The organism is Microbacterium sp. (genome assembly GCF_041641055.1).
In the GTDB taxonomy this organism is placed as follows: Bacteria; Actinomycetota; Actinomycetes; order Actinomycetales; family Microbacteriaceae; genus Microbacterium.
Genome location: NZ_JBEPZB010000014.1, coordinates 1 through 53933, shown reverse-complemented (window position 1 = coordinate 53933; position 53933 = coordinate 1). Strand labels below are relative to the sequence as shown.

59 protein-coding genes (1 of these 59 running past the window's edge) are annotated in these 53933 nt (G+C 68.2%); 30 read left to right on the top strand and 29 right to left on the bottom strand.

What is annotated here, in order from left to right:
• A protein-coding gene (sepH, locus tag ACESK8_RS10630) for a septation protein SepH (RefSeq protein ID WP_372968566.1) crosses the window boundary here: on the top strand, positions 1-707 show its 3' portion. It extends 334 nt beyond the left edge of the window; the window shows 707 of its 1041 coding nt (coding positions 335-1041); its start codon lies beyond the left edge, outside the window; the stop codon is at positions 705-707.
• Positions 708-728: 21 nt separating this feature from the next.
• On the opposite strand, the gene ACESK8_RS10625 is transcribed toward sepH, so the two are convergent.
• Positions 729-1850, bottom strand: a complete 1122-nt coding sequence (locus tag ACESK8_RS10625; protein ID WP_372968565.1) for an alkaline phosphatase family protein — start codon at positions 1848-1850, stop codon at positions 729-731.
• A 59-nt stretch (positions 1851-1909) separates the two neighbouring features.
• Between ACESK8_RS10625 and ACESK8_RS10620 the strand changes: the two genes are divergently transcribed.
• Positions 1910-4351, top strand: a complete 2442-nt coding sequence (locus ACESK8_RS10620) for a DNA topoisomerase (ATP-hydrolyzing) subunit A (RefSeq protein ID WP_372968564.1) — start codon at positions 1910-1912, stop codon at positions 4349-4351.
• A 9-nt stretch (positions 4352-4360) separates the two neighbouring features.
• On the opposite strand, the gene ACESK8_RS10615 is transcribed toward ACESK8_RS10620, so the two are convergent.
• Genes ACESK8_RS10615 through ACESK8_RS10600 form a run of 4 tightly spaced genes read right to left on the bottom strand, consistent with a single transcriptional unit; the run spans position 4361 to position 8365 of the window.
• Positions 4361-5296: a 3-oxoacyl-ACP synthase III family protein gene (locus ACESK8_RS10615; protein ID WP_372968563.1), complete on the bottom strand. Its 936-nt coding sequence runs from the start codon at positions 5294-5296 to the stop codon at positions 4361-4363.
• The gene (locus ACESK8_RS10610; RefSeq protein WP_372968562.1) at positions 5290-6582 is read right to left on the bottom strand and encodes a F390 synthetase-related protein; all 1293 of its coding nucleotides are present in this window, start codon (positions 6580-6582) and stop codon (positions 5290-5292) included. The genes ACESK8_RS10615 and ACESK8_RS10610 overlap by 7 nt, the downstream gene beginning before the upstream one ends.
• Positions 6582-7376, bottom strand: coding sequence for an MBL fold metallo-hydrolase (locus ACESK8_RS10605; protein WP_372968561.1), 795 nt, complete (start codon positions 7374-7376; stop codon positions 6582-6584). Before ACESK8_RS10605 ends, ACESK8_RS10610 begins: the two co-directional genes overlap by 1 nt.
• Complete coding sequence (locus ACESK8_RS10600) at positions 7376-8365, bottom strand: NAD-dependent epimerase/dehydratase family protein (RefSeq protein ID WP_372968560.1); 990 nt, start codon at positions 8363-8365, stop codon at positions 7376-7378. Before ACESK8_RS10600 ends, ACESK8_RS10605 begins: the two co-directional genes overlap by 1 nt.
• 32 nt (positions 8366-8397) lie before the next feature.
• Between ACESK8_RS10600 and ACESK8_RS10595 the strand changes: the two genes are divergently transcribed.
• Entirely contained in the window at positions 8398-9615 is a 1218-nt protein-coding gene (locus tag ACESK8_RS10595) for a glycosyltransferase (protein ID WP_372968559.1), read from the top strand.
• Positions 9616-9618: 3 nt separating this feature from the next.
• Here ACESK8_RS10595 and ACESK8_RS10590 read toward each other — a convergent pair whose 3' ends face one another.
• Complete coding sequence (locus tag ACESK8_RS10590) at positions 9619-11721, bottom strand: type IIA DNA topoisomerase subunit B (protein ID WP_372968558.1); 2103 nt, start codon at positions 11719-11721, stop codon at positions 9619-9621.
• Between the two features lie 182 nt (positions 11722-11903).
• On the opposite strand from ACESK8_RS10590, the gene ACESK8_RS10585 reads away from it, so the two are divergent.
• Positions 11904-12116 carry a hypothetical protein gene (locus ACESK8_RS10585; RefSeq protein ID WP_060928201.1) on the top strand — a complete coding sequence of 71 codons (213 nt, stop codon included), beginning with the start codon at positions 11904-11906 and terminating at the stop codon, positions 12114-12116.
• Positions 12117-12181: 65 nt separating this feature from the next.
• On the opposite strand, the gene ACESK8_RS10580 is transcribed toward ACESK8_RS10585, so the two are convergent.
• Together ACESK8_RS10580 and ACESK8_RS10575 are read right to left on the bottom strand one after the other, a co-directional pair.
• Entirely contained in the window at positions 12182-13222 is a 1041-nt protein-coding gene (locus ACESK8_RS10580; RefSeq protein WP_372968557.1) for an alanine racemase, read from the bottom strand.
• Complete coding sequence (locus tag ACESK8_RS10575; protein ID WP_372968556.1) at positions 13219-13926, bottom strand: alanine racemase C-terminal domain-containing protein; 708 nt, start codon at positions 13924-13926, stop codon at positions 13219-13221. The genes ACESK8_RS10580 and ACESK8_RS10575 overlap by 4 nt, the downstream gene beginning before the upstream one ends.
• 79 nt (positions 13927-14005) lie before the next feature.
• Here ACESK8_RS10575 and ACESK8_RS10570 point away from each other — a divergent pair, with 79 nt between their 5' ends.
• Positions 14006-15022: a sugar-transfer associated ATP-grasp domain-containing protein gene (locus tag ACESK8_RS10570; RefSeq protein WP_372968555.1), complete on the top strand. Its 1017-nt coding sequence runs from the start codon at positions 14006-14008 to the stop codon at positions 15020-15022.
• A gap of 73 nt (positions 15023-15095) precedes the next feature.
• Here the strand turns inward: ACESK8_RS10570 and ACESK8_RS10565 are convergent, their stop codons facing one another.
• The 3 genes from ACESK8_RS10565 to ACESK8_RS10555 all read right to left on the bottom strand — a co-directional run bounded on the left by ACESK8_RS10565 (position 15096) and on the right by ACESK8_RS10555 (position 18129).
• Positions 15096-15788 (bottom strand): coenzyme F420-0:L-glutamate ligase, encoded by a 693-nt coding sequence (locus ACESK8_RS10565; protein ID WP_372968554.1) that lies wholly within the window; start codon positions 15786-15788, stop codon positions 15096-15098.
• Entirely contained in the window at positions 15788-17020 is a 1233-nt protein-coding gene (locus ACESK8_RS10560; protein ID WP_060928163.1) for an RNA polymerase sigma factor, read from the bottom strand. Before ACESK8_RS10560 ends, ACESK8_RS10565 begins: the two co-directional genes overlap by 1 nt.
• Positions 17021-17187: 167 nt before the next feature.
• Entirely contained in the window at positions 17188-18129 is a 942-nt protein-coding gene (locus ACESK8_RS10555; RefSeq protein ID WP_372968553.1) for a proteasome assembly chaperone family protein, read from the bottom strand.
• Positions 18130-18234: 105 nt separating this feature from the next.
• Between ACESK8_RS10555 and ACESK8_RS10550 the strand changes: the two genes are divergently transcribed.
• The 3 genes from ACESK8_RS10550 (at position 18235) to sucB (ending at position 22962) form a co-directional block, all read left to right on the top strand.
• Positions 18235-19710, top strand: coding sequence for a leucyl aminopeptidase (locus ACESK8_RS10550; RefSeq protein ID WP_372968552.1), 1476 nt, complete (start codon positions 18235-18237; stop codon positions 19708-19710).
• 2 nt (positions 19711-19712) lie between these two features.
• Positions 19713-21086: a dihydrolipoyl dehydrogenase gene (gene lpdA / locus ACESK8_RS10545; RefSeq protein WP_372968551.1), complete on the top strand. Its 1374-nt coding sequence runs from the start codon at positions 19713-19715 to the stop codon at positions 21084-21086.
• A 67-nt stretch (positions 21087-21153) separates the two neighbouring features.
• On the top strand, positions 21154-22962 hold the full coding sequence (gene sucB / locus ACESK8_RS10540) for a 2-oxoglutarate dehydrogenase, E2 component, dihydrolipoamide succinyltransferase (RefSeq protein WP_372968550.1): 1809 nt from the start codon (positions 21154-21156) through the stop codon (positions 22960-22962).
• 8 nt (positions 22963-22970) lie between these two features.
• On the opposite strand, the gene ACESK8_RS10535 is transcribed toward sucB, so the two are convergent.
• The gene (locus ACESK8_RS10535; protein ID WP_372968549.1) at positions 22971-24491 is read right to left on the bottom strand and encodes a hypothetical protein; all 1521 of its coding nucleotides are present in this window, start codon (positions 24489-24491) and stop codon (positions 22971-22973) included.
• Positions 24492-24654: 163 nt separating this feature from the next.
• Here ACESK8_RS10535 and ACESK8_RS10530 point away from each other — a divergent pair, with 163 nt between their 5' ends.
• Positions 24655-25365 (top strand): DUF4191 family protein, encoded by a 711-nt coding sequence (locus ACESK8_RS10530; protein ID WP_372968548.1) that lies wholly within the window; start codon positions 24655-24657, stop codon positions 25363-25365.
• A 63-nt stretch (positions 25366-25428) separates the two neighbouring features.
• Here ACESK8_RS10530 and ACESK8_RS10525 read toward each other — a convergent pair whose 3' ends face one another.
• Entirely contained in the window at positions 25429-26616 is a 1188-nt protein-coding gene (locus ACESK8_RS10525; RefSeq protein ID WP_372968547.1) for a RimK family alpha-L-glutamate ligase, read from the bottom strand.
• Positions 26617-26642: 26 nt separating this feature from the next.
• On the opposite strand from ACESK8_RS10525, the gene ACESK8_RS10520 reads away from it, so the two are divergent.
• Positions 26643-27122, top strand: coding sequence for an ATP-dependent zinc protease (locus ACESK8_RS10520; RefSeq protein ID WP_372968546.1), 480 nt, complete (start codon positions 26643-26645; stop codon positions 27120-27122).
• 5 nt (positions 27123-27127) lie between these two features.
• Here ACESK8_RS10520 and ACESK8_RS10515 read toward each other — a convergent pair whose 3' ends face one another.
• A complete protein-coding gene (locus ACESK8_RS10515; protein ID WP_372968592.1) occupies positions 27128-27514 on the bottom strand; it encodes an RDD family protein in 387 nt (128 codons plus the stop codon).
• Between the two features lie 160 nt (positions 27515-27674).
• Between ACESK8_RS10515 and glnA (ACESK8_RS10510) the strand changes: the two genes are divergently transcribed.
• Positions 27675-29099 (top strand): type I glutamate--ammonia ligase, encoded by a 1425-nt coding sequence (gene glnA / locus ACESK8_RS10510; RefSeq protein WP_060928172.1) that lies wholly within the window; start codon positions 27675-27677, stop codon positions 29097-29099.
• A 90-nt stretch (positions 29100-29189) separates the two neighbouring features.
• On the opposite strand, the gene ACESK8_RS10505 is transcribed toward glnA (ACESK8_RS10510), so the two are convergent.
• The 3 genes from ACESK8_RS10505 to ACESK8_RS10495 are packed head-to-tail and all read right to left on the bottom strand — an operon-like array spanning position 29190 to position 31196.
• Entirely contained in the window at positions 29190-29405 is a 216-nt protein-coding gene (locus tag ACESK8_RS10505) for a hypothetical protein (protein ID WP_372968545.1), read from the bottom strand.
• Positions 29406-29424: 19 nt separating this feature from the next.
• Entirely contained in the window at positions 29425-30498 is a 1074-nt protein-coding gene (locus tag ACESK8_RS10500) for a tyrosine-type recombinase/integrase (protein ID WP_372968544.1), read from the bottom strand.
• Positions 30498-31196, bottom strand: coding sequence for a helix-turn-helix domain-containing protein (locus tag ACESK8_RS10495; protein WP_372968543.1), 699 nt, complete (start codon positions 31194-31196; stop codon positions 30498-30500). The genes ACESK8_RS10500 and ACESK8_RS10495 overlap by 1 nt, the downstream gene beginning before the upstream one ends.
• Positions 31197-31276: 80 nt before the next feature.
• Here ACESK8_RS10495 and ACESK8_RS10490 point away from each other — a divergent pair, with 80 nt between their 5' ends.
• From ACESK8_RS10490 to ACESK8_RS10475, 4 genes are read left to right on the top strand one after another with little or no spacing between them, the layout of a single operon-like run.
• A complete protein-coding gene (locus ACESK8_RS10490) occupies positions 31277-31468 on the top strand; it encodes a helix-turn-helix transcriptional regulator (protein WP_372968542.1) in 192 nt (63 codons plus the stop codon).
• Positions 31465-32301, top strand: a complete 837-nt coding sequence (locus tag ACESK8_RS10485; protein ID WP_372968541.1) for a hypothetical protein — start codon at positions 31465-31467, stop codon at positions 32299-32301. Before ACESK8_RS10490 ends, ACESK8_RS10485 begins: the two co-directional genes overlap by 4 nt.
• Entirely contained in the window at positions 32298-32621 is a 324-nt protein-coding gene (locus ACESK8_RS10480) for a hypothetical protein (protein WP_372968540.1), read from the top strand. The genes ACESK8_RS10485 and ACESK8_RS10480 overlap by 4 nt, the downstream gene beginning before the upstream one ends.
• On the top strand, positions 32621-32965 hold the full coding sequence (locus tag ACESK8_RS10475) for a helix-turn-helix domain-containing protein (protein WP_372968539.1): 345 nt from the start codon (positions 32621-32623) through the stop codon (positions 32963-32965). Before ACESK8_RS10480 ends, ACESK8_RS10475 begins: the two co-directional genes overlap by 1 nt.
• A gap of 299 nt (positions 32966-33264) precedes the next feature.
• Here ACESK8_RS10475 and ACESK8_RS10470 read toward each other — a convergent pair whose 3' ends face one another.
• Entirely contained in the window at positions 33265-33462 is a 198-nt protein-coding gene (locus ACESK8_RS10470) for a hypothetical protein (RefSeq protein ID WP_372968538.1), read from the bottom strand.
• 56 nt (positions 33463-33518) lie between these two features.
• On the opposite strand from ACESK8_RS10470, the gene ACESK8_RS10465 reads away from it, so the two are divergent.
• Complete coding sequence (locus ACESK8_RS10465) at positions 33519-33974, top strand: hypothetical protein (RefSeq protein WP_372968537.1); 456 nt, start codon at positions 33519-33521, stop codon at positions 33972-33974.
• Here the strand turns inward: ACESK8_RS10465 and ACESK8_RS10460 are convergent.
• A complete protein-coding gene (locus ACESK8_RS10460; protein WP_372968536.1) occupies positions 33956-34393 on the bottom strand; it encodes a hypothetical protein in 438 nt (145 codons plus the stop codon). The two genes, ACESK8_RS10465 and ACESK8_RS10460, sit on opposite strands and share 19 nt — an antisense overlap.
• Here ACESK8_RS10460 and ACESK8_RS10455 point away from each other — a divergent pair.
• The 5 genes from ACESK8_RS10455 to ACESK8_RS10435 all read left to right on the top strand — a co-directional run bounded on the left by ACESK8_RS10455 (position 34370) and on the right by ACESK8_RS10435 (position 36767).
• Entirely contained in the window at positions 34370-34795 is a 426-nt protein-coding gene (locus ACESK8_RS10455) for a hypothetical protein (protein ID WP_372968535.1), read from the top strand. The two genes, ACESK8_RS10460 and ACESK8_RS10455, sit on opposite strands and share 24 nt — an antisense overlap.
• Positions 34795-35043: an E3 binding domain-containing protein gene (locus ACESK8_RS10450; RefSeq protein ID WP_372968534.1), complete on the top strand. Its 249-nt coding sequence runs from the start codon at positions 34795-34797 to the stop codon at positions 35041-35043. Before ACESK8_RS10455 ends, ACESK8_RS10450 begins: the two co-directional genes overlap by 1 nt.
• 5 nt (positions 35044-35048) lie before the next feature.
• On the top strand, positions 35049-35567 hold the full coding sequence (locus tag ACESK8_RS10445; protein ID WP_372968533.1) for an E3 binding domain-containing protein: 519 nt from the start codon (positions 35049-35051) through the stop codon (positions 35565-35567).
• Positions 35568-35711: 144 nt separating this feature from the next.
• Positions 35712-36002, top strand: a complete 291-nt coding sequence (locus ACESK8_RS10440; protein WP_372968532.1) for a hypothetical protein — start codon at positions 35712-35714, stop codon at positions 36000-36002.
• Between the two features lie 237 nt (positions 36003-36239).
• Positions 36240-36767 (top strand): hypothetical protein, encoded by a 528-nt coding sequence (locus tag ACESK8_RS10435; RefSeq protein ID WP_372968531.1) that lies wholly within the window; start codon positions 36240-36242, stop codon positions 36765-36767.
• Between the two features lie 39 nt (positions 36768-36806).
• Here the strand turns inward: ACESK8_RS10435 and ACESK8_RS10430 are convergent, their stop codons facing one another.
• Together ACESK8_RS10430 and ACESK8_RS10425 are read right to left on the bottom strand one after the other, a co-directional pair.
• Positions 36807-37247, bottom strand: coding sequence for a hypothetical protein (locus ACESK8_RS10430; protein WP_372968530.1), 441 nt, complete (start codon positions 37245-37247; stop codon positions 36807-36809).
• 141 nt (positions 37248-37388) lie between these two features.
• On the bottom strand, positions 37389-37883 hold the full coding sequence (locus ACESK8_RS10425; RefSeq protein WP_372968529.1) for a hypothetical protein: 495 nt from the start codon (positions 37881-37883) through the stop codon (positions 37389-37391).
• A 157-nt stretch (positions 37884-38040) separates the two neighbouring features.
• Here ACESK8_RS10425 and ACESK8_RS10420 point away from each other — a divergent pair, with 157 nt between their 5' ends.
• From ACESK8_RS10420 to ACESK8_RS10405, 4 genes are all read left to right on the top strand, one after another.
• Entirely contained in the window at positions 38041-38280 is a 240-nt protein-coding gene (locus ACESK8_RS10420) for a DUF2188 domain-containing protein (RefSeq protein ID WP_372968528.1), read from the top strand.
• 133 nt (positions 38281-38413) lie between these two features.
• Positions 38414-38761, top strand: coding sequence for a hypothetical protein (locus tag ACESK8_RS10415; protein WP_372968527.1), 348 nt, complete (start codon positions 38414-38416; stop codon positions 38759-38761).
• A 306-nt stretch (positions 38762-39067) separates the two neighbouring features.
• Positions 39068-39370, top strand: coding sequence for a hypothetical protein (locus ACESK8_RS10410; protein ID WP_372968526.1), 303 nt, complete (start codon positions 39068-39070; stop codon positions 39368-39370).
• Between the two features lie 5 nt (positions 39371-39375).
• Positions 39376-39804 (top strand): hypothetical protein, encoded by a 429-nt coding sequence (locus ACESK8_RS10405; protein ID WP_372968525.1) that lies wholly within the window; start codon positions 39376-39378, stop codon positions 39802-39804.
• A 58-nt stretch (positions 39805-39862) separates the two neighbouring features.
• Here ACESK8_RS10405 and ACESK8_RS10400 read toward each other — a convergent pair whose 3' ends face one another.
• From ACESK8_RS10400 to ACESK8_RS10390, 3 genes are all read right to left on the bottom strand, one after another.
• Complete coding sequence (locus ACESK8_RS10400) at positions 39863-40471, bottom strand: WhiB family transcriptional regulator (protein WP_372968524.1); 609 nt, start codon at positions 40469-40471, stop codon at positions 39863-39865.
• Between the two features lie 232 nt (positions 40472-40703).
• Complete coding sequence (locus ACESK8_RS10395; RefSeq protein WP_372968523.1) at positions 40704-41018, bottom strand: hypothetical protein; 315 nt, start codon at positions 41016-41018, stop codon at positions 40704-40706.
• Between the two features lie 69 nt (positions 41019-41087).
• The gene (locus ACESK8_RS10390; RefSeq protein WP_372968522.1) at positions 41088-42452 is read right to left on the bottom strand and encodes an MFS transporter; all 1365 of its coding nucleotides are present in this window, start codon (positions 42450-42452) and stop codon (positions 41088-41090) included.
• Positions 42453-42644: 192 nt separating this feature from the next.
• Between ACESK8_RS10390 and ACESK8_RS10385 the strand changes: the two genes are divergently transcribed.
• The 3 genes from ACESK8_RS10385 to ACESK8_RS10375 are packed head-to-tail and all read left to right on the top strand — an operon-like array spanning position 42645 to position 45606.
• Positions 42645-43301: a response regulator transcription factor gene (locus tag ACESK8_RS10385; protein WP_372968521.1), complete on the top strand. Its 657-nt coding sequence runs from the start codon at positions 42645-42647 to the stop codon at positions 43299-43301.
• Positions 43298-44683, top strand: a complete 1386-nt coding sequence (locus ACESK8_RS10380; protein ID WP_372968520.1) for a sensor histidine kinase — start codon at positions 43298-43300, stop codon at positions 44681-44683. The genes ACESK8_RS10385 and ACESK8_RS10380 overlap by 4 nt, the downstream gene beginning before the upstream one ends.
• Entirely contained in the window at positions 44680-45606 is a 927-nt protein-coding gene (locus tag ACESK8_RS10375; RefSeq protein WP_372968519.1) for a TAXI family TRAP transporter solute-binding subunit, read from the top strand. Before ACESK8_RS10380 ends, ACESK8_RS10375 begins: the two co-directional genes overlap by 4 nt.
• A 15-nt stretch (positions 45607-45621) precedes the next feature.
• Here ACESK8_RS10375 and ACESK8_RS10370 read toward each other — a convergent pair whose 3' ends face one another.
• Complete coding sequence (locus ACESK8_RS10370) at positions 45622-46140, bottom strand: GNAT family N-acetyltransferase (RefSeq protein WP_372968518.1); 519 nt, start codon at positions 46138-46140, stop codon at positions 45622-45624.
• Between the two features lie 130 nt (positions 46141-46270).
• On the opposite strand from ACESK8_RS10370, the gene ACESK8_RS10365 reads away from it, so the two are divergent.
• Positions 46271-47425, top strand: a complete 1155-nt coding sequence (locus ACESK8_RS10365) for an AI-2E family transporter (RefSeq protein ID WP_372968517.1) — start codon at positions 46271-46273, stop codon at positions 47423-47425.
• Here the strand turns inward: ACESK8_RS10365 and ACESK8_RS10360 are convergent.
• From ACESK8_RS10360 to ACESK8_RS10345, 4 genes are read right to left on the bottom strand one after another with little or no spacing between them, the layout of a single operon-like run.
• Complete coding sequence (locus tag ACESK8_RS10360) at positions 47412-48329, bottom strand: diacylglycerol kinase family protein (protein ID WP_372968516.1); 918 nt, start codon at positions 48327-48329, stop codon at positions 47412-47414. The genes ACESK8_RS10365 and ACESK8_RS10360 overlap by 14 nt on opposite strands.
• 59 nt (positions 48330-48388) lie before the next feature.
• Positions 48389-51364, bottom strand: coding sequence for a bifunctional [glutamine synthetase] adenylyltransferase/[glutamine synthetase]-adenylyl-L-tyrosine phosphorylase (locus ACESK8_RS10355; RefSeq protein ID WP_372968515.1), 2976 nt, complete (start codon positions 51362-51364; stop codon positions 48389-48391).
• A gap of 9 nt (positions 51365-51373) precedes the next feature.
• Positions 51374-52711 carry a type I glutamate--ammonia ligase gene (gene glnA / locus ACESK8_RS10350; RefSeq protein WP_060928178.1) on the bottom strand — a complete coding sequence of 446 codons (1338 nt, stop codon included), beginning with the start codon at positions 52709-52711 and terminating at the stop codon, positions 51374-51376.
• 2 nt (positions 52712-52713) lie between these two features.
• Positions 52714-52929, bottom strand: a complete 216-nt coding sequence (locus ACESK8_RS10345) for a hypothetical protein (protein WP_060928179.1) — start codon at positions 52927-52929, stop codon at positions 52714-52716.
• A 70-nt stretch (positions 52930-52999) separates the two neighbouring features.
• Here ACESK8_RS10345 and ppgK point away from each other — a divergent pair, with 70 nt between their 5' ends.
• A complete protein-coding gene (gene ppgK / locus ACESK8_RS10340; RefSeq protein WP_372968514.1) occupies positions 53000-53746 on the top strand; it encodes a polyphosphate--glucose phosphotransferase in 747 nt (248 codons plus the stop codon).
• The last annotated feature ends 187 nt before the right edge of the window (positions 53747-53933 follow it).

Here is a 53933-nt window from a genome sequence, read left to right as displayed (position 1 = left end):
CCGACGCGCAGCCGACCTTCGGCACCGCCATCCGCGCCAAGCTCGCCGAGCTCGAGGCGTCATCCGAGCGCTGGGCCAGCTGGAAGGACGAGAGCGGCTGGATCATCAAGCTCGAGTTCTCCGCCAACGAGGTCGAGCACGATGCGAGGTGGAGCTTCGACCCGCGTCGCAGCGCCCTGTCGCCGCTCAACGCCGACGCGACCCAGCTCTCGCGCCAGGGTTCGCTCCCGGAAGGTCTCATCCCGCGGCTGCGAGCCGTCGAGGCTGAGCGCCAGGCGTCGCCCTACAAGGACGACAGCCGCTTCGACTCCGGTGCCTTCGGTCCGCGGCTCGTACCGGCACCCGAAGCGGACGTCGAAGACCCCGCGGCACCGGAGCGCTCGACGGCAGCGGTGCAGGACGCCGCGATCAAGCGCGCGCCCGACTCGTCGACGACCAGCCCGGAGACCGCAGACCTGCTCGAGGCGCTGCGCCGCCGGCGTGGTCAGCGTGAGACCGCTCCGATCCTGAGCGACGTCGACGAGGACTCCGGCCAGAACCCGATCGCCCTCTTCGATGCGTTCGAGAGCGCCGACTCCGACGAGGACGACGATCCGACGGATGCCGCCCCGGAGCCGTCGAACGAGTCGACCGGCGGTCGGCGCAAGCGCCGCAACGCGATGCCCTCGTGGGACGAGATCGTGTTCGGCGCCCGCACCGACGAGTAGGCCCGTCTCGCCGCCACCGCTTCAGCGGGCGAAGGCCCCGAACCGCAGCAGCGGAACCTGACGCTCTTCGGGCGTGAGGCCGCCGTGCTGACCGATCATCCCCCGGTTGCGCTGGTCATGGGCCGTCCCGTCGTACACGGCGTGATTGCTCCGAGACACGACGAGCACGTCTCCGATCCGCGACGCGGCCGCCGGCGTGACCACGGGACCGAACAGACCCGAATCGATCGCCGCACCACGGGTGCCCACGTCGGCGAGTCCGTCCAGGTCCGCCGTCAGGCGGGACGACACGGCCTCGGCATCCGCGTCCGGGTCCAGATAGAGATGCAGCATCCGCGGCTCGCCGCCGACGAGGGCGACGCCCTCGAGATGCTCGGCCTCCAGGACGACCTGCCGGTGGGCGGGAACGTCGACCATCCCGTGGTCCGAGGTCACGAGGACGCCGACGCCGGGGGGAACCCGGTGCGCCAGGGCGGCATCGATCTCCTCGAGCGCGGCGACCCAGTGCCCGGAGTCGACGCCGTACCGGTGTCCGGCCTTGTCTGCTTCGGGGAGGTAGCAGTACACGAGGGAGCCCGGATGCCGTTCGGCCAGGTCGTACGCGGCCGCCACCCGTTCGGCGGGCGTCTGCGCGGCGACGAACTCCGCCCCGCGCAGGGTCGCTCGCGTGAAACCGCTGCCGGCGTACGCGGCGACACCGACCGCGAACGTCGGGCGCCCTTCGGCGGCAGCGCGCTCGAACACCGTGGGCGACGCCTGCCAGGTCGCGGGGTCCAGCCCCTCCGACTCCCACCCCGTGAGCTGGTTGACGAGGATGCCGCGCGACGGGTCGAGCACCCGGTAGCCGACCAGCCCGTGCTGTCCCGGCCAGACGCCGGTCAGCAGGCTGGTGAGCGCCGCCGCGGTGGTCGAGGGGAAGACCGAGTGCGCGACGTCCTTCTTCGCCATCCCGGTCGTGAGTGCGCGTGCATGGCCGGCGTGGGCCCGCAGGCTGATCGCACCGAGTCCGTCGATGAGGACCAGCACCACCGACTCCGCGCGCGGCAGAACGGCGGATTCGCCCCGGAGTGCGGCGAACATGTCGTCCGCCACCCCGGCGACGCTCCGGGCTGCAGACGACTCGGGCGGTAGCATGAGGGACATCCGAGCCAGTCTGACACAGGCTCCCGTACGCCCTCAGCCTCGCACCATTCAGGATGGCCATGCCCAAGACCCCGCCTCCCGAGCTCGCCCCGGAGCGTATCCAGGACATCGACCTCGAAAGCGAGATGCAGGGGTCGTTCCTCGAGTACGCGTACTCGGTCATCTACTCGCGCGCGCTGCCCGATGCCCGCGACGGCCTGAAGCCGGTGCAGCGGCGCATCCTCTACCAGATGGCGGAGATGGGGCTGCGGCCCGACCGCGGTCACGTCAAGAGCGCGCGTGTCGTCGGCGAGGTCATGGGAAAGCTGCACCCCCACGGCGACTCCGCGATCTACGACGCCCTGGTGCGCCTCGCCCAGGAGTGGGCACTGCGCGTGCCGCTCGTCGACGGCCACGGCAACTTCGGCTCGCTGGATGACGGACCCGCCGCCGCCCGCTACACCGAGGCCCGCCTGGCCTCCCCCGCGATGGCACTGACGGAGGATCTCGACGAGGACGTCGTCGACTTCATCCCGAACTACGACGGGCAGTTCCAGCAGCCCTCCGTGCTCCCCGCCGCCTTCCCCAACCTCCTCGTCAACGGCGCCAGCGGCATCGCCGTCGGCATGGCCACGAACATGGCGCCGCACAACCTGATCGAGGTCGTGGCCGCGGCGACCCATCTGCTCGAGAACCCGGACGCGACGACCGAGGACCTCATGGAATTCGTCCCTGGTCCCGACTTCCCCTCCGGCGGCATCCTCATGGGCCTCGACGGCGTCAAGGACGCGTACGCGAACGGCCGCGGGGCGCTCAAGGTCCGCGGCAAGGTCTCGGTCGAACCGCTCGGACCCCGTCGCACCGGGATAATCGTGTCCGAGCTGCCGTACATGGTCGGCCCGGAGCGGCTGATCGAGAAGATCCGCGACGCGGTGCAGTCGAAGAAGCTGCAGGGCATCAGCGACGTCACCGACCTCACCGACCGCAATCACGGACTTCGCGTCGCCATCGGCATCAAGACCGGCTTCGACCCGAACGCCGTGCTCGAGCAGCTGTACCGTCTCACGCCCCTGGAAGACTCCTTCAGCATCAACAACGTCGCTCTGGTCGACGGGCAGCCGCGCACGCTCGGCCTCAAGGAGATGCTCCGCGTCTATGTGGCGCACCGTCTCGAGGTGATCACCCGTCGCAGCCGTTTCCGGCTGGCACGCCGTGAGGAGAGGCTGCACCTGGTCGAGGGACTGCTCATCGCGATCCTCGACATCGACGAGGTCATCCAGGTCATCCGCTCGTCCGACGACTCCGAGCAGGCGCGCACCCGACTGCGCTCCGTCTTCGACCTGAGCGAGCTGCAGGCCGAGTACATCCTGGAGCTCCGGCTGCGTCGGCTCACGAAGTTCTCCCGCATCGAGCTCGAGGCCGAGCGCGACTCCCTCCTCGCCGAGATCGCCGCGCTGCGGGAGCTGCTCGGCAGCGACGTGCTGCTGCGGGCGGCGGTGGCACGGGAGCTGGATGCCGTGGCCGACGCCTACGGCACCCCTCGGCGCACCCTGCTGATGAACGCCGCACCGCCCAAGCCCCGTGCCACGAAGGGTGCCGTCGACCTTCAGATCGCGGATGCGCCCACCGTGCTCGTGCTGTCCACGACAGGTCGCGCGGTGCGCGTCGATCTGGGCGAGGGACAGGAGCTCACGACGCCGGCTCGCCGCAGCAAGCACGACGCGATCCTGGCGACCGTGCAGACGACGGTGCGCGCCGAGATCGGGGCGCTGACGACCGAGGGCCGCGTGCTGCGCTTCTCCCCCGTCGATCTCCCGTCCGTGCCGTCCTCGTCGGTGCAGCTGGCCGCGGGCGCTCCGCTCCGCGACTACCTCGGGATCACCACCCGAGGCGAGCGGATCCTCGGGTTCGTGCGCTTCGACAGCGACACCCCGATCGCGCTGGGCACCGCGCAGGGCACGGTGAAGCGCATCGTCCCCTCCACGCTGCCCGTGCGTCCCGACCTCGAGGTCATCGGCATGAAGCCCGGCGACACCGTGGTCGGCATCGCCGACGCTCAGGACGACGCGGATCTCGTCTTCGTGACCACCGACGCGCAGCTGCTGCGCTTCTCCGCGTCCGCAGTGCGGCCGCAGGGCGCCCCTGCCGGAGGCATGGCGGGCATCAAGCTCGGCGCGGGGGCATCCGTCCTCTTCTTCGGCGCGGTCTCTCCTGACGCCGATGCGGTGGTCGCGACCGTCTCCGGTGCGGAGAGCAGCCTGCCCGGCACGGATCCCGGCCGCGGCAAGGTCACCCCGTTCGCGGAGTACCCCTCGAAGGGGCGAGCGACCGGCGGCGTCCGCGCCCACGCGTTCCTCAAGGGCGAAGACCGCCTCACGGTCGCGTGGGTGGGCCCGAATCCTGCTCAAGCCGTCGATCCCACCGGCGCCGTGCGCAAGCTGCCCGAAGCCGTCGGACGTCGCGATGGCTCGGGTCAGTCGATCGAGGGTGTGATCGGCAGCATCGGCCGAACCCTGGTGTGAGCCGGCGGCTCAGAGCCTCAGCGCCAGGATGTTGGCGGTGAGGCCGGCTGCCGTCCCGCAGAGGATGACGGTGTCGCCTCGACCGACTCGTCCGCTCTCGAGAGCGCGAGCGAGCATGAAGGGCACCGAGGCGGAGACCATGTTCCCGTAGGCGGACACCTCGTCGACCCGCCGGTCCGCGGGGATGCCCAGACGGTCCAGCATGGGTCCGAGGGCTGCGGAGGCCTGGTGCGGGACCCACAGCGCGACGTCGTCGTACGCGACGCCGGATGAGTCGTGGAACGTCTCGAAGAACCCGGGGAGCACGCGCATCATCCCGAGCAGCGCCCGCCGGCCGTCCATGTCGAACAGGTAGTCCGCCGGATCCGCCTCGGCGTAGACCTGGGCGGGCGAGCGCGAGAGGCCTCCCCTGATCTCGGTGTCGTGCGCGTACGCGGGCCAGGTGCGCTGGGCGCTGGCGATCACGCCACGGTCTGCGTCGATCGAGCGCCTCAGCACGACGGCCGCTCCGGCGTCGCTGAACAGTTCATAGCTCTCGCGCTGCTCGGGGTCGAGGAAGCGGGTGCCCACGTCGCCGGCGAAGACGAGGATCGTCTCGTGATCGCCCGCATCGAGGTACCGCGACGCGACATCGAGTGCGGTGATGAAGCTCGTGCAGGTCGAGTTGACGTCGAAGGCGGCGGCGTGACCCGTCAGGGTGAGACGCTCGAGCACGAGCGCCGCGGTGCACGGGATGGGCTGGACGCCCGCGGCAGAGGCGCCGAGCACCAGATCGACCCCGTCGGCCGTGATCCCCGCGTGGGTCAGTGCGCGCTCACATGCCTCGGTGAGCATGTCGAGGTGCGAGCGGTCGTCTTCGATCCGGTACCTGATCTCGCCGCCGAACCGGACGGTCTGCGCGGGCAGCGATGTCCCCCACCCCGCGATCTCGCAGTTCCTCACCATCGACGCTCCCCCCATTCCTGCACGACGCGGCGCAACTTGGCCGAGCCGTCGTTCACATACTCCACGAAGGAGATCTCCGGCCGCTCGCAGCCGAGCCGGTCCAGCAGCGCATGCACCTCGCTCCGGACGCTGCCCGCGGAGCCGTCATCCAGGCGGTCCAGCGCGATCTCGAGCTGGGCGTCGCCGATCTGGCGGATCCGGTACTCATCGAAGCCCTCGGCGTAGAGCAGGGCGCGGGTGATCACATCGGCGAAGACCGGGATGCTGCGCCCATCCCGTCCGCGGAGGACCAGAGTGTCTCCTTCTCGTCCCTCGATCCGCTCGATCGCCGTGAGCGCGCTGCCGCACGCGCAGGGGGCGGAGCGCTCCCGCAGCACATCGCCGAGGCGATAGCGCACGATCGGCTGCGCGCGGCGACGGAGATCGGTCACGATGGGCGTGAATCGGACGCCATCCAGCATCTCGCGCTCGACGAGGATGTTGTCCTCGTTCAGGTGGATCACTCCCTGCTCGCACGTGTGCGCGAGGAAGCCCTCGGTGCACTGGTAGAGCTGGTGCAGTCGGTCCTGCCTCAGCGACCGCACGATGTGCTGCTCGTCGGCGAGCTCGAGCACCTCGGCGACCGAGTACACCTTCTGGGGCCTGAGCTCGAGTTCGCCGGCATCGACCGCACGGGCGATCAGGCGGAGCACCGACGGCGGCGCGACGAGGATCGTGGGCCGGTAGTCGCGCAGCCGTGCGAGGTTGTCCGCCATGTCGGCGAACACGTCGAAGTAGCGGAACGAGACCGCCTTCGAGCCGACGGATTCGTACAGCGTGTTGTCGGCCCGCAGGAACAGGGCGATCCGGTGTCCGAGCAGCCCGCCGCGAGGCAGAGTGCGCGCGAGCACGGTCCCGACCCAGGCGTCGCGCTCGGCGGCGCTCACCACGAACACGCCACGGTGTCCGCTGGTCCCGCTGGAGAGACCGACGGAGTGCGAGCCGAGGTCGGCGTCGAACTCCCGCGAGCGTTCGTTGGAGAGGGCGAGGGCGAGGGCGTCCCGCTTCGCGATGCCGGTCGTGCTGATCTCGTCGAACCGCTCCATCATGACGCTCTTGTCCATGAGCGGGAGCTCGGCGAACGGGCGCGAACGCAGCTGATCACGGAAGTACGGCGAACGTCGTCGCAGGAAGCGGAGATGGGCGGCGAGCAGTCGCCTCTGACGTCGGTCGACTGAGCCCCGCGTGCGCAGGGGGCGGAGCCATCGCACCGCGGCGAACTCCCGGAGGATCCGAAGTCTGCCCATCAGTTCAACAGCTCCGTCGCACCGACAGCATCGTGACTGCAGACCACTCGGATGCCGGCAGCGGCGACCTGCTCGAGGACCCGAGCCGTCGCGACGTACGCCTCTGCGTCGTGCTGGATCGCGCGCGGCACTGCCCGGAGGTGGGCCGACTCTCCGATCAGGTCGTGCCCCCACGCCGCGTCACCCGCCAGCAGCACGGAATCCTCCACGAGCGCTCCCAGATGCCCGTCGGCGTGGCCTGGGAGGTCGAGCACGAGGTAGGAGCCGTCGCCGAAGAGGTCATGAGCCCGCAGCTCAGCATCTCCCACCGACACCGGCCGGAACGCGTCCTCGCCGAGGAGCACGCGATCGACGTCTCCGAACCATTCGGGGAAGAGCCCGGTCAGCACCCCCGACCGCAGGGACGGACTGCGGAGGGTGCGCTCCTGCCCCGCACCGAGCACGAAGGTCGCATCCGGGAACCTCCGCACTCCCCCGACGTGATCCGGATGCAGGTGCGAGAGCACGACATGCGTGATGGATGCCGGATCGATGCCGTCCGCTCGCAACCGCGCCGCCACGTCGTCCGACTCCGCGACCTCCGGGGGCAGGAGGCGGCGATAGATCGCGCCCCGCCATCCGGTATCCCATTCGCCGGTCGCATACCCGGTGTCGAAGAGCACACGCCGCTCCTCCGCGCCCTCGTACAGGAACACGCCGGAGGGGAACTCCCGCACCTCGCGCCCTGTGCCGTGGAACACCGCCGCGAGGTCGTGAGATGTCCGCCCGCAGACATAGTGGTGCAGGCGACCCATCAGACGCTCGCCCTCAGGTGCGAGGCGACCCTGGCGAGGGCGTCGTCCAGCGAGACCTCGGGGCGATATCTGAGCTCCGCCACGGCGCGGCTGATGTCGAGCGTCTGGGAGTAGGCGATCGTGCTGAGGGTGTAGCGGGTCAGCGGCGGTTCCGGCCTCCCGGGCAGCGCGCTGCAGGCGCCCTCCAGCACGGCTGCGATCGCCCAGGCGGTCCGTCGGTTCAGAGGGCGGAACCGGGGTTGTTCCCCCAGCAGCCCGAGCAGCGTCGAGAGCAGCTCGCGGAAGGGTCGCGGCTCGCCGTTCGAGATGTTGTACACGCCGCCGGCCGGGTCGCCGTGAGTGAGCGCGAGACGCAGCGCCGATGCGACGTTCTCGACGGCGGTGACGTCGATGAGGTTGTCTCCGCCGCCGAAGAGAGGAACGCCGATGCGCTCGTGCACGGCGAGCAGCCGCGGCACGAGGCTGGGATCACCGATGCCGATCAGCCCCCTGGGGCGCACGATCACGAGCTCTTCGATGTCGCCGGCATCGAGGGCACGACGCAGCAGCTGTTCGGCGGCGATCTTCGAGCGGATGTATCCGTTCAGGCGATTGCGGGGATCGACCTCGGATTCGCGGATGCCGATCCGATCGCGCGCCGCGGCGTAGACGCTCGGCGAGGACACGTGCACGATTCGGCGGACCCCATTGCGACGGGCGAAGTCGACCACTCGCGCCGTGCCGTCGACGTTCGCGGCGCGGAAGTCATTCCACGGCCCCCACGGCGTGGAGAGTGCCGCGCAGTGGATCACGGCCTCCACGGGCAGTTCCCGCGAGCCGAGCGCCTCGAGGTCGCCCCGAACGCGGTGCTCGGGGTCCGCGACCCTGGCCAGCGCGTCGGCATCGCGCCCGGCCGCGTAGACCTCATGTCCGTGACGCTGCAGCTCGGGCACGACATAGCCGCCGAGGAACCCGCTCGCCCCCGTCACCAGCACACGGGCTCCGGACATGACCCTCACCCTAGCCGTCCTATTGTGGTCGGGTGCGTATCGCCATGGTCACCGACTACTACCTGCCCACTCTCGGGGGTGTGCAGACCGTGATCAAGGCCCACCGCGAGGCTCTGGAGCACGCAGGACACGAGGTGTTCGTGTTCACGCCCCTGTCCGCGCCGAGCGACGATCCGCACGTCATCCGGCTTCCCACCGCACGGGGCTTCGCGCCGGACGGGTACCCCTTCACCTGGACGTCGTCGGCTGCGGCGACCGCGGTGCGGGAGGGGCTGCGCGCACACCGCATCGACGTCGTGCACGTGCACACCGAGATGTTCGCCGCCCTCGCCGGGTTCGAGGCGGCCACGGCCGAGGGGCTCCCGATCGTGCAGACCATGCACGGGCGCATCGACGTCTACACGCGTTCCGTGCTGCCGTTGCCGTCGGTCACGACGGCGGTACTCGCCGCGATGCACCGCCGCCGCATGAGCCATGACCGAGCACGCCTCGACCCGTCGGCCCCCTACGCGAGCACGCGGATGGCCCGTCGGATGTGGCGCCTCATGGTGAGTCAGGCCAATCACGCCGACCATGTCATCGTGCCGTCGGCGCACTTCGCCGACAAGCTGACCGCGCAGGGTGTGCGGACACCGCTCACCGTGCTCTCCAACGGCCTGGAGGACACCGTCCTCGCGGCCGTCGGGGCGCCGGCACTGCGGGAACCCGCAGCGGCGGACGAGCTGCGCGTGGTCTGGTGCGGACGCCTGTCCCCCGAGAAGCGGCCGGAGGTGTTCGTCGAGGCCGTCGGGCGCACTCCGGCGATCCGCGCCGAGATGTTCGGCGACGGCGTGGCCAGGCGTCGCGTCGCCGCGGCGGCCCGGGATCTGCCCGACGGACGCCTGACCGTGCACGGCGCGGTGCCGCAGTCGCAGGTGCTTCAGGCGATGTCGCGCGCGCACGTGCTGGTCTCGAGCTCACTCGACTTCGACAACCAGCCGATGGTCATCCTCGAGGGCATCGCCACAGGTCTGCCCGTGATCGTCACCGACCCCGACCTTGCAGAGATGCTGCCTCCCGGCGGAGGGCTCGTGAGCCGCACTCCCGATGCGGGCGGGCTGGCCGCGGCGCTGCAGGAGCTGCGCGACGATCCGGAGCGGGTCCGCACGATGAGCGCCGCGGCGATCGCGCACCGCAGGCACGTGGCTCAGGACACGCATCGCGATGCGCTCCTGGACGTCTATCGCGCGGTGCTGTCGCCGACGCGATGACGCTCAGGCGTCGATCGACTCCCGGGAGAGCCGGTCGGACGAGTCGATGATGAATTCGCGGCGCGGAGCCACCTCGTTCCCCATCAGCAGCTCGAAGACGCGGCCGGCCGCCTCGGCATCCTCCATCCGCACGCGCCGCAGCAGGCGACCGCCGCGGTCCATCGTCGTCGAGGCCAGCTGCTCGGCATCCATCTCGCCGAGACCCTTGTAGCGCTGGATCGGCTCGTGCCAGCGCTTGCCGGCTTTGCGGAGCTTGGCGAGGAGCGTGTGCATCTCCTGCTCGCTGTAGGTGTAGATCGTCTCGTTGGGCTTGGACCCGGGGTTCATCACGATCACCCTATGCAGCGGCGGGACCGCCGCGAACACCCGTCCGTGCTCGATGAGCGGCCGCATGTAGCGGTAGAACAGGGTCAGCAGGAGGGTGCGGATGTGCGCACCGTCGACGTCGGCGTCGCTCATCAGGATGACCTTGCCGTAGCGCGCCGCATCGATGTCGAAGCTGCGTCCGGACCCGGCGCCGATCACCTGGATGATCGAGGCGCACTCGGCGTTCGACAGCATGTCGCCGACCGAGGCCTTCTGCACGTTCAGGATCTTGCCGCGGATGGGCAGGAGCGCCTGGAACTCGCTGTTGCGCGCGTTCTTCGCCGTACCCAGCGCCGAGTCGCCCTCGACGATGAACAGCTCGCTGCGCTCGACCTCGTTGGTGCGGCAGTCGACGAGCTTCGTCGGCAGCGTCGAGGACTCGAGGGCGTTCTTGCGGCGCTGCGTCTCCTTGTGCGCGCGGGCGGACACACGCGCCTTCATCTCGGCGACGACCTTGTCGAGCAGCTGGGTCACCTGGCTCTTGTCGTCGCGCTTGGTCGAGCTGAAGCGCGCGGCGAGATCCTTGCGCAGCACCTGCGCCACGATCTGACGCGCGGCAGGCGTGCCGAGGATCTCCTTGGTCTGACCCTCGAACTGCGGCTCGGGGACGTTGACGGTGAGAACGGCGGTGAGTCCGGCCAGGACGTCGTCCTTCTCGAGCTTGTCGTTGGCGCCGACCTTGAGCCGACGCGCGTTCTGATCGACCTGGGCGCGCAGCACCTTGAGGAGCTCCTGCTCGAAGCCCTGCTGGTGCGTGCCGCCCTTGGGGGTCGCGATGATGTTGACGAACGAACGCGTGACGGTGTCGTAGCCGGTGCCCCAGCGCAGCGCGATGTCGACGGCGCAGACGCGCTCGACCTCGGTGGCGATCATGTGCCCGTCGGCCTGGAGCACCGGAACGGTCTCCTTGAAGGTCCCCTCGCCCTGGATGCGCCAGGTGTCGGTGACCGGGGCATCGGTGGCGAGGTACTCGACGAATTCCGAGATGCCGCCGTCGTATCGGTACGACGTCTCCTTCGGCTGTCCCTCACCGGGTCCGTCGGTGACCCGCTCGTCGCGGATGACCAGTTCGAGTCCCGGCACGAGGAAGGCCGTCTGACGAGCGCGGGTGACGAGCTCGTTGACCTGGAAGGCGGCATCCTTCGTGAAGATCTGGTGGTCGGCCCAATAGCGGATGCGCGTGCCGCTGGTACCCCGGGGCGCCTTGCCCACAACCCGCAGCTCGCTCTTGTTCTGGAAGGGCGTGAAAGGTGCGTCCGGGCGCTTCTCGCCGCCCTCGTCGGCGAAGATGCCGGGCTCGCCGCGGTGGAAGGACATCGCGTAGGTCTTGCCGCCGCGGTCGACCTCGACGTCGAGTCGTTCGGAGAGGGCGTTGACGACGGAGGCGCCGACACCGTGCAGACCACCGGATGCCGCGTACGAGCCGCCGCCGAACTTGCCTCCGGCGTGCAGCTTCGTGAAGACGACCTCGACACCGGTGAGTCCGGTCCGAGGCTCGACGTCGACCGGGATGCCTCGACCGCGGTCGTGCACCTCGACGCTGTCGTCCTCGTGGAGGATGATGTCGATCTTCGAGCCGTTGCCCGCGACGGCCTCGTCGACGGCGTTGTCGATGATCTCCCAGAGGCAGTGCATCAGGCCCGGCGATCCGTTCGACCCGATGTACATGCCTGGGCGCTTGCGGACGGCCTCGAGCCCTTCGAGCACCTGGAGATGATGGGCGGAATACTCGGCGGTCACAATCTCCGAGTCTATTCGCGGGACCGCCCCGGAGGCCGCCGACACTCCCCACGGGCGACCACTGGGCACGGCGGGCGTACGCGCTGAGCGAAACACGCCGCAAACCGGGCATGGGTGGGCCTGCAGCGTGGTTGTATTGAACACGCCCAACCAGCGGACCCGACACTCAAGGAGGCACCGAGATGAACGCAACGACCGAACGTGAGACCTCCGCCGTCGAGTTCCGCCTGACCGCCATGGATCGCTGTGATTCCTGTGGTGCTCAGGCCTACATCGCGGCCGAGGTCAACGGCTCCGAGCTCCTCTTCTGCGCTCACCACGGCCGCAAGTACGAAGAGAAGCTTCGCAGCATCGCAACGAGCTGGCACGACGAGACCTCTCGTCTGATCGACTGAGCCACTCGGTCTGATCCGCCTCGGAGCCCGTCCTGTCGACGGGCTCCGCTTTCGTTGAGGGCCGGTCAGCCGACGATCACTCGACGGACCCGTGGGGTGAGGCGGGTGAGGATCTCCTCGCCGACAGTGTCGATCCGCTCCGCGAGGCTCGTCGCGCTGCTCTCGCCGTGCTCTCCCGCACCGAACAGCCACACGGGGTCTCCGACCCGCATCCCCGGCCATCCGGCCACCAGGGAGGTCGTGGCCCGGATGCTCTGCAGAGCACGCGTGCCGGCGTCTGTTCCGATCTCTGCACCGGCGAGCGTCGAGGGGATGCCGTCGAAGGACCCGATCGAGATCACCGCGGCATCGTCCTCGATGCCCACCACGGTCGCGACGAGCTCGGCGACCGGCACGGCCCCGGGGATGTCCGGGCCGTCGGCCGAGCGGATGCCGTAGCAGAACGCCCCGATGCGCGACACCGTGCCGCGCAGCTCGGGACGCCACCACGACGCGGCGGAGGCGGTCAGGTGGAGTGCCTCCGGCGTCGGGCCCGATGCCTCGACGATCCGGACCGCCTCGAGGAACGCGGTCTGCGCCTCGTCGTCCTCGGCGTCGCTGGCCTCGGCGAGGTGACTCCAGATGCCGACGAGCAGCACGTGCCCGTCGGCCTCGGCACGGCGGACCTCCTCGATCGCCTGCGGCCACTCCTCCGGCAGCAGTCCGTTGCGGTGCAGTCCGGTATCGATCTTGAGATGGATGCGGGCGGTCGCGCCGCCCTCCCGAGCTCGGGCGACGATGCGCGCCAGGTACTCCCGTGAACCCACGCCCAGGTCGATCCCGCGAGCGAGCGCCTCGTCGATCTCGGCGTCCGTGGAGGTGACCCAGGCGAAGATGCGCCCGTCGTCGCCCAGCACGCGACGCGCCTCGACACCGCCGGCGACGTCATAGGTGCCGTACCACTGCACCCCGGCATCCCGAGCCGCCTCGACGGCCCAGTCGAGACCGTGCCCGTAAGCGTCGTCCTTCAGGACGACCATGAGGGCCGACGGCGCGATGCGATCGCGGACAGCGCGGATGTTCGACACGAAGCGATCGGTGCGGATGCGCAGTTCAGGACGCGTCATGCCTCCCACCCCCGGTTGGCGTGGGCTGCGGCGACGGTCAGGAGCTCGGCGACGGTCAGTCCCGTCACGGCACTCCACCGGGCGAGCCCCGGACCGGCGACACCGCCGCCGCCGAAGTAGGTGGCTTCGGTGCCGGGCGCGACCGCCGACGCACCCTGCAGGTCGATCACGCACACGTCCATCGCGACGCGCCCCACGATCGGATGCAGCATCCCGTCGATCTCGACGTCCGCCGCATTGCCGAGCGCGCGCACGATGCCCTGGGCATACCCGCCCGTGACGAGCGCGGCGGTCGTGTCGCGCGTCGCCCGGTAGGTGTAGCCGTAGGACACGGCGTCGCCGGACTTCAGCGGCTTCGTCGACAGCACCCGCCCCGAGAGTCGCATCACCGGGGTGGTCCTCAGCAGGCCCTCCGCATCGGGGAGCCCGTAGAGCAGCACAGGGTCGATGTCCGGTTCCTCGTCGACGACGGCCTGGATCCCCTCGAGCCGCAGGGCCTCGACTTCGTCCGTGCGGTCGACGCGGACTGCGGCGCCGCCGGCCGCGATGACGGCGTGGGCGACGGGCAGCACGCCGTGCCCCCAGGCATCCCTGCGCAGGTCTGCGATCCGTCCGCCGGAGCCGACGGCGGCGGCTGCCGCGGCAGCCAGAGCCGACCGCGAGATCATCGCCCGAGGACGGGAGCTGGATGTCGTCTCACACACCCTTCCACCCTAGCTCCGGCTTCTCAGGATGCCGTGTGCGCCCCCCGTAGACTGGAGAGGACCCCGACCTTGGAGATCCATGTCCCGCTTTTCCCCCGTTCCCCGTCTTCGCTATCTGCTGGCGCGCGCCCGTCGTATCGACGTCGCCTCGGTGATCGAGAGGGCGAAGGAGGCATCGACGCAGCATGGCAAGGCCGTGCCGCTCGTCGTGGTCGACATGCTCTGGTCGGCCGGACGCCACAACGTCGGCTTCCAGGACTACATCGACTACGACTTCGCCATCCTCACCAAGGCGGAACGCGACACGTTCATGACCCACCCGGTGTCGAACGAGATCTCGCAGAAGTACGACCACCCCGACTACCGGCACCTCTTCCACGACAAGGCGGAGTTCAACGCCGTCTTCGACGCGTTCCTGAAGCGCGAGTGGATGCTGATCGTCGAGGGCAACGCCGATCAGCTTCGTGATTTCACCCAGCGGCAGGGCACGATCGTGGTGAAGGAGACCCACGGTCAGGCCGGCACCGGCGTGCACCGCTACCACGCGGCCGACGTCACCGACTGGGATGCCTTCCACGGCGAGCTGCTGTCCAAGAAGCAGGTGCTCGTCGAAGAGGTCATCCGGCAGCACGCCGACCTCGCGGCCGTGTGCCCCGGCACGGTCAACACGACCCGCATCACCGCGTTCTTCGACGGAGAGAAGACGCACATCCTCGCGATGGCGCAGAAGTTCGGCCGCGGTGCGGTGAGCGACCAGATGAGCTTCGGCGGCTTCTACACGATGCTCGACGAGAACGGCCACTCCGTCGGCTCCGGCTACGACTCGCACGGACACGTCCACGTCACCCACCCCGACTCCGGCTTCCCGATCGCCGACTTCCAGCTGCCGATGATGGACGAGGTCCGCGAGTTCGTCGACCAGGTCGCCCGCGTCGTGCCGCAGGTGCAGTACGTCGGCTGGGACGTCGTGGTCACCCCGGACGGCCCCGTGCTGGTCGAGGGCAACTGGGGAGCCGGCGTCTACGAGAACAAGCCGAGCGTCACCGGCATCCGCACCGGTCACAAGCCGCGCTACCAGGCGGCGATCGGCTTCTGACCGAGAGGACCCCGCGAACGAGGAAGGCCCGGATGCTGAGCATCCGGGCCTTCTCTGTCGTGCGGTGTGCGGGTCAGACCTCGCGGACGATGCCCATCGGCGTCGACTGCGTCGCCTGACCGAGGGGGTTGTCGCCGAGGATCTGCACGAGTCGACGCTCGCCGGCCTTGTCGAGGGTCGAGCCCAGGATGTTGCCGCCGATGTCGTTGATGTCGACCACGGCCACGTCAAGGTCTCCCCCGAGCAGCTTCTGCAGACGCAGCGCGACCTCGCGCGGGTTCTTCGGACCGAGCACGACCGCCTGGTTGTACGGCGGGATCGTGTTCTTGGTGGGCCCGTCGATCGCCCGCGCCTTGTCGCCGGCGATGCGATAGAAGTCACCGCGGCGTCCGAAGGCCTTGGTGATGACCGAGACCCCTGCTGCGAACAGGATCCGCAGCGTGCCGCACTCTCGCAGTGCCATCTCCATCGTCTCGGGCATGCCGAGGCCGATGCCGTAGGACGTGCGGACCACGTAGCGCGAAAGGAAACGCGCGAGCGGACGCGGGGTGATCTCATCGAGACGGTAGGAGCGCCCCTGCGTGATCGCGACGATCTTCTCGGTCACGAACAGCAGGTCGCCCGGCTGCACCGCATCCTTCGCGTACTCGACGACGACGGAGTCGAGGTCGTCGTTCGGCATCACGACGCGGGTGCGCAACGGGATGCGCGCATAGCTCTTGCCGTCGACGCTCGCCTCGAGCGCCTTGCCTTCGTTCGCCTGCATCACTCGAGGTAGTCCCGCAGCGACTGCGAGCGGCTCGGGTGGCGCAGCTTCGCCATCGTCTTCGACTCGATCTGACGGATGCGCTCACGTGTCACCCCGAACGTGTCGCCGATCTGGTCGAGCGTCTTCGGCTGACCGTCACCGAGGCCGAAGCGCATGCGGATGACACCCGCCTCGCGCTCGGACAGCGAGTCGAGCAGCTGCTCGAGCTGACGCTGCAGCATCGTGAAGCCGACGGCGTCGGCAGGGACGACGGCCTCGGTGTCCTCGATGAGGTCACCGAATTCGCTGTCTCCGTCTTCACCCAGCGGCGTGTGCAGGGAGATCGGCTCGCGACCGTACTTCTGGACCTCGACGACCTTCTCGGGTGTCATGTCCAGCTCACGGCTGAGCTCTTCCGGAGTGGGCTCGCGTCCCAGATCCTGCAGCATCTGACGCTGCACTCGGGCCAGCTTGTTGATGACCTCGACCATGTGCACCGGGATGCGGATCGTGCGGGCCTGGTCGGCCATCGCGCGGGTGATCGCCTGGCGGATCCACCACGTCGCGTAGGTCGAGAACTTGAAGCCCTTGGTGTAGTCGAACTTCTCGACGGCGCGGATCAGACCGAGGTTGCCCTCCTGGATCAGGTCCAGGAACTGCATGCCGCGGCCGGTGTAGCGCTTCGCGAGCGAGACGACCAGTCGAAGGTTGGCACCCAGCAGGTGGCTCTTGGCACGCTGGCCGTCGCGGGCCACCCACTGCAGGTCGAGTCCGAGCTGGCCCGCCTTCTCGGCGGCCGTCATCGTGGAGAGCTTCTCCTCGGCGAACAGGCCGGCCTCGATGCGCATCGCGAGCTCGACCTCTTCGGCCGCGTTCAGCAGAGCGACCTTTCCGATCTGCTTCAGGTAGTCCTTCACAGGGTCGGCGGTCGCACCGGTGATCTGCGTCGAGTAGACCGGGACGTCCTCGTCGTCGTTCGACGAGATGACGATGGCACCCGTGGGAAGGGGCTCGGTGAACTTCGGCTTGGAGTCCTCGTCGTCCTCATCGGGCTCGGCGGGGGGCGGCGTCTCGTCGTCTTCGACGATGTCGTCTGCCTTCTTCTTCTTCGCGGGAGCGCGCTTGGCAGCGGCCCGCTGCGCAGCGGTCTTGGGGACCGGCTTCTCAGCGGCCTCCTCGACCGGAGCGTCGACCTCGGGAGCGTCGGCGGTCTTCTTCGTCCGGGTCTTCTTCGTCGTGGCAGGAGTCACGTTTCGCCTTTCACGGGGCCGCTCGCAGGCCCCGGAGCATTTCGGACACTAGTAAGACCCTTGTCAAGTCAGATCTCCGAAAAGATCGATTGACAACGGGTCAGAGTCCTAGTATCGCACACGTGTGGGCATGCAGGTGCATTGCGACGAAGTTCGTGGCACCGATCTCACACGCGACCGGGCTTGTCCTCGTCGCCACTGGGTCGCGACGCGAGATAGCGCTCGAGTTCGGCGGCCAGCTCGTCGGCGCTGGGGAGGTCGCGCTCGTTGAATCCGCCCTCGTCGTAGGACCCGTCCTCGGGGTCGCGCCCCGCCATGTACGCGTCGTAGCGACGCTCGAGTCCCTGGACCATCTGCTGCAGCTCGTCGTTGCCGAGCACCTGCTCGTCGACCCTGGCGAGGTAGTCCTCGCGCCGCTCCTGCACCTCGTCGAGGATGAGCACGAGGCCGGTGGCCGCCATCAGTCGCTCCGCGGCGGCGATCACGGCATCCGGGTTCTCGGTCTCGGCGAGGTAGTGCGGCACGAGCAGCACGAATCCGACCACCCGGTCGCCATGCTCCGCGAACCGGAACTCGAGCAGGTGGCCCGCCGTCGCCGGCACCTGCGTGCGCGGACGCCAGACGGAGTGCGCGACGGTGAGCTCACGGCGATTTCCGCTGACCGTGGTGCCGATGGGCCGGGTGTGCGGCACGGGCATCGCGATCGAGTGGACCCAGTTCAGCCCGGACACCTCGAACTCGTCGGCCAGCTCGAGCACCGTGCGTGCGAATTCGTTCCACGCGAAGTCCGGCTCGTACCCGGCCAGGAGGAGGAACTTCTGACCGAGAGCGTCGGTGGCGAGGGACAGCTCGAGGCGGGCGGGGCGGAACTCGGTCAGGTGGTCCTGGTCGAACGAGATGACCGGACGCCGTGCGCGATAGTCCAGCAGCACGTCGTTGTCGAAGACGGCGATCGGCTGCGGAGAGGTCGTCTCGCGCAGGTGCTCGATCAGGCCGGACACGGCGCTGCCCGCGTCGGTGAATCCAGTGAGGAGGAGGACAAGGGGCAGCCCGCGCGGCACCACCGGCGCGTTCGCCACACGTTCATGGATCTCTCCGGAGAAGGGCATGACTCCATGCTACGAGCACGTTCCGACGGACGGGCGGCGACCGTCATGCTGAGAGCGAACACCCGTGACCGCGTCGGCGCGCACGAGCATCCCTAGGATGGAGGCATGACGCTTCCCGCGCTCTCGCGCACCTCAGATCAGTTCCCCGGAAGCGCTGCAGACGCCGCAGTGCTCGTCATCCCCGAGATCGGCGACTCCTCCGAGTCGCTCTCCGACTACCCGGGACTCGCGGCCTCCCTCGCCGCGATCGGCTTCTCGGGCAAGGCCTCCGCGTTCAGCCGCGTGTACGCCCCCGACGTGACCGATCTGCCGTTCGCTGTCGTCGGCGCCGGCTCCTCCCCCGACGCCGCGGCCGTGCGCCACGCCGTCGGCGCCGCGCTGCGCTCGCTCACCGGCTTCGAGACCGTGTCGGTGGCGCTGGCCCCCGGGCTCGAGCAGTTCGCCTCCGCAGCAGCCGAGGGTGCCGTCCTCGGCGGCTACCGCTTCGCCTCCTACCGCCGCGAGGCGGGCAAGACACGGGCCTCGTCCGTCGTGCTGCACGCCGCCCTCGACGACGCCGCCGTGTCGAAGGCGATCGCCGTGGGCGAAGCCGTCGCGCTGATCAAGGATCTCGTGTTCGTCCCGGCCGAATGGCAGAGCCCGACGCAGCTGGCGCAGAGCGCGGCCGACAGCGTCGCAGGATTGGACGACGTCACCGTCGAGATCCTCGACGAGAAGGCTCTCGCCGAACAGGGCTTCGGGGGCATCCTCGGCGTCGCCCAGGGTTCCGACCGCCCTCCCCGCCTCGTGCGCCTCGACTACGCTCCGGCTGACGCGGCACGCCACATCGCGATCGTCGGCAAGGGGATCACCTTCGACACGGGCGGCCTCTCGCTCAAGCCCGCGGCCTCCATGGTCGGCATGAAGTTCGACATGGCGGGCGCGGCGACGAGCGTCGCGGCGCTGCGGGCGATCGCCGCCCTGCGCCTCCCCGTGCGGGTCACGGCATGGCTGTGCATCACGGACAACATGCCCTCCGGTCGCGCCCTGCGACCCGGCGACGTCCTGCGACTCCTGGACGGCACGACCGTCGAGGTCCCGAACACGGATGCCGAGGGCCGCCTCGTCCTCGCCGACGGTCTGGTCGCCGCCAGCCGCGAGCACCCGGACGTCATCCTCGACGTCGCGACGCTGACAGGCGCGATCGTCATGGCGCTCGGCCACCGGCACACCGGCGTCTTCGGTGCCGACGACACGGTCGGCGAGTTCCTGGCGGCCGCGAACGCCGCCGACGAGCTGGCGTGGCACATGCCCCTTCCCGACTACATGGAGGAATCGCTCGACTCCCCCATCGCCGACATGCAGAACGCCAACATGGGCGACCGCATGGGCGGAGCGTCGTACGCGGGACTGTTCCTGCGACGCTTCATCGGCCGGGTCTCCGACGAGAAGGACGCACCGCGGATCCCGTGGGTCCACCTCGACATCGCGGGTTCCGCCGAGCACAACGGTGCGCCGTACGGCTTCACCGACAAGGGCCCCACCGGGGCGATGGTCCGATCGATCATCGCGTTCGCCGAAGCATCCCACAAGGAGGCATGACCATGACCACTCACACCTTCGACATCGTCGTCCTGGGCGGAGGCAGCGGCGGGTATGCCGCCGCGCTGCGTGCCAGCGAGCTCGGCAAGTCCGTCGCCCTGATCGAGAAGGACAAGGTCGGCGGCACCTGCCTGCACCGCGGCTGCATCCCCACCAAGGCCCTGCTGCATGCTGCCGAGGTGGCCGAGCACGTCCGAGATGCCGCGCACGTCGGCATCTCCGCCACGCTCGACGGCATCGACCCCGCCGGAGTCCGGGCCTACCGCGAGGGCATCGTCGCCAAGAAGTACAAGGGACTCGAAGGACTCGTGAAGGCGCGCGGCATCACGACCGTCGCCGGCACCGGCCGACTCAACGCCGACCGTTCGGTCAGCGTGGGCGATGACGTATACGTCGGCGCGGACGTCGTCCTCGCCACCGGCTCGTACAGCCGCACGCTCCCCGGCCTCGAGATCGGCGGCCGCATCCTCACGAGCGAGCAGGCGCTGGAGCTCGACGTGATCCCCGAGCGCGTGCTAATCCTCGGCGGCGGCGTCATCGGTGTCGAGTTCGCCAGCGTGTGGCGCTCCTTCGGCACCGAGGTCACCATCATCGAGGCGCTGCCTCACCTCGTGCCCAACGAGGACATCGCGATGAGCAAGGGCCTCGAGCGCGCCTTCCGCCGCCGCGGCATCCAGTACTCCCTCGGCGTGCGCTTCCAGACGGCGACCCAGGATGAGGCCTCCGTCACCGTCACGCTCGAGGACGGCAAGGAGTTCACCGCCGACTACCTGCTGGTCGCCGTGGGCCGCGGCCCCGTCACCGCCGACCTCGGCTTCGAGGATGCCGGCGTGACCCTGGACCGCGGATTCGTCACGGTCGACCAGGACCTGCGCACCGGCGTCCCCGGCGTGTGGGCGGTCGGCGACATCACGCCCGGCCTCCAGCTCGCACACCGCGGGTTCCAGCAGGGCATCGCCGTCGCCGAGCGGATCGCAGGGCTCTCCCCCGCGAACATCCCCGACGTGCAGATCCCGAAGGTCACCTACTCCAGCCCCGAGGTCGCGTCGGTCGGAGTCACCGAAGAGGCCGCCGTCGCCGAGCACGGCGCCGACGGTGTGGTGTCGTACGAGTACAACCTGGCGGGCAACGGCAAGAGCGAGATCATCGGCACCGCCGGTCTCGTCAAGGTCGTGCGCCTCAAGGACGGTCCTGTCGTGGGCGTCCATCTGCTGGGTGACCGCGTGGGCGAGCTGATCACCGAGGGCCAGCTGGCCGTCGCGTGGGAGGCCCACCCCGAGGACATCGCGCCGCTGATCCACGCGCACCCGACCCAGAGCGAGGCGTTGGGCGAAGCGTTCCTCGCTCTCGCGGGAAAGCCACTCCACGCCCTGTGAGCACCAACCGGTGCACAGGTCACTAAGCTAGACAAGCGTCAAACAACTTCCTGAAGGAGACTCAGTCATGAGCACATCCGTCGTCCTCCCCGCTCTCGGCGAGAGCGTCACAGAGGGTACGGTCACCCGCTGGCTCAAGCAGGTGGGAGACACCGTGCAGGCGGATGAGGGCCTGCTCGAGATCTCGACCGACAAGGTCGACACCGAGATCCCCTCCCCCGTCACCGGCGTGATCGAGGAGATCCTCGTCGCCGAGGATGAGACCGTCGAGGTCGGCGCGCTGCTGGCGCGTATCGGCGACGGCAGCTCTGCCGCTCCGGCACAGGATGCCCCTGCTGCCGCACCCGCCGAGGAGCAGGCACCTGAGCCCGCCGCCCAGGCCGAGGCTCCCGCGGCACCGGCCGAAGCACCCGCGGCACCGGCCGAAGCGCCCGCCGAGGCCGCTGCGGAGCCCGCGCCCGCCGCCTCCGGCGACGCGACCGACATCGTCCTCCCCGAACTCGGCGAGAGCGTGACCGAGGGCACCGTCACCCGGTGGCTGAAGCAGGTCGGCGACACCGTCGAGGTCGACGAGGCGCTGCTGGAGATCTCGACCGACAAGGTCGACACCGAGATCCCGTCGCCTGTGGCCGGCGTGCTGCAGGAGATCGTCGCCGGCGAAGACGAGACGGTGGCCGTCGGCGCCGTCCTCGCCCGTGTCGGCTCGGGTGCTGCGCCTTCCGCAGCCCCTGCTGCGCAGGCTCCGGCTGCGGAGGCTGCTCCCACCGAGACCCCGGCCTCTCCTGCTGAGGCGCCCGCAGCGCCCGCGGCCGAGGCTCCCGTCGCTCAGGCTCCCGCCGCCCAGGACGCCGCCGCCCCGGTCGCACCCGCTCCGGCGGCTGCACCGTCGGAGCCGGCTCCCGCCGCGGCCTCCGCTCCGGCATCCGAGGCCTCCGCCCCGGCCGCGAAGCTCAACCTGCCGACCGAGAGCGACAACCTCTACGTCACCCCGCTCGTGCGCCGCCTGGCCTCGCAGCAGGGCGTCGACCTTGCCAGCGTCAAGGGCACCGGCGTCGGAGGGCGCATCCGCAAGGAGGACGTCCTCAAGGCGGCCGAGTCCGCGGCCTCGGCACCCGCCGCTGCCGCCGCTGCACCCGCTCCTGCGCCGCTCGAGGTCTCGCCGCTGCGCGGCACGACCCAGCCCATGTCTCGACTGCGCAAGGTCCTCGCCAAGCGCGCGGTCGAGTCCATGCAGCAGACCGCACAGCTCACCACCGTGGTCGAGGTCGATGTCACCGCTCTGGCGGAGTACCGCGACAGCGTGAAGGCGTCGTTCCTCGAGAAGACCGGCGACAAGCTCTCCTTCCTGCCGTTCTTCGCCCTGGCTGCCGCCGAGGCACTGCGCGCCTTCCCGATCGTGAACGCCACGGTCGACGGCGAGCAGATCGTCTACCCGGCTTCCGAGAACGTCTCCATCGCGGTCGACACCGAGCGTGGCCTGCTCACGCCGGTGCTGCGTGACGCGGCGTCGAAGAACATCGCGGAGATCGCGCACGAGATCGCCGATCTCGCCGCCCGCACCCGTGACAACAAGCTGAAGCCCGACGAGCTGGCCGGCGGCACGTTCACGCTGACCAACACGGGATCGCGCGGCGCGCTGTTCGACACGCCCGTCGTGTTCCTGCCGCAGTCGGCGATCCTCGGCACCGGTACCGTCGTCAAGCGTCCCGGACTGGTCAAGGTCGGCGGCGCGGATGCGATCGCGGTCCGCTCGTACGTCTACCTGGCACTGTCGTACGATCACCGCATCATCGACGGTGCAGACGCCGCCCGTTTCCTGGGCGCCGTCAAGGCGCGACTCGAGTCGGCGCAGTTCGCCGCCCAGCTCGGAGCCTGACAACCGCATCACTCTGGCTGATCCGCGACGTCGTAGGCGTCGCGGATCAGCCATTTCTCTGCCATCCGCACGAGCACGACCATCTGATGGCGTTCGGCCGGTGCCTCGTCCGTCGGCGCCGCGGACGTCGAGAGACGGATGACCGCCACGTCGCCGTATTCGTCGACGGGAGTGAGCGTTCGCGCTTCCCCGGCGTTCCGTGCCGCCAGGAGCTCCACGATCCCCATCGTCGTCCCGGCCACGGCATCCGCGCAGACGAGATCCTCCGCGTCCGCGCAGTCATCGATCTCTCGCAGCAAGGCGCGAGCGGCGCCGATCGGATCGGCGGCGTCCTCGACCGTCGTCGCCGAGGGCGTCGTTTGCGGAGTCGCCGTGTCGCCGACCTGATCGCCTGAAGCATCGCGCGCTTCCGTGACGGGTGTCCGCGCCTCCTTCGCCCCCGCTGAATCGTCTGTGCCGCCTCCGGGCCAGAGCATCCCCGCGCCGAGCACGGTCACCGCTGCCGCCGCGGCGATGAGGTAACGCCGTCGGCGAGGCGCCTCGCTCTGCACCGTACGCCGACCTCGATCGCCGCCGGCCCTCCCGTGGGGATGCACGCCGACCGGCACACGCTCCTGGCGCGACCGCCCCTGTGCGGAACGCCGCCACCTCTCGCGCAGCGACCGCCCCCGTTCACTGACGACCCCGAGAGTCGCGCCGATCACGCCCGCCAGCGAGACCGACCCGCGGGACCGCGCACCCCGGGACCGCGCACGCCGAGTCGGCTCACGGCGCGTCGGCTCACGGCGCGTCGGCTCACGGCGTGCGCCGGAGACACGGTCGACCGTCTCATCGACCGCCCTCCGTGCCACGTCGGCACCCCGGTGGCCTTCGGGCGTCTGCGTCCCTCGCTGCAGCGGACGCGGCGCCGCGAACTCGAGCAGTGTCCCCTCCCACCGCTGCAGCTGGCGTACGGGGATCACCGGCCGCTCCGAACTGCGTCGCAGGCCCTCGGCGATCGGCGTGAGCACACGGCTCAACGCACGGTCCTGCGAGTCCTCTCCGATCAGGTCGAGGATCGACGCCGCTGCCCCCGCCGCCTCCGCTCCGGCCCCGATCACGAACATCGGTCGGCCGTCGTCGGTCAGCCACCACTCGCCGATCTCCCGACGCTCGATGCGGTTGAGCTCCGCGAGCCCGCGAAGAACACTCGCGACCAGCGTCGTGACCTCGCCGGCGCCCAGCGCAGCGCCGGCGGCCGCCCGTCGACCGAGGAACACCGGGATCTGCTCCGTGCACCACGGGAGGAGGACGTCGTGTCCGTCGACGCGGCGGACGACGTCGAGCGGAGCCGCGACATGATCGTCTCCCGCGTGCTCCCATCCGGACCAGCCACTGATCGTCTCCGCCGACACCAGGACCACCACCGATCGCCCGTCGGTCACGAGCGCCCCGGCGTACGGCCCCTCGTCCGGTTCGAGCCGTCTGATGACCCGGTGTGCGCCGAGCACCGGCGCTGCACCGCCTGCGCGTGAATCGGTCGTCCCCATCCGCCCATGACACCGCACCGGCCCCGGTGACGGTGGCGGATCAGGCCGATGTGGACGGATCGACACGTGGCGGCGCATCGTGCAGGAGCACTGCGTCGCCGCCCGAATCCGCCTGGCGCGAACGACGACATGGCGGGCGTCGCGAGTCGGTATTCTTGTGCACATGGCAAACCGTTCGTCCGCGCCCGAGAAGCGTCCGGGATTCTTCTCCCAGATCAAGTCCCTCTTCACCTTCACGAGGGAGATCTACCCGTGGCTTCCGTGGGCTCAGATCGCACTTCTCGTGGTCGGCGTGCTCGTCGGACTCATCGTCGGCTACCTCATCCCGCCGTTCCAGGTCTGGACGCTCATCCTCTGGGGCATCTCGGGACTGATGCTCGGCGTGCTCGGCGCGATGTTCCTGATGACGCGACTGTCGACCTCGGCGATGTACCAGAAGATCGACGGGATGCCGGGCGCCACCGGCCATGTCCTCTCCACGAGCCTCGGACGCAACTGGCAGGGTTCCGAGACCCCCGTGGGGATCAACCCCAAGACGCAGGACGCCGTGTACCGCACCGTCGGACGCGGTGGCGTCGTCGTCGTCGGCGAGGGCTCGCGCGGTCGTCTGACCCGTCTCGTGAACGACGAGCGCAGCAAGGCGGCCAGGGTCGCCCATGGCGTACCGGTCACGGTGCTCTACGTCGGACACGGCGATGACGACGTGGCCATCGCCGACCTCGCGAAGACGATCAAGAAGCTTCCGAAGGTGATCGACAAGGCCACCATGGGTGCCGTCATCCGTCGCATCGAGTCGGTGTCGCAGTCCATCTCCTCGCTGCCGATCCCGAAGGGGATCGACCCGACGAAGGTCAGGGCGCAGCGCCCCCGTTGATCTGACGTCTGCAGACGCAGAAGCGCGGCCGCACCTCGTCGGAGGGCGGCCGCGCTTCGTCGTTCACTCGGACAGCGGCTGACGAGGGAGACGGCGGACCTTCGCCCGTCGGCGACGGCGCTCCGGCACCATCGAGCGCATCTCGTCGAGCTTGCCGAAGCAGAACAGTCGGTCGTCGGCTTCGAGGACGACGTGCTTGCGCGGGTTCGGGATCACGGAGACTCCGCGATGCAGCGTCAGCACGGTGATGTCGCGCTCCCACAGTCCGGCCTCGCCGAGCGTCTTGCCGACGAGGTCGACGGCGCCGTGCACCATCAGCTCGGCGACGCCGTATCCGGTCGAGACCGTCAATCGCTGGCGCACGTCGATCTCGGGGAAGGCGACCTGGCCGGCGATGTAGTCGATGATGGCGCCGGCCACGTCGAGCTTGGTCGCCATCTCGATGCCCTGCAGCCCTGGCGAGGAGTTCACCTCCATGACCAGCGGGCCCTCGTCTCCTTCGAGCATGTCGACACCCGCGACGCGGAGGCCCATGATCTGCGCGGAACGGACCGCAGCACGCTCGTAGACCGGGTCGAGCTCGACAGCCTCGACCGAGCCGCCGCGGTGCACGTTGGAGCGGAACTCGTCACCGGCCGCAGAGCGCCGCATCGCGGCGACCACGCGGTCACCCACGACCAGGGCACGGATGTCGCGTCCCCTGCTCTCGGAGATGAACTTCTGGATCAGGACGTTCTGCTTCGTCGAGTGCAGGGTCTCGATGATGGCCTCGGCGACCTTCACCTGCGGCGCGAGGATCACGCCGATGCCCTGGGTGCCCTCGAGGAGCTTGATGACGACCGGCGCACCGCCCACACGCTCGATCGCGGGCCGCACGTCGGCGCGGTTGCGGACGAATGCGGTCGGCGGCATCGCGATGTTGTGCCGCGAGAGGATCTGGTTCGCACGCAGCTTGTCCCGAGCGCTCGAGATCCCGTTCGCCGTGTTGGGCGTGTACACGTCCATCTGCTCGAACTGCCGGACCACTGCCGTGCCGAAGTACGTGATCGAGTTGCCGATGCGAGGCAGGATCGCGTCATAGTCGCTGAGCTGCCGTCCGCGGTAGTGCAGATCGGGCTCCTCCGCGGTGAGGTCGATCGCGAAGCGCAGGGTGTTCAGCACCTTGACGGTGTGACCACGCTGGAGCGCGGCCGCACGCAGTCGTTGGGTGGAGTACGCCTGCGGCGCACGGGAGAGCACTGCGATCTTCACGGGGGATTTCCTGCCAGGATGGTCGGGTGAGTAAGTCAACCCATTCAAACACTCTTATCGGGTGGCGAGAATGGGTGAGCCTGCCCGATCTCGGCGTCGACTGGATCAAAGCCAAGATCGACACCGGCGCGCGCACGTCCTCACTGCATGCCTTCGAGATCCACGAGTTCGAGCGCGACGGCGTGTCGTGGGTCCGGTTCCGGGTGAAGCCCTGGCAGGACAGCCAGTCCGACACCGTGATCGTCGAATCCCCCGTCCACGATCGCCGCGCGGTGCGCAGCTCGTCCGGCCACGCCGAGGAGCGTCTCGTGGTCGAGATGCTCATCCGCCTCCACGACCGCGAGGTCCTCGCCGAGGTGACGCTGAGCAACCGCGACGAGATGGGATTCCGGATGCTGATCGGCCGCGAGGCGCTGCGTCAGGGATACGTCATCGATCCGGCGCGATCGTTCGTCGGCGGCCGCGCTCCCCGCGAGGCCAGACGCCGCAATCGCGGCAAGGACTGAGTCGCTCAGGCGCGGATCAGCACGAGGCCGACGGCCTTGTCGTGGAGGCCGCGCTGGTCGGCATCCCAGATCACGGCGGGGATGACCACGATGATGAGCAGCGTGCGCACGATCGGTCGCCACAGCCCCACCCATCCGCCGTCGAGGCGGACCACCCGCATCCCGAGGACCCGGTGTCCGGGGCTGCCGCCCGCGGTCGGGATGAAGAGGATCTGCAGCACCGCGAACACCGCCATCGGCGCGAACATCGTCAGTCCTGCCTCCGTCGGCAGCGCGAACTGGTCGTACCCGAGGAACCCCGTGGCGATGATGGTCGCGGCGACGTAGTCGATGAGCAGGGCGCCGATCCGTCGGCCGGGACGGGCGATGCTGCCCGGTCCCGCCTCCGGCATTCCGAGGCGCTCTCCGGGGTACGTGTTCACAGCATCCGTCACCCGTCCAGCCTACCGGCGCGTAACATGCCCGAAACAAAGCGGATACCGTGGGGTAACGCCCCGCACGTACTGTGCACAATGGCCGTGAAGCCATCGATCCGCAATCCAGGAGTCGTACATGTTCAAAGATTCGTCCGAGGTGCTGAGCTACATCAAGGAGAACGACGTCAAGTTCCTTGACATCCGATTCACTGATCTCCCTGGTGTCCAGCAGCACTTCAACATCCCCGCCTCCACGGTCGACGAGGACTTCTTCGTCAACGGCCAGCTGTTCGACGGCTCCTCGATCCGCGGCTTCGCGAGCATCCACGAATCCGACATGCAGCTCATCCCGGACGTGACCACGGCATACGTCGACCCCTTCCGCGAGGCGAGCACCCTCGTCATGGTGTTCGACATCTACAACCCGCGCACCGGAGAGATCTACTCGAAGGACCCGCGTCAGGTCGCCAAGAAGGCCGAGAAGTACCTCGCGTCGACCGGCATCGCCGACACCGCCGTCTTCGCCCCCGAGGCCGAGTTCTACATCTTCGACGACGTCCGCTACTCGGTCACCTCCGGTGAGAGCTTCTACAAGGTCGACTCCGAAGAGGCCGCGTGGAACACCGGTCGCGAGGAAGAGGGCGGAAACCTCGCCAACAAGACCCCGTACAAGGGCGGCTACTTCCCCGTCAGCCCGGTCGACAAGACCGCTGACCTGCGCGACGACATCACCCTGAAGCTGATCGACGCCGGGTTCATCCTCGAGCGCTCGCACCACGAGGTCGGCACGGCCGGTCAGCAGGAGATCAACTACCGCTTCGACACCATGGTGCACTCGGCGGACGACATCCTGAAGTTCAAGTACATCGTCAAGAACACCGCCGAAGAGTGGGGCAAGGTCGCCACCTTCATGCCGAAGCCGCTCTACGGCGACAACGGCTCGGGCATGCACACGCACCAGTCGCTGTGGAACGACGGCAAGCCGCTGTTCTATGACGAGGCCGGCTACGGTCAGCTCAGCGACATCGCCCGCTGGTACATCGGCGGTCTGCTCGCGCACGCCCCCGCGGTCCTCGCCTTCACGAACCCGACCCTGAACAGCTACCACCGTCTGGTCAAGGGCTTCGAGGCGCCGGTCAACCTGGTCTACTCCGCCGGAAACCGCTCGGCTGCCATCCGCATCCCGATCACCGGCTCGAACCCGAAGGCCAAGCGCATCGAGTTCCGCGCGCCGGATGCCTCGGGCAACCCGTACCTGGCGTTCGCCGCGCAGCTCATGGCCGGCCTCGACGGCATCAAGAACCGCATCGAGCCGCACGAGCCCGTCGACAAGGACCTCTACGAGCTTCCTCCCGAGGAGGCCAAGAACATCCCGCAGGTGCCGAACTCCCTGCTGGACTCGCTCGAGGCCCTGAAGGCCGACCACCAGTTCCTCCTCGAGGGCGGCGTGTTCACCGAGGAGCTCATCGAGACCTGGATCTCGTACAAGTACGAGAACGAGATCCTGCCGATGGCACAGCGCCCGCACCCGTTCGAGTACGAGCTGTACTTCGGAGTGTAGCTAGATGACGCGGAATTCCGGGGGTTAGTCCGCAGCGAGTCCGCAGAATCTCTCAGAGAGCCCGTCTCAGCATCGCTGGGGCGGGCTCTTCTACGCGTCGGCGCCGAAGCCGCGGACTGCGCCTTCGAGAGTGTCGGCGAGGATGACCAGTTCGGGCGGGGCCGCATCTCCGTGGTATCGGTTCTGCTCGTCGATGATCGGGTGGTAGCGGAAGCCCGCCCACCAGTTCACGTGGATCTGGAAGACCCGACCGAGCGTCGTATCGATCGACTCACCAAGCGAGATGATCCAAGATCCGTCTGACACCGGCGTCGCGACCATATCGTCAACGTGCAGCGGCTTCCCTTCCATCGGAGGTCCTTTCGTTGAGCGCCGCTGTGACGGCGGCGCGTGATGACTCGTCGCGATCGGGCCACATGTGCCCGTACGTGTCGAGCGTCGTCTTCGCGGACGCGTGACGGAGTCGTGCCTGCACCGTCTTGATGTCGAGGCCCGCGGCGATGAGCAGACTCGCGAAGTAGTGACGCAGATCGTGGATGCGGAAGCCCTCTGGCAGGCCCTCCACGCTGTCTCTCGCGGCCTTGAACGCTGTCTCGATCGTGTAGGGCGCTACGGGACGTCCGAAGGCGCCGACCACGATGGTGCTACTCCCCCACGTTGCAGGGTTCGCGTTGAGCATGACGGCGAGATCCTGCGGGATCGGGATCGCGGTCTTTGACATCTCGGTCTTGAGGTCGTCGCCGGGATACTGGATCGCTGGCGTGATGATCCCGCGCATAAAGTCGACGTCCTCAACGCGCAGAGCGGCGATCTCCGCGACTCGGAGGCCAGCAAAGGCCCCGAGCAGCACGACCGGCCGGAAGTTCTCAGGCAGGGCGTCATGCAGGGCCCACACCTGCTCGGTGGTCGCGACGTACGGCCGCTGCTTCGGCGCCGCGGGAGACGTACGCCTCGAGCACGGGTTCTTCGCCACCAGGCCGTCATGCTGCGCGTCAGAGAACAGTTGGGACAGGCGTCGGTGGAGCGCGTATACGTAGCTCGGCGAGTAGCCGCGGCCGGACAGCTGCACGACCCACTGCTGCACCTCGGAGGGGCGCACAGACTTCAACGGGCGATGTCCCAGATCCTCGGTGATGACGCGGATGTGCACTCGCGCCTGGCGCACTGTCGACGCCCGGTGCCGCTCGTATCCACGCAGCCAGGTCTCGGCCCACTCCCCCAGGGTGACGCGCGCCTTCGCCGGTTCGAGATGCGTCCCGCCCACGAGCTCGGCCGTGCGTTCGTCGAGCCATGCCTGAGCCTCGCGCTTCGTCTTCCGGTGGGCGGAATACTCCCGACCGCTCTCATCGCGGTAGCGAGCCCGCCAGACCCCGTCAGGCCTCTGTTTGACGCTCGCCATCAGAACGGCGGGCCGGGGAAAAGGATGGGATCTTCGAGGTCGACGCCGTAGGCACGCAGCCTGCGCTCGATGTCGTAGAGATCAGCGCGGAAGTCTCTGATCCGCGCACGCAGAAGGTCCTGGTCATTCGGAAGGTGGCCGCTGGTGAGTACCTCACCCTTCGACGCACCAGATTCCACCCGGATCTGGTGGCTCTCGTGAGCCATCAGGGCGTAAGCCGTCGAGGATCGCTCATCCAGTAGCTTTTGGATCTCCGTCAACGGGTAGGCGTCGGGCGATGACGATACGAACGGGAGAGATTGAATAGCGTCCGGATCCCTCAGTTCGGGCGAAGCACCTGCGAGCTCCTCCACCATGCGCCCACCCCCGAACCATGCGCGAGCCAGGTACTGCGGTGCGCTGATTCCACGCGCCCCGGCGGACACGGAAGGCCCGGGCCGCTCACCAATCTCCACTAGCTCGTACGGCCGACGGCGAATGTCGAACTGCAGATCAGCCGGGCTGACGCCGAGGGCGAGCGCAAGGGCCATCAGCTGGCGAACAGTGACGTCCTGCTTACGACCGTTCTCGAGGTTGGCGATGATCGAACGCGTCAGCCCCAGACCGGCGCGCTCCGCCAACTGCTCGGCGCTCATCTTCGCATCTCGACGGTAGCGCGCGACCTGTCGACCCAGTGTCGTGGTGTGCGGTTCATGCATGTACTACACAGTAGGCCCGATTCTGTGTTATCGTCCATCGCAACACAGAAACACTGATTCTGTGTAGACAGGAGATCGACATGGAAGACAAGATTCTTTTCGTCCGCGACACGGCTGCACGCCTCGGCCGAAGTGAGGCGCAACTGCGCTGGATGATCGCGCAGGGAACTGCACCGAAGCACGCGAAGATCGCGGGCCGAGTGTGTTTCCGCGAGTCGGACGTCGAGTGGTTCATCGCAAAGGCGTTCGAGGACGCTGAGGTACCGGCATGACCAAGAAGGAAGCCCCCGGCATGCAGGCCGAGGGCTTCGAGAACACACCCACCCCTGACCAGGAGAAGGAAATGAACGACACCAGCATGACAGAGACCACCGACAACTGCGAGGCCGTGAAGCGCCTGTTCGCCGAGATCGCGGAGTGCCCCGAGGGTCACTTCGTGATTCTGACGCTGGAGGATCCCTTCTTCCAGGACCCCCAGCCGGTTCGGGTCAAGCGGGCAGCCGAACTTGACGGCCTCGAGGTCGGCGAGTTCGTGCACCTCGCGCCGATCTTCGACGCTGACGGCCGGAAGCTCGACGAGCCTGGCGACGAATGGTGGAAAGCGGCGCTCGCTGATGTCGACTTCGACACCTGGCGGTCGTGGCGCATTACACCGAACGCCGCCCTTCGCCTGGGCGATGTCGTGGCGGTGTCGCTCGGCGAGTACCAGTTCGAGCGGACTCTGCTGGTCGACGGCGTCGAGGTCGCCGAGCTCATCACGCTCGACGAGATCAGGCGCCGGTCAGATGCGCAGAAGGATGCGTGGATCGCGGAGCACGCCGAAGCGATCGAAGCGGCGAGGCCCGCGGAGGCGACGTCGGTGGACGTCTGGGATTTCAACCCGAGGAGCAACGGTCAGGGGATCCTGTACGTGCGCGAGTTCGGGCCTGTGTCGCTGTCGTGGTCCGCAGATGTCGTCGACGGGGTCGTCAGCTTCCGGGCCGGCGTCGACGTCATGGTTCATGTCGGGACGACCAGCGAGGTCGTGCCGGGTGTCGACGAGATGCGCGAACTCGCGTCGGCGCTTATGGCCGCGATCCCCACGGTCGAGGCGGCGACAGCATGACCGCGCGCGATGAGCAGGAGACGACGGTCACTGCGATGCGGGATGACACGACCGTGTCGGTGTACACGTCGAACAGCGTGCATCTCCGGAAGCTCAAGAACCTCGCGAGCACTCGTGATTTCGTGCGTTTGGTGCGTGAGGTGGGGGACGGTGCCGAGTTCGTCATCGACGCTCCGTTCTTTCACCTGTTCTCGGCGATTCGCGGAAAGCGCACCCTCTCTGACGAAGCCAAGGCTGCGGGTGCTGCACGTCTCGCTGCATCCCGCGAGCTTCGCCGCTCCTCCGCCGTCGATGAGGCGTTGAGGGAGCGAGATGTCTGATGACGCTGTCCGCACGGAACTGGGCGTGGGCGGTCAACGTCGTCACGATCGACGGCGAGAAGCGTTCGGTGCTCCCGGCCGAGAAGCTGGTGCTGCTCTGCATCGCCGAGCTCGAGAACTCCGACGAGGGGTGCGCGTGGCCGTCGCAGAAGTACATTGCGGAGCGAACGGGGCTCAGCGAGAGGACGGTTCTGACGCATGTCGGAACGCTCACGATGCTCGGGGCTATCGAGAAACGACGGCATCGATCGAATCGAGGCAGGTGGGATCGGAACGTCTACTTCCTGAACGTGCCGCAGAAGTACCGGGATTCGGATCCGGAATGGATGTCGAAGCAGGGCTGACCGTGTCGAAGTTCCCGCAATCGTTGCGGGATTCTCAGCGGACAGGATGTCCGGTCACCACACGCAACCGTTGCGGGTCGCCAACCGCAACTGTCGCGCTCGCCATACGCAACCCTCGCGAGAACAACCCGCAATGGTTGCGCACTACCAGTGAGAGACCAGTCAGAAGTACCAGTGAGAGGGACAAGCCGCATGCTTCGCACGCGGCGCGATCGAATCCCATGACACGGACTGCTGAATGCACCAACCGGCATCCGTTGCCGGTTGGTCGATTCGCCGACACGGTGTCGGGGGAAGCGTCACCGCCGCACGATGCTGATTGCCAGCCAGGCTGCCCACGCAATCCACTGGCCGGGGTCCTCGGGTGCGCAGCAGAGCTCGGCGAGGGTCTGCGGGTCGGTGCTGGCGAGCCATTCGATGATGCGGGGGTAGCGGGCGGTCATGGTCGTGATACGCCGCAGGGTTTCAGTGGACCAAGGGTTTCGGTTGATAGCCATGACTCGCCTATGCGCGTGGTCCGTGAAACCATCAGTGCCGTCCTCGAAGGTGACGCGTGAGCGACTCGGTAGACGCCCGCACTCCTGAGCAGCGACTGCAGGACGAGGCGGCGCGTTGGCGGAAGACCCTGCGCGAGGAGCAGGCGCGGCACGCGGCCACGCGAACGGCTCTGCGCGACGCGAATCGTCTTCTGCTTCGTGCCGCGCTGCACGAGCGTCTCGCCGATCCGCGAGACTTCGACGTGTACGTCGGCATTGACTCCGTCACCGACGCCGGCGGACGGCTGGTGTGGCCGCGGGTGTTCTTGCTCGTCGACGCGCTCACCGCGGAACGCCCGCACCTCGCCACGCCGCGCCGACTCTGTGACGCCGATCCCGAGCCGAGTGCGCTACCTTGGCTTCCGTCGGAGCATCACCAGCGTGATAGCGCTCCACAGGAGCCCAGGGGGCATCCCGCGTCGGACCAGGGGTCGGCGGGCACGGATCGTACAGATCACGGAGACCCCCGATGACTATCAACAACCCTCCCGCCCCGCCGAAGCCGGCGCTCATCCCCACAGCCCTCCCCCTGCCCGCGCAGGAGCTCAAGCCCGCCGAAGTGCAGGCCCAGCTTGACGCCGCGAAGCAAGCCCACGCCGAGGCGGCTGCAGCGCTGGCGGCCGCTGCAGATCACTTCGACGCCGCAGAACGACAGCGCGAATATGCGCTGTCCGAGGAGCAGAAGCGTCGAGCGCTCGAGGAGGAGGCCCATGTCAACGAGATGCGTCGCGTTCTGCCGCAGACGGAAGACGACGCCGACCGCCACCGTCGACTGTTCCGCGAGGCGTGCGCGGAAGACCCAATCGACATGCAGCGCGTGCTCGAGGCGTTCACATGGTGGGGTCGATATCGAGAGACTGCGGCCCGGATGCGTCAGCAGATCCTTCTTCACGATTCGCAGGCGAGCCGAGAAGACTACGAGCTCTGGGTGCGCCGCGTCGCCGGATGGAACGAACTCATCAGATCGGTCACGTCGTGGCGAAAAGGCGGGGTCCTCCCCGGCGAGGACGACGATCCCGACGGCCTCGCGAAGGTCAACGCCCGGATCGTGGAAGAGTCACAGGCCGCGCCACGTCCACTGACCCGTGACGCCACGGATCTCAGCACACCCTGGATCGAGAACCTCGGACTACGCGACCCGCAAATGGCTGGAATCGACCAGGTGTTCGCGGTCCAGGATCACGCCCTCGACTTCGGTGATGCGTTCTCCGAAGCAGTCGATTCCGCAGCGAAGGATCACGCGCGCAACGTCCTGAGCAGCCTCCGGCAGCAGCGAGCGAACGGGGACAGCTGATGCACAACCCGTTCCCGCTCTCCACCGTCGGACAGCCGACGTTCCTTTCTGCCGCGCCGTCCGCGGAAGCGCTGTCAGAGTTCGTCGCTGCTGCGTCGGGCCGGCCGGTTGCTCCCGTGACTCCGGCAGTGCGCTTCATCGCCCGCAGGCTCCGCATCGACGTCGCCCGCGTGAAGGGAACCGGCGCCGCCGGACAGGTCACCATCGCAGACGTTCGCGCTGCAGCATCCGCCGAAGGGAGCCGATGATGGGCATGAGCCTGCCGTTCGGTGCGCCCCACGTGGATCCCGCCGACCTCGTCATCACGAAGGGCACCGCCGCGCTGACCGCGTTCAAGTCCGCTCGAGCGGCTCGCGCCACGGCCGCCGCACCACCTGAGCGCACGACGTATGCGACACCGGTGGTGCGGGGCCTTGCTCGCAAGCTCGGTGTCGACCTCGCCAAAGTGAAGGGCACCGGCACCGCTGGACGCATCACCCCCGGCGACGTACGCGCGGCCGTGCCCACCGCACCTGCGGCCCGCGCGCCTCGCCCCGCACCCGAAGACGCCTACCCGTCCTCGTGGAAACACACCAAGCCGCAGGAGACGAGCACCGCGAGCTTCGCGGCCCCGCATCGCGCGGGCACCGAAGACGCGTACCCCGCCCACTGGGACACATCCCCCATCGGCGACAGCACCCCAGCACCGGCACCCGGGGCCAAGGCAGCCGACCCTGCACCCCGCCCGGGGAAGCATGCAGGCACCGCCTACCCCGCGGACTGGGCGCTCTGAGATGTCCGTGCCGGCGATCGATGGGTTCGAAGCCGGCACCGGACGCGGGGAGGACCGGACACTGCACAGCAGACTCCCCGCAACCCCGAGGGGCCCCAGCCACGCTGAGGCCCCTCACCCATAACCACGACCCAAGGACACACCATGACCCGCACACGCGGCAGCGTCGCCCAGCGACAGCGCACCCAGTTCTTCGAGGAAGGGAAGCGAGAGAACGCACCGTGCTGGCTCTGCGACGGACCCATCGATTACACCGTCAAGCCGAGCAGCACCCACGACTCTCACAACCTCGACCACTACCACCCCGTCGCAACCCACCCACACCTGCAGAACGACCGCGACGGCTGGCGACACTCCCACGCATCCTGCAACAAGTCACGAGGCACACGCGCCCCCAGCAGGGGCCTCGGCGAGCCCGTCCCGGACTGGTGGTGAACAGATGACCATCAACGATCACCCCGCCCCCACCAAAATCCAGAGATCGGGCAGGGGACCCGACACAGCCCGGGGGAGTGTCGCTCTCTCCCCTAGCGATTCTCGCGCTTTTTCTACCACCCCTGACGATGCATATCGCCCATTTCTGCCGCGGAACGATGCGGATCGAGTTTCGGGCGAGTCGCACCGCGTCGCACCTCAGTCCGAGCGTCGCTCGCAGGTGGATCGGGATCTCCCGTGCTGATCACAGCCCACCCACCGTTCGCGTTAGCGGCGCACCGAGCCATGTCGTCGCTGACCGAGTTGGTGCGCTTCGTCGAAGACGACTCGTTCCCGGCCGTCACCCGCGCGTATGCGCTCTGCGTTGGGTACGGCTGGGCGAGCACACCGATGCGCTCGCTCGACCGGGAACGTTGGGTGAAGCTGTTCTCTCAGTTCGGGTTCATCACGAACCGACCGGACGTTGTTGGCGGACCGCAAGGTACCGTTCGGCTCTACCGTGCCGCTACAACGGAGTTCAAGCGCGGGCTGTCATGGAGTGACTCGAGGGAGTATGCCGAGCGGTACCTCGCCCGCAGACCCGAAGCCGGACCTCACCAACTTTACGCGTGCCTCGTGGAACCGGACTGGGTGCTGGCTGTGGTGCAACGCACCAGACGTGATGGGCGGGCCCGTGCAGTGGAGTGGATAGTTGATGTCCCGGCGCGCGCTTGCGTCGACATTGCGGTGGATGTTCCAGCATCGAAGGCGATCCTCGAGCGATGAAACAGAAGCGGCCCGGGTCCTCAGCGGGCCGCCTTGAGATCAAGCAGATCGCAGGTCGTCGGCTACCGTCTGGCGGAACGCGCGCGATGCATGCCCCTTCTCCTCCGACGATAAGTCGTGCTTCAGCGTCTCGAGCAGAGCCTTCGCAGCGGCCTGAACAGGGTCTGGCGCAGCGAGCTCCAGTGGGAGCATCGCGTGCACCACGCGTGCGATGGAGACGGCCACAGCCTTCCCGTCATCGGTAGCCTCAGCGCGATGGTGTTCGACCACTGCACCCCAGAAGTCGACGTAGATCTGTCGGCGGAGATCCCGGGACGCCTTCCTCTCGGCGAGCTTTTCAGCCCTGCCAGCCGTAGCTCTGGCGAGAGCCCAAGCGAGCAGAGCACCAGCGAGCGTAGCAACGGGGGCCGCCCACCAAGGCGATTCCGCAGTCATCCACCACGGGACGGGTTCAGCCGCCTGCATCACGTCCAAGATCATGCGATCACACTACCGACCGGATTCGCGCTATACGGGTGAGCGGAGGCGCAGGCGGCCACGTCATTTCGAGCGGCGTAGATCTCGGGTTGGCTGGCCGCGGCTTCGACGTGTTTCAGCACGCGCCGCCGGCTCGTGCGTCGGTTAGTCGAACGTGATCTGCCCACGCTTTCCCTTCGCGACCTGACCCGTCGCGAGGTAGATGACTGGTTGGGCTGCGGCCGGGTCGCTACCGCGAAACTCGGCTGCGACCTGGCTCGCGAGCACGAGGAAGGACACGCTGCTTCCCGCGTCGAGGACGTGCGGGAGAGAGGGCTGGGGCGGGAAGAGCGCGGGGACCGCGATGGTGAGCGCGTTCCCGCTCCCGTCGTTTTTCTCAATGGCCCACTGTGTGACCGTCACGGCGGCCGCGCCGCGGTTACGAGCGGTGATCTGCAGGTATGGCCCGGTCTTGCCGGTGTGGTCGATGAGCATCATCCCTGAGGTAGCCTCGGCGATCACTCGATGGGCGCCGCGAGTGCGCACGACTATCTGCCAGATGAGAGAGACGGTGCTTACGATCGCGGCGAGCGATGCGACGCAGAGGCCGATGATCGAGATCACGAAAGCGGGTAGCGCAAGCGGGTCGGGACTGGTCATACGGGAGAGACTAGCGACGGTGCCCTGGCGGACCGCCGATGCGGTCGAGTCGCCACGCGATTTGTCCACGAGGCTGTCCACAGAACGGGGCGCAAGTGTCTCGAGTCCTGATTATCGTGAGACGCACGGGAAAGCCCCGCGAGGATGGAGGCAGGACATGTCAGATGCGGACTACCACGTCGTTTACGACGGCGACAGCGAGCAATGGAAGGCGCAGCGTGCGGGAGCGCAACGCTCCTCCGGCAACTTCGATACCCAGGCCGACGCGATCGCTCGCGCGAATCAGCTGGCCAGCAACGCCGGCGGCGGTGAAGTGTCGATTCACAGGAAAGACAACGGTCAGATTCGCGACAAGAACACGATCGGCAAGGCGGATCCGTTTCCGCCTCGCGGCTAGCGGCGCATGAGGACCGGCGCCCATCCGACGCGGACAAGAAAACCCTAGGCGCATCAATGCCCTCGTGTCCGGATTCCTCCGGATGCGGGGGCATCGCCTGTACGCCGAACGGACACGCTCTATGGTGTGGGTCATGGCCACATTGCCGGAATGCGCGGTGCTGCGCTGCACGAACGAATCCGTCGCCAGCTTCCAGCACGGGGAGGCAGGCCACATTCGTGAGTGGCTCGTTTGTGGGGAGCACTCGCTGTGGCTGGGTGCCGGCCAGGCATGGGCCTTCGACGGTCACACGATTCTCATGGACGATGACATGCCCCCAACCGTCCACGGGCTCACGATCCACAATGACGGCGAGCCCGAGTTCACCGTCACCCTCGAGTACGGAACGTCCCTGGACGAGACAGAGTCACTCACGCTCCGCCTCCCGCCTTCAGCCCGCCGGCTACTTCACGCGGCATTGTCCAGTCGAGTCGACGACTGACCCACCCCGACCGAAAATCCAGCGTCAGCGGCGCTGAGGGGGACCACCACTGGGGGGGTGTTCCTCTCCCCCCCGCGCCGATTCCGCGAAATTCCAGGGGGGGGTCGCGCGCGAGGGCGCTCCCTGAACCCGTGATTATGCGGTTCTCGGGGATCGAAGGGCGTCTCGAACCTTGCTCGAGACGGGGGCGGGACGGGGATGAGGTTCGTATCTGCCCGATCGGGCAGATACGAACGGCGCTGTATGGAGTCACGAAAAAGTCACGGCGGTTAGGATATTCACAAGTTCAGGCCCTATGTTGGTTTCATGGCCGAAATCATTGATGGTTCCGTGATGGCCGAAGCCGTTGGAGTTACCTCCGCAGGCTACCTCGGAGGCGCAGACACGCTTCACTCGCTCAACGTGGTTGTGTACCCGGCCGAGCAGCGAGCGGTTGTCTGGGCGGGTCTTCGGGATACATCACTTGACGCACAGCTGAACGCTGTCGCTGCGTTCGTGGACGTCCGCGAGTGCTACTCGGACGAGCTTGAAGTCGAGCTTCGCTTCGGCGAGCCGGACGAGCCCGCGTCGGACCGTGCGACCGCCAAGGCGATGCAGCTTACCCGGTAGTCCTCGTGAGCGAGACCGTCGCCGCGGGCCACAAGGCGGAGCAAGCCAAGGCCTACACCACTGGTGTCCTGCTTGCACGCGGCGGGAACGAGTGGGCGACGGTGTGCTTCTTCTACTCGGCGTACCGCGCTGTTCGGTGCGCGTTCAATCGCGATCCACGACTCGACTCGGATGCCGCGGCCCGGGCCGTTGACTCGAACTTGAGTGCAGGGTCGCGGCATGTCAATTTTCACAACGGTCACCCGAACCGGGGGCCCGGAGTCAACGACGTGGTGCGGTATCTCTACCCGAAGATCTGGACGCAGTACGAGCTCCTGCACGCAAAGAGCGTCGAGGTCAGATACGGAACGGGCTTGATCGGGGTGACGGTCGATCAGACCCGTGAGCTGGCGGACGCGGTGATCGCTGAACTCGACGGGCGCGGTCTGCTCTGAGGAGGATGCACGATGTGCGCTCTCCTCGGGTGAGGAGGCACGTGAGTCCTCTACCGGGTCAGCGACGAGCGGCGCCGGCCCAGAACCCAGCGGCCGGCTTCGATGTCAACGCGAAGGCACAGCACTGCTCAAGGAGCGGGCATCCGCTGCAGATGCCCGCCAGCCTCTCGGCGTCCTCGGGGCTCACCCGGTCGGCGGTGAACTCCGGCATGCCGGCGCAACTCGGGGTCATGACGCGCAGTCGCTCCGTGAGTTCGTAGTACTCCGCACCGCCCTTGAGGGGCTTCATGTCCGCGAGCGGGTCGACCTTCCGCTCAGGAGTGTCGCTCTCCGGTTCTGTGCGCCCGTCTGACGCACGTTCCGGGTCCTCCTGGTGTCGGGTAGCCAGGCGCTCTTTCGTGTACCGAAACCGTTCGGGGACTGCGAGGTCCTCGCCCTCCTCGGCCATGCGCTTCCGCAGCCGGTAGAAGTGCACGGGCGAGGCCTGCAGAGTGTCGCGGAACCACTTCTGCAGCACGGCGAGCTCGACGACTCGGACGCGTTGACCGTCACGCTTCGCCCAGCGCATCGGCATTCCCTCGCGGGCCCATCTCCGCACCGTGCGATCGTTGCGACCGATCCGCTTCCCAGCCTCGGCGTACGTGAGCCACTGCTCCGACTCAGCCACGGCCCCCCCCCAGTCCGCAGAAAGTCCGCAAAACACTCGATTCGCACCGTTCACGACCATCGCTCCCCATCACCCAGATGCCCGGAATCACGCGGATCTCGGCGTCCGTCAGTGCTGACCAATCACGCGCGAATAGTACGAGCTGTACTTCGGCGTCTGACGCCTGCAGATCGACACGAGAGCCCGTCACGGTCAGCCGTGACGGGCTCTCGGTCGTTCCGGATGCCGCCGGCTAGTCCTCAGCCGAGACGGCGTTCCCCCAGACCCAACACCGGAACGTCTTCTCCCCCGCCCGGAACTCGATGCCGGCGGCGAGCGGTGTCGACCGCACCACCTTCGCGTCGACGCGGAGCGCTTCCGGGCCGAATCGCACCCAGGCGCGCACCCGTCGCTGAGCCGCGTGCGGATAGACGGTCACCGGGGTCTCGCGCAACGCCAGCTCGCGATGGGTCAGCGACTGCAACGGCCCGGATCTCGCCGCGGCGAGCACGGCGCTGTCCTGCGCCTGCCTGTCGTAGTACGGAGCCAACCGCTTGCTCGACCCCATCCGGCACCCTTTCCCCGGCCTCCGTCCAGGGTAGCAAGAATCGAACATCTGTTCTATCCGCCATGCGGATCATGCCCGCACCGCGGCACCGCCTGCCGCCACCGTCGACCTCTCCCGCATGACCGCCTCGTCATCGAGCCAGTTCGGTGCCCAGTTGCGCAGGAACACGATGTACACGATGAGCGAGACGGCGATGATCACGGTGACGTAGGTGATGAACAGCGGCACCTGATCCGCGCCCACCGCGCCGGCGTACAGCAGCGGTGCCGTACCCCCGAAGACCGAGTTGGCCAGGGCATATCCGAAGCCGAGTCCGAGCGCGCGGATGTGCGTCGGGAAGAGCTGCGCTTTGACGACGGCGTTGATCGAGGTGTACCCGGTGAGGATCACGAAGCCGCCGACCAGGATCGCATACGCGGCGATCGGGTTGTCCTGGCTGGGAAGAGCGGTGAGCAGGAACCAGGTGTACAGGACTCCCCCGACGCCGAAGAACACCAGCAGGGTCTTGCGCCCGACGATGTCGGACAGCCATCCTCCGAGCGGCTGCAACAGCATCAGCGTGGTGAGGGCGATCAGGTTGATGATCGTGCCGGCGAGCACATCGCCACCCGCGAAGGCCTCTTTGATGATGTTCGGGCCCGTGACGGAATAGGTGTAGAACGCGACGGTGCCTCCCATGGTGACCGCGAAGCACAGCAGAAGCGGACGCCACTGACGGGTCAGGAGTTCGCGCATCGAGCCGCTGGTGCGTCGGCGGCCGGTCTTCGCCTCGTCGATCGCCTCCGGCCGGAGGGACTCGTCCATGGTGCGTCGCAACCAGAACACCGACACGGCCGCGACGCCGCCGATGGCGAACGCCACGCGCCACCCCCAGGCGGAGATCGCCTCGTCGGAGAGGGTGAGCACCATGATCAGCAGCGTCAGCTGGGCGAGGACGTGCCCGCCGACCAGAGTCACGTAGTGGAAGGACGACAGGAACCCGCGGCGACCGGGCATCGCCGCTTCGGACATGTACGTCGCGCTGGTTCCGTACTCGCCACCTGTCGCGAAGCCCTGCAGCAGGCGCGCGAACACCAGCAGCACGACGGCGCCGGCGCCGATGGAGCCGGCGGTCGGCGCGCAGGCCACGATCAACGAGCAGAGCGCCATGAGGGAGACGGAGACCGTCAGTGCCCTCCGGCGACCGTGCCGGTCGGCGAACCGGCCGAAGAACCACGACCCGAGCGGACGCATCAGGAACGTGACGGCGAAGATGCCCCAGATGTAGATCGTCGAGTTCTTGTCGTCCGGGGCGAAGAACTGCGATTCGAAGTAGGTCGCGAACACGGAGTAGACATAGACGTCGTACCACTCCACGAGGTTGCCCGCGGAGCCCTTCAAGGTGTTGGAGACAGACCTTCGCAGGCTGGTCGGGATGGTTGTCGTCGTTGACATGGGTATCCGATCGGTGGGGAAGCTGCACGACTCTCGTCGTGCTCGCACTGTCTGTGTGCGCGACGACATTCTGACCGCCCGACCGCCGTCGCCGGGAGGATCCTTACACTCCGCTTACATTCATCTCGCGTCATCGCGCGGGAGGCGACGCTCGTCCGTCGAGGTCGCGCGAACCTGTGTCACGATGAGGGCATGCGTGTGCTCGTCGCCGAAGACGATCGCTCGGTGGCGGCCGCTCTCGTGTCGGTTCTCACCCGGGCCGGTCATGTGTGCACGAGCGTCGCTCGCGGCAGCGATGTGCTCCTCCTGCACAAAGAGGCCGACGTGGTGCTTCTCGATCTCGGCCTGGACGATGCGGACGGATTGGACGTGCTCCGGCAGCTGCGCAAGGTGAGCGGCGTCCCGGTGATGATCATCACGGCGCGCAGCGACGAGCGCTCCACCGTGCGCGGCCTGACCCTCGGCGCCGACGACTATCTGGTCAAGCCCGTCCGGCTCCACGAGCTGCTCGCTCGGCTCGGAGCGGTCACGCGTCGATATGGCGCTCCCTCGGAGATCGACGACATCGACGTCGGCCGCATCCGCATCGACGTCCCGGCGCACCGTGTGCTCGATTCCGACGTCGAGATCTCGCTCACCCCGACCGAGTTCGATCTCCTCGTGTCGCTCGCGCGTCGCGTCGGGCGCGCTGTGGGGCGTCAGCAGATCCTCGACGAGGTGTGGGGGGATGCCTACGCGGCGAAATCGCGGTCTTTCGACGTGCATATGGCGCAGCTCCGCCAGAAGCTGCCGGCGCTCAGGATCACGACGATCCGAGGATTCGGCTATCGGCTCGAGAGCTCGACATGAGGGCGCGCGTCCTGCTGCCCCTGCTGCTGTTCGGGCTGATCGCGGTGCTGGCCGTCCTCCTCCCCGTCGCGATCGGGATCGCGGAGTCGCGTACCCAGCAGCTCGCGCTGCAACGCGCCGACTCGATGGATCAGATCGTCCAGCGCGTGCAGACCGCCCTCGCCCAGGGCACCGACGACGCGCTCGACGAGTACCTCGACCGCTTCCACCGCACCTACGGCGAATCGGTGCTCGTCGTCGACGACGTCGGACAGGTGATCGCCGGTGCCGGCGATCTCGACATGGACGACGAGATCGCAGCTCTGGTGCTCGCCGCCGCGCGCACGGTCCCCCAGTGGTCGGTCGCGACGGTCCAGCCCTGGAGCCCAGACACCTCGCTCGTCGCCGAGTCCTTCACCGCCACCAGCGACACGACGGCCGGTGCAGTGGTCCTCGCGATCGATCTCGCCGACGCGAAGGGGGACGTCACGCGAGGATGGACGACCGTCGCGATCCTGGGCGCACTCATCCTCGCTGCGTTGATGACCGCGTCGCTCTACTGGACGCACTGGGTCCTCACGCCGGTGCGCGCACTCGACACGGCGGTCAGGGCGCTCGCCGCACACCGCGAGCATGAACCCGTCAGACCGACCGGTCCTCCCGAGCTGCGCCGGCTGAACCTCGCGTTCCAGGCGATGGCCGATGGGGTGGAGAGCGCGCTCGAACAGCAGCGAGGTTTCGTCGCCGACGCCTCTCACCAGCTTCGGAACCCGCTTGCAGCGATCCGGCTGCGCATCGACTCGCTTCCGGTCGACGGCGGTGACGGCACCGAGCTCGCGGCGGTCGAGCGCGATCTGGACCGTCTCGAGAACATCGTCGACCGGATGCTCGCGCTCGCCCACGCCGAGCATCGCGCCACCGCACGGGCGCAGGGTCGCGAGGCGGCATCTGCCGACCCGATCCTCCGCGACTGCCTCATCTCCGCCGACATCCTCGTCGAGCCGCATCGGGACGCGCTGCGATCCGCCGGGATCGTCGTCACCGCCGACGAGACCCCTGTCCGGGTCCCCTGCAGTCAGGCAGACCTCGAGGAGATCGTCGAGATACTGCTCGACAACGCGGCGAAGTACGCCGGATCCGGTTCCGAGGTCTGGCTGTCACTGAGCGAGTCCGCCGAGCAGGTGGTCCTCGAGGTCGCCGATTCCGGAAGCGGCCTCGACGACTCGGACCTGGCGAGCATCGGCACCCGCTTCTGGCGCTCGGTCTCGCACGGATCCTCCCCGGGTACAGGTCTGGGCGTGGCGATCGTCCTGCAACTCGCGCACGCCAATGACGCCCGTCCCGAGCTCGACCGTGCACCGCAGGGCGGGCTGCGGGTGCGATTGGCATGGGCGCGACCATGACCACCATCACACGGCGCCGACTCCTCCTCGGCTTGGCCTCGACAGCCCTCCTCGCTCTCGCAGGCTGCACGCCTCCCGCCCTCCCGTCTCTCAGGATGGGCTGCGGGGAGAGCGGCGGGAGCTACCTGCAATTCGGCAGGCTCCTGCAGAGGTCTCTCCGTCGTCACGACATCGACCTGCAGCCCCTGGTCACGGAGGGCAGCGTCGAGAACCTCGACCGCCTCGCCGACCGCACGGCCGACGTCGCGATCGTGCTCGCCGACTCCGCAGCGGAGGCTCCCGCCGGGCTCGTCGCCCTGGGGCGCGTCTACCAGAACTATCTGCAGTGCGTCGTCCGCAGGGATGGGGACGTGCGCACGCTCGCCGACCTCTCGGGCCGGAAGGTATCCATCGGCGCGCCGCGATCGGGCACCGCCGTCACGGCGCGACGCGTGCTCGCCGCGGTCCGCGCGCTCGCCGACACCGAGCCCGCCGAGATCGTCGAGCTCACTCTGAGTGAGGCCGTGGCCGCGCTCGAGAACCGTGAGGTCGACGCCTTCTTCTGGTCGGGCGGCATCCCCACCCCCCAGATCGAGCAGGTGAGCGCCACGACCGCGGTGAGGCTGCTCGACCCCACGCCCGTCCTGCCCTCCCTCGATGCCGACTTCCCGAACCTCTACGTGTCGACCTCCGTGCCCGCGGGGGTCTACGGCGCGCCGGACCGGTCTCCCACCGTGGGGATCTCGAACCTGCTGCTCGCGCGAGCGGATCTCCCCGACCACCTCGCCGAGACGATCGTCGACGCCCTGATCGACGACGCGCGCCGACTCGTGCCGCCGGACTCCGTCGGCGTGCAGTACCTGACGCTCTCGAACCTCATCGACACGGCGACACTCCCCCTGCATCCTGCCGCGGAGCGTCGGTACCGACAGCGCTACGGATGACGGATCGGAGCGCCCTCACACACCGGACGATGCGCGACCGACTTCGAGATCGAGCATCCACTCGTTCATCGTCAGGTCAGCGCCACGGAACTGCGCGGTGACGGTACCGACCAGCTCGAAGCCGCGACGACGACAGACTCCGTTGGAGCCCGGGTTCGTGACCGAAGGGAATGCGGTCAGGAACCGGCGTCCGTCGCGGTGCGCTCGCGCATCGTCGACGAGCAGCCCGAGGGCTCGAGAGGCCACTCCGCGACCCTGTGCGTCGGGCAGGACGAACCACCCGGCTTCGAGAGCAGGCTCCGAGCGCCACTCGGTGTGCCAGAAACCGATCGAGCCCAGCCGCCGTCCCCCGTCTTCGATCACGAACATCCGAGCCTCCCCCGCCTCCCAGAGCCGCAGGTACCGGGCGTTGCGTTCGTCGATCTGCTGCTCGTCCTCCACCCCGTTCAGGTGCGCCGTCATCTCGGGGGTGTTCGCCGCGCGAAGCAGATCGAGGTCGTCGCGTGCCCAACGACGAAGGGTGAGGGTCTCCATCGACGAAGGATCTCACCGGTCACCGACATCGCCCACGCAGATCAGCGCGCACGCCCACCGTGTCGCGCTTGCTTTCACCCTGCACGACTGGTCAACTGAGGGGTCCGACCTGATCCCGTGGGAGTCCGCAATGCGCCGCAAACTCGAGAAGCCGCAGTCGAAGAGGGTGCACACCTCGGAGACGCCTCCGGCACAGCCGAAGACGGCGGCCGCGGCCATCGCCCGCATCAACCCCTTCACCTTCGGTCTGCTCGGAGCGCTCGGCGTGCTCGTCGCCCTGCTGCTGGGCGGCATCGTCAATCAGCTGGCGACGGTCCTGGTGTACATCGGGGTCGCGCTCTTCCTGGCCCTCGGCCTCGACCCGATCGTCGCGTTCATCGAGCGGCGGCTCCCCCGCCCTGCGGCGGTCGCCATCGTCGTCCTGGTCGTGGTCCTCGCATTCGCCGGGATCATCCTGGCGATCGTCCCGCTCCTCGTCGAGCAGATCGGGAATCTGATCGAGGACGGCCCGCAGATGGTCAAGGACTTCATGGCCAGCGCCTGGTTCAAGGACGTGAGCGCGCAGTTCGGCGACACCTTCGATGACGCGGCGCAGGGCGTGCTGAGCTTCGTCCAGGACCCGGGGAACATCCTCAACATCAGCGGCGGCTTCCTGGCCGTGGGCGCCGGCATCGCGGGCGGATTCACCGGCGTCACGATCGTGCTCATCCTGACCCTCTACTTCATGGCCTCGCTGCGCAGCATGAAGCGCGTCGCCACCCGGTTCGTCCCCTACTACCAGCGGGACACGTTCAGCGGTCTGCTCGAAGACGTCTCGGGAGCCGTCGGCCGCTACGTCATGGGGCAGGCCAGCCTCGCGCTCGTCAACGGGATCCTGAGTCTGATCGTGCTGAGCATCATCGGCGCACCGGTGCCCGCTCTGCTGGCGCTGATCGCCTTCATCGGGTCGATGATCCCGCTGGTCGGCACGCTGAGCGCCTCCATCATCAACTCGGTCATCTGCCTCATCGTGAGCCCGGTGACCGCCCTGATCACGTTCGGCTACTACCTCGTCTACATGCAGATCGAGGCATACGTCCTGTCTCCGCGCATCATGAACAAGGCCGTGGCCGTTCCCGGCGCTCTCGTGGTCATCGCCGCGGTGGCCGGCGGTGCACTGGGCGGCATCCTCGGCGCGCTGGTCGCGATCCCGGTCGCCGCCAGCGTCATCATCATCGTGCAGAAGGTCGTCTTCCCCACTCAGGACAGCAAGGTCGTGCCGCCGGGAACCCTCAGCGAACGGTGAGCGCCCCGGGCTGGACCCGCACGGTGAAGTCGGAGACGTGTCCGACCTCTTCACCGTCGATCTCGAACATCTGCGGCGACGCCAGCTCGACGCGCACACGTTCAGCGGAGACGTGCGTCGTCGATTCGGTGCTCACGGCGGTGTCGACATTGCCCATCATGCGGCGGATGCCGTTCTCCCAGACGAAGGCACGGACGGTGTCGAGCCACTGGAGGGGGCCCTCCGCACTCACGAGCAGCATGTCGAGCAGTCCGTCGTCGAGCACCGCATCCGGCAGGAGACGGATGCCGCCCTGGAGCATGCCGCAGTTGCCGATCAGCATGGTGTGACCGCGAAGACCCTGCGGCTCCTGGTCGTCGAGCGTGAGGGTGATGTCGGTCATCTCGGTGCCGGCGAGAGCACGTCCCATCGCCTCGACGTATGCGATCCATCCCGCCCGGTTCTTCAGGTCTTCGTCGGTCTCCACCAGCATCTGCGCGTCGATGCCGAAGCCGACCATCACCACGAACGCATGCTCGGTGCCGTCGTGGTCGACCCAGCCCATGTCGATCCGCTGCGGCTTGCCGTCGCGCACCCGAACCAGCGCGGCGGGAATGTCGTTCAGGGGGATCTCGAGGTTCCGCGCGAGCAGGTTGCCCGTGCCCTGCGGCACGATGCCCAGCGCGGAGTCCGTGCCCGCCAACGATTCAGCGATCGCCCGGACGGTGCCGTCGCCGCCGACGGCGATCACCACATCGCATCCTGCCGTCACGGCCTCGGCGGCCATTCCACGCCCCGGGTCCTCGATGCTGGTCTCCCACCACTCGGACTCCGTCGCAGGGAAGACCTCGGCCACGGCATCGCGCAGCGCCGCCCCATCGAGTTTGGAGGGGTTCCAGATCACACCGAGCTTCGAGATCGCCATGCGCTCAGCCTGGGTGACGGGCGCAGAAAACGCAAAACGGCGCGCCAGCGCCCGGGGGCCTAGCCGTAGAAGAGCTGTTCGAACGCTCGGCGTGCCCGCCTGGTCACCCCGAGATAGTCGTCGTCGAGGACGCTCGCCGAGCGGTCCGGATAGCCGAGCAGTCGCCCGATCGCATCCAGGTCGCGGGGGTCGGTCGGCAGAACGTCGCTGGTCTTGCCGGTGAACAGGGTGATCGCGGATCGCAGTCGGCTCGACAGCAGCCAGGCCTCGCGCAGCAGGTCGGCCGACTCCGACGGCACGAAGCCCGCCGTGACCGCGGCGTCGAGCGCCGTGAGCGTCGACGTCGTCCGCAGCTCCGGCACCTCGTGGGCATGCTGCAGCTGCAGCAGCTGCACCAGCCACTCGACGTCGCTCAGTGTCCCCGGCCCGAGCTTCAGATGCCGCCTCGGATCGACACCCTGCGGAAGGCGTTCGCCCTCGACCCTCGCCTTGATCCGCTTGATCTCGCGCGTGCCCTGGAGATCGATCTCGGCCGGGTAGCGGATGCTGTCGGCCAGCCGGGTGAACTTCTCGATGAGGGTCGTGCTGCCCGCCACTCCCCGCGCCCGCAGCAGCGCCTGCGCCTCCCAGGAGAGGGACCAGCGGCGGTAGTACTCGGCGTAGGCGTCGATCGAGCGCACCACGGGTCCGTTGCGACCCTCCGGGCGCAGGTCGGCATCGAGGTCGAGCGGTACCCGGTGATCGGTGAGGTGCTCCCGGAGCCCGGCGACGATCTTGGTCGCGAGGGCCTGGGCGCGCTGCGGGTCGACGCCGTTGGCGTCGTAGACATAGAGGATGTCGGCATCGGATCCGAAGCCGAGCTCCGCACCGCCGAAGCGTCCCATGCCGATCACTGCGAAGTCGAGGGCGTCGTCCTCGGCGGGGACGATCTCGCGCCGCACCGCACGCAGAGCCGACTGGATCGTCGCATCCGTGATCTCGGTGAGGGACGTGGCGATCTGCTCGATCGAGAGCACGTCCAGCACCCCGCCCATCGCGGTCCGCAGGAGCTCCCGACGCCGCAGCGCACGGACGGCCTGCAGCGCGTCGCCCACGTTGCGATGGCGCGTCTGGATCGCCCGCGCCTCCTCGTCGAGCGCCGCACCGCTGCGCGGGCGCAGCAGATCGCTGCTGTCGAGCCAGGCGACGGACTCGGGAATCCACTCCATCAGCTCCCCCACGTACCGCGATGACGACAGCAGGCGGGTCAGGCTCTCGGCCGCGCCCGAGGAGTCACGCAGCATCCGCAGGAACCAGGGCGTGTCGCCGAGCCTCTCACTGATGCGTCGGAAGGCGATCAGCGCATAATCGGGGTCGCTGCCGTCGGCGAACCAGCGCACCATCACGGGCATGAGGTGCCGCTGGATGGTCGCCTTGCGGCTGAGTCCCGTCGTGAGCGCTCCGATGTGACGGAGCGCGCCGGCCGGATCGCGGAAACCGATCGCCATCAGCCGGTCGTGCGCCTGCTCGGTCGACAGCGTCCGCTCCTCCTCGGGAAGAGAGGCGACCGCGCTCAGCAGCGGGCGGTAGAACAGCCGCGTGTGGATGTCGCGGACCTCGCGGCGCACGCTCTCCCAGCGAGACCAGATCGCCTCCCCCGAGTCACCGAGCCCCGTGCTGCGGGCGAGTACACGGAGCCCTGCGGGTGTGCGCGGCATGAGATGGGTGCGGCTGAGATCTGTGAGCTGCAGGCGGTGCTCCATCAGCCGCAGGACGCAGTAGTCGTCGGCGAAGGACGCGGCCTCGGCCCGCCCGATGTAGCCGCCTTCGACGAGCGCGTCCAGACTCTCCAGGGTGCCGCGCGTGCGCAGCCGCGGGTCGGTCAGCCCGTGTACGAGCTGCAGGAGCTGCACGGTGAACTCGATGTCCCGCAGCCCGCCCGAGCCGAGCTTGATCTGATACGGCGCATCCTCGGGGTCGATGTGCTCCATGACCCGTTCGCGCATCCGCTGCACGCTGTCGACGAAGTTCTCTCTGGCCGCACTCGAGAAGACCTTCGGCTGCAGCGCCGTGATGTAGGCCGCCCCGAGCTCCGGATCGCCGGCGAGCGGACGCGCCTTGAGCAGGGCCTGGAACTCCCAGCTCTTCGCCCAGCGGTCGTAATACGCGAGGTGGGAGCCGAGGGAGCGCACCAGCGCTCCCTGCTTGCCCTCCGGTCGCAGTGCCGCATCGACCTCCCACAGCGGCGGCTCGACCTCGATCCCGCTCAGTGCGCGCATCGTCTCCCTGGCGAGACGTGTGGCGATGTCGATCGCCCGCGCCTCCGAGACGACTTCTTCGTCCATCGTGCCGCCGACGAAGATGACGTCGACGTCGCTGACGTAGTTCAGCTCCCGGGCACCGGCCTTGCCCATGCCGATCACGGCGAGCTGGGTGGCGGCGACCTGGTCGCGGCTCATCGTGTCAGTGAGCCGGCGGCGGGCGATCGCGAGCGCCGCCTCGAGCGCGGCGCCGGCGATGTCGGCCAGGGCTGCGGCGACGTCGCCGACGATGCGGACCGGATTGTGGGCGGTCAGGTCGATCGCCGCGATCTCGGCGAGGTTGCGGCGATACGCCACGCGCAGGGTAACCACCGCGGCATCATCACTCGACTCGGCGAAACCGTCGACGGCTCCCACCGCGTCGAGCATGCGACGACGCAGCACGTCGGCGGACGGGAGGTCCGTCGACACGTCGCCGAGCACGGAGATCTGATCCGGATGCCGCAGGAAGAAGTCCGCCAAGCCGTGGGACGCCCCGAACACCCGCCAGACCCGTCTGCGTGCCCGTGCATCGGCGAACACCGCCGCGAGCGGCGCCGGGTCTCGCCGCGCCACGCGCAGCATCCCCTCGACGGCCGCATCCGGATCGGCGGCGTCCGCCTCACTCAGCAGCAACGAGCGCTCGACGCCGATCAGGGTCGCGAGCTCGGTGAGGTTCTCCGCCGCCTCACTGAGCTCTGCGAAGCCCAGCCTGGCCAGCGCGGAGAGTGAGACGGAATCGTCCGAACGGGCCATGCGCGACGCTCAGAGAAGCTCGAGGTTGTTCTTCAGCTCCAGCGGCGTGACCTGGCCACGGTAGGCCTCCCACTCCTTGCGCTTGTTCAGCAGCACGTAGTTGAAGACCGACTCGCCCAGCGTCTCCGCCACGAGCTCGGAGCTCTCCATGTACTCGAGCGCATGGTCGAGGCTCGCGGGCAGCGCCGAATAGCCGAGTGCACGTCGCTCCGCGTCACTGAGCGACCACACGTTGTCCTCGGCCTCGGGCGGCAGCTCGTACTCCTCCTCGATGCCCTTGAGGCCGGCGGCCAGCATGAGCGCGTACGCGAGGTACGGGTTGGCCGCGGAGTCGAGCGCGCGGTACTCCACGCGCGACGAACCGCCCTTGTTGGGCTTGTACATCGGAACACGCACGAGCGCCGAGCGGTTGTTGTGGCCCCAGGTCACGAAGCTGGGCGCCTCGTCGCCGCCCCAGAGACGCTTGTACGAGTTGACGAACTGGTTCGTGACCGCCGCCATCTCGTTCGCGTGCTTGAGCAGACCGGCGATGAAGTGGCGCCCGGTCTTGGAGAGCTGGTACTTCGCGCCCTCCTCGTAGAACGCGTTGCGCTCGCCCTCGAAGAGCGACATGTGCGTGTGCATCCCGCTTCCCGGGTGCCCGCTCAGCGGCTTGGGCATGAACGTCGCATAGACGCCCTGCTCGATCGCGACCTCCTTGATGACCGTGCGGAAGGTCATCACGTTGTCCGCCATCGTCAGCGCGTCCGCGTACCGCAGGTCGATCTCGTTCTGGCCGGGACCGCCCTCGTGGTGGCTGAACTCGACCGAGATGCCGAGGTCCTCGAGCATCCGCACCGAACGACGACGGAAGTCGTGCGCCGTGCCGCCGGGGACGTTGTCGAAGTATCCGGCCGAGTCGACCGGAACCGGACCCTCAGGGCCGAAGGACGAGGACTTCAGCAGGTAGAACTCGATCTCTGGATGCGTGTAGAAGGTGAATCCGGCGTCTGCGGCCTTCGCGAGGGTGCGCTTGAGCACGTGACGCGGGTCGGAGACGGCCGGACGGCCGTCCGGCGTCGTGATGTCGCAGAACATGCGAGCCGTGGGGTCGATCTCGCCGCGCCACGGGAGGGTCTGGAACGTGGTGGGGTCGGGCTGCGCGAGCAGATCGGACTCGTAGCTGCGGGTGAGGCCCTCGATGGCGGAGCCGTCGAAGCCGATGCCCTCGGCGAACGCGCCCTCGACCTCGGCCGGCGCGATCGCGACGGACTTGAGAGTCCCGATGACATCGGTGAACCACAGGCGGACGAACTTGACGCCGCGCTCTTCGATCGTCCGGAGGACGAAATCCCTCTGCTTGTCCATCGTCACTCTGCGCCCTTGCGTGTTCCGGCGTCCCAGCCGTTCTCGGCCGCTTCCTCTTCGGCCCAGGCGCGCGAGCGCTCCTGCAGCTTCTGCGGCGCGTGCGCGGCCTCCGCCTCGGTGTCGAAGGGTCCCACACGGTCGACCGACGGCGACAGCATGCCGAACTCCACCTGTCCGGTCTCCAGGTTGTACCAGTACTTCTCATCGCCGTTCGACATGGCAGATCCCCTTCATCACGTGGTGTCATCGATCCTACTGGCGTGGGGCGCGGTCGCTAAGCTAGCGACCATGGCAAAAGCGATCGGCGTCGACATCGGCGGCACGGGAATCAAGGCAGGCATCGTCGACCTCGAGCACGGCATCATGGCCTCGGACAGGGTGCGCGTACCCACTCCTGAGGGCGCGTCCCCGCAGGATGTCCTGCAGGCCGTGCAGACGGTCCTCAAGACCCTCGACGTCCACGACTCGACTCTGCCGCTCGGCGTCGCCTTCCCGGCGATCGTCAAGCGCGGCAAGACCCTCTCCGCGGCCAACGTCTCGAAGGAATGGCTCGACTTCGACGCCGAGCGGTTCTTCCGCGACGGGCTCGGCCGCAACATCGTCTTCGTGAACGATGCGGATGCCGCCGGCGTCGCCGAGGCCCGCCACGGTGCAGCGCGGGACGTGCGCGGCTTCACGCTGCTCACCACGCTCGGCACGGGCATCGGCTCGGCGTTCCTGTACGACGGCGTGCTGCTGCCGAACACCGAACTCGGTCACCTGAACTTCGGCGAGTACGAGTCGGTCGAGACGTTCGCTGCGACCTCGGCACGCGAACGCGAGGGGCTCAGCTGGTCCGAGTGGGCGGAGCGTCTGCAGAAGTTCTACTCGCACATCGAGTTCCTGTTCAGCCCCGACCTGTTCGTGGTCGGCGGCGGCGTGTCGAAGAACGCCGGGGACTTCCTCCCCCTGCTCGATCTCAAGACGCCGATCGTCCCGGCGATCCACCGCAACAACTCGGGCATCATCGGCGCCGCGTCGCTCGCCGGCGACTGACCTCCACTCCTCCGGACACGAGAAGGCCCCGCTGGATCAGCGGGGCCTTCTGCACGTCGAGGCGAATGGGCCGACCTGTACGCCGGGTTCTGTTCCGGGGTTCTTCGCCCCTTCGACGGCCATCTCTCTCGGCGACACGTTGCCGTGGCACTCTAGCGGTCTACCCGAGGACTCGGCGAGCCGCGTC

Coding starts and splice junctions, on each gene's coding strand:
- ACESK8_RS10355 (WP_372968515.1), bottom strand. CDS start 51,364: ATGGCCCGTTCGGACGATTCCGTCTCACTCTCCGCGCTGGCCAGGCTG.
- ACESK8_RS10610 (WP_372968562.1), bottom strand. CDS start 6,582: ATGGGCAGACTTCGGATCCTCCGGGAGTTCGCCGCGGTGCGATGGCTC.
- ACESK8_RS10440 (WP_372968532.1), top strand. CDS start 35,712: ATGACCCGCACACGCGGCAGCGTCGCCCAGCGACAGCGCACCCAGTTC.
- ACESK8_RS10385 (WP_372968521.1), top strand. CDS start 42,645: ATGCGTGTGCTCGTCGCCGAAGACGATCGCTCGGTGGCGGCCGCTCTC.
- ACESK8_RS10445 (WP_372968533.1), top strand. CDS start 35,049: ATGAGCCTGCCGTTCGGTGCGCCCCACGTGGATCCCGCCGACCTCGTC.
- ACESK8_RS10555 (WP_372968553.1), bottom strand. CDS start 18,129: ATGCCCTTCTCCGGAGAGATCCATGAACGTGTGGCGAACGCGCCGGTG.
- ACESK8_RS10585 (WP_060928201.1), top strand. CDS start 11,904: ATGAACGCAACGACCGAACGTGAGACCTCCGCCGTCGAGTTCCGCCTG.
- lpdA (WP_372968551.1), top strand. CDS start 19,713: ATGACCACTCACACCTTCGACATCGTCGTCCTGGGCGGAGGCAGCGGC.
- ACESK8_RS10515 (WP_372968592.1), bottom strand. CDS start 27,514: ATGCCGGAGGCGGGACCGGGCAGCATCGCCCGTCCCGGCCGACGGATC.
- ACESK8_RS10430 (WP_372968530.1), bottom strand. CDS start 37,247: ATGATCTTGGACGTGATGCAGGCGGCTGAACCCGTCCCGTGGTGGATG.
- ACESK8_RS10605 (WP_372968561.1), bottom strand. CDS start 7,376: ATGGGTCGCCTGCACCACTATGTCTGCGGGCGGACATCTCACGACCTC.
- ACESK8_RS10485 (WP_372968541.1), top strand. CDS start 31,465: ATGACCAAGAAGGAAGCCCCCGGCATGCAGGCCGAGGGCTTCGAGAAC.
- ACESK8_RS10570 (WP_372968555.1), top strand. CDS start 14,006: ATGTCCCGCTTTTCCCCCGTTCCCCGTCTTCGCTATCTGCTGGCGCGC.
- ACESK8_RS10450 (WP_372968534.1), top strand. CDS start 34,795: ATGCACAACCCGTTCCCGCTCTCCACCGTCGGACAGCCGACGTTCCTT.
- ACESK8_RS10475 (WP_372968539.1), top strand. CDS start 32,621: ATGACGCTGTCCGCACGGAACTGGGCGTGGGCGGTCAACGTCGTCACG.
- ACESK8_RS10390 (WP_372968522.1), bottom strand. CDS start 42,452: ATGTCAACGACGACAACCATCCCGACCAGCCTGCGAAGGTCTGTCTCC.
- ppgK (WP_372968514.1), top strand. CDS start 53,000: ATGGCAAAAGCGATCGGCGTCGACATCGGCGGCACGGGAATCAAGGCA.
- ACESK8_RS10420 (WP_372968528.1), top strand. CDS start 38,041: ATGTCAGATGCGGACTACCACGTCGTTTACGACGGCGACAGCGAGCAA.
- sucB (WP_372968550.1), top strand. CDS start 21,154: ATGAGCACATCCGTCGTCCTCCCCGCTCTCGGCGAGAGCGTCACAGAG.
- ACESK8_RS10620 (WP_372968564.1), top strand. CDS start 1,910: ATGCCCAAGACCCCGCCTCCCGAGCTCGCCCCGGAGCGTATCCAGGAC.
- ACESK8_RS10375 (WP_372968519.1), top strand. CDS start 44,680: ATGACCACCATCACACGGCGCCGACTCCTCCTCGGCTTGGCCTCGACA.
- ACESK8_RS10455 (WP_372968535.1), top strand. CDS start 34,370: ATGCGTCAGCAGATCCTTCTTCACGATTCGCAGGCGAGCCGAGAAGAC.
- glnA (WP_060928178.1), bottom strand. CDS start 52,711: ATGGACAAGCAGAGGGATTTCGTCCTCCGGACGATCGAAGAGCGCGGC.
- ACESK8_RS10530 (WP_372968548.1), top strand. CDS start 24,655: ATGGCAAACCGTTCGTCCGCGCCCGAGAAGCGTCCGGGATTCTTCTCC.
- ACESK8_RS10615 (WP_372968563.1), bottom strand. CDS start 5,296: ATGGTGAGGAACTGCGAGATCGCGGGGTGGGGGACATCGCTGCCCGCG.
- ACESK8_RS10490 (WP_372968542.1), top strand. CDS start 31,277: ATGGAAGACAAGATTCTTTTCGTCCGCGACACGGCTGCACGCCTCGGC.
- ACESK8_RS10580 (WP_372968557.1), bottom strand. CDS start 13,222: ATGACGCGTCCTGAACTGCGCATCCGCACCGATCGCTTCGTGTCGAAC.
- glnA (WP_060928172.1), top strand. CDS start 27,675: ATGTTCAAAGATTCGTCCGAGGTGCTGAGCTACATCAAGGAGAACGAC.
- ACESK8_RS10380 (WP_372968520.1), top strand. CDS start 43,298: ATGAGGGCGCGCGTCCTGCTGCCCCTGCTGCTGTTCGGGCTGATCGCG.
- ACESK8_RS10345 (WP_060928179.1), bottom strand. CDS start 52,929: ATGTCGAACGGCGATGAGAAGTACTGGTACAACCTGGAGACCGGACAG.
- ACESK8_RS10395 (WP_372968523.1), bottom strand. CDS start 41,018: ATGGGGTCGAGCAAGCGGTTGGCTCCGTACTACGACAGGCAGGCGCAG.
- ACESK8_RS10500 (WP_372968544.1), bottom strand. CDS start 30,498: ATGGCGAGCGTCAAACAGAGGCCTGACGGGGTCTGGCGGGCTCGCTAC.
- ACESK8_RS10365 (WP_372968517.1), top strand. CDS start 46,271: ATGCGCCGCAAACTCGAGAAGCCGCAGTCGAAGAGGGTGCACACCTCG.
- ACESK8_RS10410 (WP_372968526.1), top strand. CDS start 39,068: ATGGCCGAAATCATTGATGGTTCCGTGATGGCCGAAGCCGTTGGAGTT.
- ACESK8_RS10470 (WP_372968538.1), bottom strand. CDS start 33,462: ATGGCTATCAACCGAAACCCTTGGTCCACTGAAACCCTGCGGCGTATC.
- ACESK8_RS10425 (WP_372968529.1), bottom strand. CDS start 37,883: ATGACCAGTCCCGACCCGCTTGCGCTACCCGCTTTCGTGATCTCGATC.
- ACESK8_RS10360 (WP_372968516.1), bottom strand. CDS start 48,329: ATGGCGATCTCGAAGCTCGGTGTGATCTGGAACCCCTCCAAACTCGAT.
- ACESK8_RS10535 (WP_372968549.1), bottom strand. CDS start 24,491: ATGGGGACGACCGATTCACGCGCAGGCGGTGCAGCGCCGGTGCTCGGC.
- ACESK8_RS10370 (WP_372968518.1), bottom strand. CDS start 46,140: ATGGAGACCCTCACCCTTCGTCGTTGGGCACGCGACGACCTCGATCTG.
- ACESK8_RS10550 (WP_372968552.1), top strand. CDS start 18,235: ATGACGCTTCCCGCGCTCTCGCGCACCTCAGATCAGTTCCCCGGAAGC.
- ACESK8_RS10625 (WP_372968565.1), bottom strand. CDS start 1,850: ATGTCCCTCATGCTACCGCCCGAGTCGTCTGCAGCCCGGAGCGTCGCC.
- ACESK8_RS10495 (WP_372968543.1), bottom strand. CDS start 31,196: ATGCATGAACCGCACACCACGACACTGGGTCGACAGGTCGCGCGCTAC.
- ACESK8_RS10600 (WP_372968560.1), bottom strand. CDS start 8,365: ATGTCCGGAGCCCGTGTGCTGGTGACGGGGGCGAGCGGGTTCCTCGGC.
- ACESK8_RS10565 (WP_372968554.1), bottom strand. CDS start 15,788: ATGCAGGCGAACGAAGGCAAGGCGCTCGAGGCGAGCGTCGACGGCAAG.
- ACESK8_RS10480 (WP_372968540.1), top strand. CDS start 32,298: ATGACCGCGCGCGATGAGCAGGAGACGACGGTCACTGCGATGCGGGAT.
- ACESK8_RS10415 (WP_372968527.1), top strand. CDS start 38,414: ATGGCCACATTGCCGGAATGCGCGGTGCTGCGCTGCACGAACGAATCC.